At 27.2% G+C, this 57,671-nt stretch carries 62 protein-coding genes, 1 pseudogene and 2 riboswitches (1 of these 65 running past the window's edge); of the genes and pseudogenes, 9 read left to right on the top strand and 54 right to left on the bottom strand.

What is annotated here, in order from left to right:
• Positions 1-105: 105 nt before the first annotated feature.
• Positions 106-1,278 (top strand): iron-containing alcohol dehydrogenase, encoded by a 1,173-nt coding sequence (locus JWF52_RS00755; RefSeq protein ID WP_208331456.1) that lies wholly within the window; start codon positions 106-108, stop codon positions 1,276-1,278.
• A 13-nt stretch (positions 1,279-1,291) separates the two neighbouring features.
• Here the strand turns inward: JWF52_RS00755 and JWF52_RS00760 are convergent, their stop codons facing one another.
• From JWF52_RS00760 to JWF52_RS00810, 11 genes are all read right to left on the bottom strand, one after another.
• Positions 1,292-1,732, bottom strand: coding sequence for a DUF134 domain-containing protein (locus tag JWF52_RS00760; RefSeq protein WP_208331457.1), 441 nt, complete (start codon positions 1,730-1,732; stop codon positions 1,292-1,294).
• Between the two features lie 279 nt (positions 1,733-2,011).
• Positions 2,012-3,349 (bottom strand): LysM peptidoglycan-binding domain-containing protein, encoded by a 1,338-nt coding sequence (locus tag JWF52_RS00765; protein WP_208331458.1) that lies wholly within the window; start codon positions 3,347-3,349, stop codon positions 2,012-2,014.
• A 165-nt stretch (positions 3,350-3,514) separates the two neighbouring features.
• Complete coding sequence (gene glpK / locus JWF52_RS00770; protein WP_208331459.1) at positions 3,515-5,053, bottom strand: glycerol kinase GlpK; 1,539 nt, start codon at positions 5,051-5,053, stop codon at positions 3,515-3,517.
• 106 nt (positions 5,054-5,159) lie between these two features.
• Positions 5,160-5,957: an MIP/aquaporin family protein gene (locus JWF52_RS00775; RefSeq protein WP_208331460.1), complete on the bottom strand. Its 798-nt coding sequence runs from the start codon at positions 5,955-5,957 to the stop codon at positions 5,160-5,162.
• Positions 5,958-6,172: 215 nt separating this feature from the next.
• Positions 6,173-6,724: a glycerol-3-phosphate responsive antiterminator gene (locus JWF52_RS00780; RefSeq protein WP_208331461.1), complete on the bottom strand. Its 552-nt coding sequence runs from the start codon at positions 6,722-6,724 to the stop codon at positions 6,173-6,175.
• A 189-nt stretch (positions 6,725-6,913) separates the two neighbouring features.
• Positions 6,914-8,350 carry an aminomethyl-transferring glycine dehydrogenase subunit GcvPB gene (gene gcvPB, locus JWF52_RS00785; protein WP_208331462.1) on the bottom strand — a complete coding sequence of 479 codons (1,437 nt, stop codon included), beginning with the start codon at positions 8,348-8,350 and terminating at the stop codon, positions 6,914-6,916.
• On the bottom strand, positions 8,351-9,745 hold the full coding sequence (gene gcvPA, locus JWF52_RS00790; RefSeq protein WP_286183929.1) for an aminomethyl-transferring glycine dehydrogenase subunit GcvPA: 1,395 nt from the start codon (positions 9,743-9,745) through the stop codon (positions 8,351-8,353).
• A 55-nt stretch (positions 9,746-9,800) separates the two neighbouring features.
• Positions 9,801-10,913, bottom strand: coding sequence for a glycine cleavage system aminomethyltransferase GcvT (gcvT, locus tag JWF52_RS00795; RefSeq protein ID WP_208331463.1), 1,113 nt, complete (start codon positions 10,911-10,913; stop codon positions 9,801-9,803).
• Positions 10,914-11,079: 166 nt separating this feature from the next.
• A riboswitch (glycine riboswitch) is annotated at positions 11,080-11,184 on the bottom strand.
• An 82-nt stretch (positions 11,185-11,266) separates the two neighbouring features.
• On the bottom strand, positions 11,267-12,217 hold the full coding sequence (msrA, locus tag JWF52_RS00800; RefSeq protein WP_208331464.1) for a peptide-methionine (S)-S-oxide reductase MsrA: 951 nt from the start codon (positions 12,215-12,217) through the stop codon (positions 11,267-11,269).
• Positions 12,218-12,272: 55 nt separating this feature from the next.
• The gene (locus JWF52_RS00805) at positions 12,273-12,902 is read right to left on the bottom strand and encodes an HAD family hydrolase (RefSeq protein ID WP_208331465.1); all 630 of its coding nucleotides are present in this window, start codon (positions 12,900-12,902) and stop codon (positions 12,273-12,275) included.
• Positions 12,903-13,012: 110 nt separating this feature from the next.
• Entirely contained in the window at positions 13,013-13,405 is a 393-nt protein-coding gene (locus tag JWF52_RS00810) for a hypothetical protein (RefSeq protein ID WP_208331466.1), read from the bottom strand.
• Positions 13,406-13,552: 147 nt separating this feature from the next.
• Between JWF52_RS00810 and JWF52_RS00815 the strand changes: the two genes are divergently transcribed.
• The gene (locus JWF52_RS00815; protein ID WP_208331467.1) at positions 13,553-14,185 is read left to right on the top strand and encodes a peptidylprolyl isomerase; all 633 of its coding nucleotides are present in this window, start codon (positions 13,553-13,555) and stop codon (positions 14,183-14,185) included.
• Positions 14,186-14,225: 40 nt separating this feature from the next.
• Here JWF52_RS00815 and add read toward each other — a convergent pair whose 3' ends face one another.
• The 9 genes from add to JWF52_RS00860 all read right to left on the bottom strand — a co-directional run bounded on the left by add (position 14,226) and on the right by JWF52_RS00860 (position 20,246).
• On the bottom strand, positions 14,226-15,212 hold the full coding sequence (gene add / locus JWF52_RS00820) for an adenosine deaminase (RefSeq protein WP_208331468.1): 987 nt from the start codon (positions 15,210-15,212) through the stop codon (positions 14,226-14,228).
• A 100-nt stretch (positions 15,213-15,312) separates the two neighbouring features.
• A riboswitch (purine riboswitch) is annotated at positions 15,313-15,412 on the bottom strand.
• A gap of 271 nt (positions 15,413-15,683) precedes the next feature.
• Positions 15,684-15,974, bottom strand: a complete 291-nt coding sequence (locus JWF52_RS00825) for a cell wall-binding repeat-containing protein (RefSeq protein WP_208331469.1) — start codon at positions 15,972-15,974, stop codon at positions 15,684-15,686.
• Between the two features lie 316 nt (positions 15,975-16,290).
• Positions 16,291-16,470: a hypothetical protein gene (locus JWF52_RS00830; RefSeq protein WP_208331470.1), complete on the bottom strand. Its 180-nt coding sequence runs from the start codon at positions 16,468-16,470 to the stop codon at positions 16,291-16,293.
• Positions 16,471-16,485: 15 nt separating this feature from the next.
• A complete protein-coding gene (locus JWF52_RS00835; RefSeq protein ID WP_208331471.1) occupies positions 16,486-16,695 on the bottom strand; it encodes a hypothetical protein in 210 nt (69 codons plus the stop codon).
• A 649-nt stretch (positions 16,696-17,344) separates the two neighbouring features.
• Entirely contained in the window at positions 17,345-17,860 is a 516-nt protein-coding gene (locus JWF52_RS19110; RefSeq protein ID WP_286183930.1) for a PH domain-containing protein, read from the bottom strand.
• Positions 17,861-18,292: 432 nt separating this feature from the next.
• A complete protein-coding gene (locus JWF52_RS00845) occupies positions 18,293-19,036 on the bottom strand; it encodes a peptidoglycan recognition protein family protein (RefSeq protein WP_208331472.1) in 744 nt (247 codons plus the stop codon).
• A gap of 226 nt (positions 19,037-19,262) precedes the next feature.
• The gene (locus JWF52_RS00850; protein ID WP_208331473.1) at positions 19,263-19,418 is read right to left on the bottom strand and encodes a hypothetical protein; all 156 of its coding nucleotides are present in this window, start codon (positions 19,416-19,418) and stop codon (positions 19,263-19,265) included.
• Positions 19,419-19,562, bottom strand: a complete 144-nt coding sequence (locus JWF52_RS00855; protein WP_208331474.1) for a hypothetical protein — start codon at positions 19,560-19,562, stop codon at positions 19,419-19,421.
• 60 nt (positions 19,563-19,622) lie between these two features.
• The gene (locus tag JWF52_RS00860; protein ID WP_208331475.1) at positions 19,623-20,246 is read right to left on the bottom strand and encodes a DUF3862 domain-containing protein; all 624 of its coding nucleotides are present in this window, start codon (positions 20,244-20,246) and stop codon (positions 19,623-19,625) included.
• Between the two features lie 608 nt (positions 20,247-20,854).
• On the opposite strand from JWF52_RS00860, the gene glyA reads away from it, so the two are divergent.
• Positions 20,855-22,099: a serine hydroxymethyltransferase gene (gene glyA, locus JWF52_RS00865; RefSeq protein ID WP_208331476.1), complete on the top strand. Its 1,245-nt coding sequence runs from the start codon at positions 20,855-20,857 to the stop codon at positions 22,097-22,099.
• 475 nt (positions 22,100-22,574) lie between these two features.
• Here glyA and JWF52_RS00870 read toward each other — a convergent pair whose 3' ends face one another.
• The 5 genes from JWF52_RS00870 to JWF52_RS00890 all read right to left on the bottom strand — a co-directional run bounded on the left by JWF52_RS00870 (position 22,575) and on the right by JWF52_RS00890 (position 25,957).
• Complete coding sequence (locus tag JWF52_RS00870) at positions 22,575-23,447, bottom strand: MurR/RpiR family transcriptional regulator (RefSeq protein ID WP_208331477.1); 873 nt, start codon at positions 23,445-23,447, stop codon at positions 22,575-22,577.
• Between the two features lie 31 nt (positions 23,448-23,478).
• The gene (locus tag JWF52_RS00875) at positions 23,479-23,892 is read right to left on the bottom strand and encodes a 2-oxoacid:acceptor oxidoreductase family protein (protein ID WP_208331526.1); all 414 of its coding nucleotides are present in this window, start codon (positions 23,890-23,892) and stop codon (positions 23,479-23,481) included.
• A 219-nt stretch (positions 23,893-24,111) separates the two neighbouring features.
• Complete coding sequence (gene mnmM, locus JWF52_RS00880; protein WP_208331478.1) at positions 24,112-24,693, bottom strand: tRNA 5-(aminomethyl)-2-thiouridylate-methyltransferase MnmM; 582 nt, start codon at positions 24,691-24,693, stop codon at positions 24,112-24,114.
• 9 nt (positions 24,694-24,702) lie between these two features.
• Positions 24,703-25,419 (bottom strand): pseudouridine synthase, encoded by a 717-nt coding sequence (locus JWF52_RS00885; protein WP_208331479.1) that lies wholly within the window; start codon positions 25,417-25,419, stop codon positions 24,703-24,705.
• A gap of 166 nt (positions 25,420-25,585) precedes the next feature.
• Positions 25,586-25,957: a hypothetical protein gene (locus tag JWF52_RS00890; RefSeq protein ID WP_208331480.1), complete on the bottom strand. Its 372-nt coding sequence runs from the start codon at positions 25,955-25,957 to the stop codon at positions 25,586-25,588.
• Between the two features lie 316 nt (positions 25,958-26,273).
• Here JWF52_RS00890 and JWF52_RS19115 point away from each other — a divergent pair, with 316 nt between their 5' ends.
• Positions 26,274-26,468: a hypothetical protein gene (locus JWF52_RS19115; protein WP_286183931.1), complete on the top strand. Its 195-nt coding sequence runs from the start codon at positions 26,274-26,276 to the stop codon at positions 26,466-26,468.
• A 14-nt stretch (positions 26,469-26,482) separates the two neighbouring features.
• Positions 26,483-27,367, top strand: a pseudogene (locus JWF52_RS00895) (AI-2E family transporter); the annotation flags it as partial.
• A 45-nt stretch (positions 27,368-27,412) separates the two neighbouring features.
• Here the strand turns inward: JWF52_RS00895 and JWF52_RS00900 are convergent.
• From JWF52_RS00900 to JWF52_RS00920, 5 genes are all read right to left on the bottom strand, one after another.
• Entirely contained in the window at positions 27,413-28,039 is a 627-nt protein-coding gene (locus tag JWF52_RS00900; RefSeq protein ID WP_208331481.1) for an outer membrane protein assembly factor BamD, read from the bottom strand.
• A gap of 151 nt (positions 28,040-28,190) precedes the next feature.
• Positions 28,191-29,432, bottom strand: coding sequence for a cation:proton antiporter (locus JWF52_RS00905; RefSeq protein WP_208331482.1), 1,242 nt, complete (start codon positions 29,430-29,432; stop codon positions 28,191-28,193).
• A gap of 131 nt (positions 29,433-29,563) precedes the next feature.
• Positions 29,564-30,172 carry a hypothetical protein gene (locus tag JWF52_RS00910; RefSeq protein ID WP_208331483.1) on the bottom strand — a complete coding sequence of 203 codons (609 nt, stop codon included), beginning with the start codon at positions 30,170-30,172 and terminating at the stop codon, positions 29,564-29,566.
• A 126-nt stretch (positions 30,173-30,298) separates the two neighbouring features.
• Entirely contained in the window at positions 30,299-31,963 is a 1,665-nt protein-coding gene (locus tag JWF52_RS00915; RefSeq protein ID WP_208331484.1) for a hypothetical protein, read from the bottom strand.
• A 539-nt stretch (positions 31,964-32,502) separates the two neighbouring features.
• The gene (locus JWF52_RS00920; protein ID WP_286183932.1) at positions 32,503-33,024 is read right to left on the bottom strand and encodes a YdcF family protein; all 522 of its coding nucleotides are present in this window, start codon (positions 33,022-33,024) and stop codon (positions 32,503-32,505) included.
• A 617-nt stretch (positions 33,025-33,641) separates the two neighbouring features.
• On the opposite strand from JWF52_RS00920, the gene JWF52_RS00925 reads away from it, so the two are divergent.
• Positions 33,642-34,988 (top strand): alanine/glycine:cation symporter family protein, encoded by a 1,347-nt coding sequence (locus JWF52_RS00925; protein WP_208331485.1) that lies wholly within the window; start codon positions 33,642-33,644, stop codon positions 34,986-34,988.
• 190 nt (positions 34,989-35,178) lie between these two features.
• On the opposite strand, the gene JWF52_RS00930 is transcribed toward JWF52_RS00925, so the two are convergent.
• The 5 genes from JWF52_RS00930 to JWF52_RS00950 all read right to left on the bottom strand — a co-directional run bounded on the left by JWF52_RS00930 (position 35,179) and on the right by JWF52_RS00950 (position 38,708).
• On the bottom strand, positions 35,179-35,820 hold the full coding sequence (locus JWF52_RS00930; protein WP_208331486.1) for a peptidoglycan recognition protein family protein: 642 nt from the start codon (positions 35,818-35,820) through the stop codon (positions 35,179-35,181).
• 168 nt (positions 35,821-35,988) lie between these two features.
• On the bottom strand, positions 35,989-36,636 hold the full coding sequence (locus JWF52_RS00935) for an HD domain-containing protein (protein WP_208331487.1): 648 nt from the start codon (positions 36,634-36,636) through the stop codon (positions 35,989-35,991).
• Positions 36,637-36,782: 146 nt separating this feature from the next.
• Positions 36,783-37,346, bottom strand: coding sequence for a hypothetical protein (locus tag JWF52_RS00940; protein ID WP_208331488.1), 564 nt, complete (start codon positions 37,344-37,346; stop codon positions 36,783-36,785).
• A gap of 97 nt (positions 37,347-37,443) precedes the next feature.
• Complete coding sequence (locus JWF52_RS00945; RefSeq protein WP_208331489.1) at positions 37,444-38,019, bottom strand: TVP38/TMEM64 family protein; 576 nt, start codon at positions 38,017-38,019, stop codon at positions 37,444-37,446.
• 35 nt (positions 38,020-38,054) lie between these two features.
• On the bottom strand, positions 38,055-38,708 hold the full coding sequence (locus JWF52_RS00950; protein ID WP_208331490.1) for a hypothetical protein: 654 nt from the start codon (positions 38,706-38,708) through the stop codon (positions 38,055-38,057).
• A 326-nt stretch (positions 38,709-39,034) separates the two neighbouring features.
• Here JWF52_RS00950 and JWF52_RS00955 point away from each other — a divergent pair, with 326 nt between their 5' ends.
• Positions 39,035-40,699: a glutamine--tRNA ligase/YqeY domain fusion protein gene (locus tag JWF52_RS00955; protein WP_208331491.1), complete on the top strand. Its 1,665-nt coding sequence runs from the start codon at positions 39,035-39,037 to the stop codon at positions 40,697-40,699.
• A 47-nt stretch (positions 40,700-40,746) separates the two neighbouring features.
• Here the strand turns inward: JWF52_RS00955 and JWF52_RS00960 are convergent, their stop codons facing one another.
• The 9 genes from JWF52_RS00960 to JWF52_RS00995 form a co-directional block, all read right to left on the bottom strand.
• Entirely contained in the window at positions 40,747-41,640 is an 894-nt protein-coding gene (locus JWF52_RS00960; RefSeq protein WP_208331492.1) for a YegS/Rv2252/BmrU family lipid kinase, read from the bottom strand.
• 112 nt (positions 41,641-41,752) lie between these two features.
• Positions 41,753-42,394 carry a lactate utilization protein gene (locus tag JWF52_RS00965; protein WP_208331493.1) on the bottom strand — a complete coding sequence of 214 codons (642 nt, stop codon included), beginning with the start codon at positions 42,392-42,394 and terminating at the stop codon, positions 41,753-41,755.
• Positions 42,395-42,565: 171 nt separating this feature from the next.
• On the bottom strand, positions 42,566-42,700 hold the full coding sequence (locus JWF52_RS19120) for a hypothetical protein (protein WP_286183933.1): 135 nt from the start codon (positions 42,698-42,700) through the stop codon (positions 42,566-42,568).
• 188 nt (positions 42,701-42,888) lie between these two features.
• Positions 42,889-43,410, bottom strand: a complete 522-nt coding sequence (locus JWF52_RS00970; RefSeq protein WP_208331494.1) for a GNAT family N-acetyltransferase — start codon at positions 43,408-43,410, stop codon at positions 42,889-42,891.
• Positions 43,411-43,510: 100 nt separating this feature from the next.
• Positions 43,511-44,068: a DUF4349 domain-containing protein gene (locus JWF52_RS00975; RefSeq protein ID WP_208331495.1), complete on the bottom strand. Its 558-nt coding sequence runs from the start codon at positions 44,066-44,068 to the stop codon at positions 43,511-43,513.
• Between the two features lie 157 nt (positions 44,069-44,225).
• Complete coding sequence (locus tag JWF52_RS00980) at positions 44,226-44,402, bottom strand: hypothetical protein (RefSeq protein ID WP_208331496.1); 177 nt, start codon at positions 44,400-44,402, stop codon at positions 44,226-44,228.
• 54 nt (positions 44,403-44,456) lie between these two features.
• Positions 44,457-45,326: a methionyl aminopeptidase gene (locus JWF52_RS00985; protein WP_208331497.1), complete on the bottom strand. Its 870-nt coding sequence runs from the start codon at positions 45,324-45,326 to the stop codon at positions 44,457-44,459.
• A 225-nt stretch (positions 45,327-45,551) separates the two neighbouring features.
• The gene (locus JWF52_RS00990) at positions 45,552-47,924 is read right to left on the bottom strand and encodes a bifunctional 2',3'-cyclic-nucleotide 2'-phosphodiesterase/3'-nucleotidase (RefSeq protein WP_208331498.1); all 2,373 of its coding nucleotides are present in this window, start codon (positions 47,922-47,924) and stop codon (positions 45,552-45,554) included.
• Positions 47,925-48,210: 286 nt separating this feature from the next.
• Positions 48,211-48,459 carry a hypothetical protein gene (locus tag JWF52_RS00995; protein WP_208331499.1) on the bottom strand — a complete coding sequence of 83 codons (249 nt, stop codon included), beginning with the start codon at positions 48,457-48,459 and terminating at the stop codon, positions 48,211-48,213.
• A gap of 135 nt (positions 48,460-48,594) precedes the next feature.
• Here JWF52_RS00995 and JWF52_RS01000 point away from each other — a divergent pair, with 135 nt between their 5' ends.
• The gene (locus tag JWF52_RS01000; protein ID WP_208331500.1) at positions 48,595-49,467 is read left to right on the top strand and encodes an aldose 1-epimerase family protein; all 873 of its coding nucleotides are present in this window, start codon (positions 48,595-48,597) and stop codon (positions 49,465-49,467) included.
• Between the two features lie 126 nt (positions 49,468-49,593).
• On the opposite strand, the gene JWF52_RS01005 is transcribed toward JWF52_RS01000, so the two are convergent.
• On the bottom strand, positions 49,594-49,806 hold the full coding sequence (locus tag JWF52_RS01005) for a hypothetical protein (RefSeq protein WP_208331501.1): 213 nt from the start codon (positions 49,804-49,806) through the stop codon (positions 49,594-49,596).
• A gap of 226 nt (positions 49,807-50,032) precedes the next feature.
• On the opposite strand from JWF52_RS01005, the gene JWF52_RS19125 reads away from it, so the two are divergent.
• On the top strand, positions 50,033-50,155 hold the full coding sequence (locus JWF52_RS19125; protein WP_286183934.1) for a hypothetical protein: 123 nt from the start codon (positions 50,033-50,035) through the stop codon (positions 50,153-50,155).
• A 380-nt stretch (positions 50,156-50,535) separates the two neighbouring features.
• Here JWF52_RS19125 and JWF52_RS01010 read toward each other — a convergent pair whose 3' ends face one another.
• From JWF52_RS01010 to JWF52_RS01050, 9 genes are all read right to left on the bottom strand, one after another.
• Positions 50,536-52,164 carry an ABC-F family ATP-binding cassette domain-containing protein gene (locus JWF52_RS01010; protein WP_208331527.1) on the bottom strand — a complete coding sequence of 543 codons (1,629 nt, stop codon included), beginning with the start codon at positions 52,162-52,164 and terminating at the stop codon, positions 50,536-50,538.
• Between the two features lie 107 nt (positions 52,165-52,271).
• The gene (locus JWF52_RS01015) at positions 52,272-53,291 is read right to left on the bottom strand and encodes a molybdopterin-binding protein (RefSeq protein ID WP_208331502.1); all 1,020 of its coding nucleotides are present in this window, start codon (positions 53,289-53,291) and stop codon (positions 52,272-52,274) included.
• Between the two features lies 1 nt (position 53,292).
• Positions 53,293-53,859, bottom strand: a complete 567-nt coding sequence (mocA, locus tag JWF52_RS01020) for a molybdenum cofactor cytidylyltransferase (protein WP_208331503.1) — start codon at positions 53,857-53,859, stop codon at positions 53,293-53,295.
• A 16-nt stretch (positions 53,860-53,875) separates the two neighbouring features.
• Positions 53,876-54,613 carry a selenium cofactor biosynthesis protein YqeC gene (gene yqeC, locus JWF52_RS01025; RefSeq protein ID WP_208331504.1) on the bottom strand — a complete coding sequence of 246 codons (738 nt, stop codon included), beginning with the start codon at positions 54,611-54,613 and terminating at the stop codon, positions 53,876-53,878.
• Between the two features lie 121 nt (positions 54,614-54,734).
• A complete protein-coding gene (locus JWF52_RS01030; RefSeq protein WP_042274207.1) occupies positions 54,735-55,202 on the bottom strand; it encodes a EutQ-related cupin domain-containing protein in 468 nt (155 codons plus the stop codon).
• Between the two features lie 7 nt (positions 55,203-55,209).
• Entirely contained in the window at positions 55,210-56,301 is a 1,092-nt protein-coding gene (eutH, locus tag JWF52_RS01035) for an ethanolamine utilization protein EutH (RefSeq protein WP_208331505.1), read from the bottom strand.
• 5 nt (positions 56,302-56,306) lie between these two features.
• A complete protein-coding gene (locus JWF52_RS01040) occupies positions 56,307-56,861 on the bottom strand; it encodes a BMC domain-containing protein (protein ID WP_208331506.1) in 555 nt (184 codons plus the stop codon).
• Positions 56,854-57,126: a EutN/CcmL family microcompartment protein gene (locus JWF52_RS01045; RefSeq protein WP_208331507.1), complete on the bottom strand. Its 273-nt coding sequence runs from the start codon at positions 57,124-57,126 to the stop codon at positions 56,854-56,856. Before JWF52_RS01045 ends, JWF52_RS01040 begins: the two co-directional genes overlap by 8 nt.
• A gap of 13 nt (positions 57,127-57,139) precedes the next feature.
• On the bottom strand, positions 57,140-57,671 hold the 3' portion of the coding sequence (locus tag JWF52_RS01050; RefSeq protein WP_208331508.1) for a TIGR02536 family ethanolamine utilization protein. It continues 152 nt past the right edge of the window; the window shows 532 of its 684 coding nt (coding positions 153-684); its start codon lies off the right edge, out of view; it ends in the stop codon at positions 57,140-57,142.

The following is a 57,671-nucleotide window of genomic DNA, read 5'->3' on the forward strand; positions in this document are numbered from 1 at the left end:
CTTCTTTTTTTATTATATATCTATGTACTTTTAAGTTTTTAATTATGGTATTATACTAATAATACCATTTCTTAATATAATACTTACTACGATAAAGGAGAAATAATGAATAATTTTGAATGGAGTTTTGAGACTAAAATAATATTTGGTAAAGATAATGAAAATAATATTGGTGATGAATGCATAAAATATGGAAATAAAATATTGATTGTAAGAAGTAATGGTAATCATGTTGAATCGTCTGGACTTATGAACAAAGTTAAAAAATCCTTAACTAATAATAACATAGAGTTTTTTGAATTATCTGGTATAGTTCCAAATCCTACAATAGACAAAGTAAGGGAAGGAGTTAAAATTTGTTTAGATGAAAATATAGATTTAGTTCTTGCAATTGGTGGCGGTAGTATTATAGATACCGCTAAAGCTATATCTGCAGGTGTTTATTATAGTGGCGATGTTTGGGATTTATTTACTCAAAATATACAAATAGATAAAGTACTTCCCTTAGGAGTAATACCAACCATAGCTGCATCTGGAAGTGAAGGTAGTATTGGTGCTGTAATCACTAATCCTGAAACTAATTCTAAGTTTGATATTTTAAGTCCATTACTTAGGCCAAAGTTTGCTATATTAAATCCAGAATTAACATTAACTTTACCTAAGTACCATACCTTCTGTGGTGTAGTAGATATATTATCTCATGCTATTGAAAGATATTTTACTAATACAGAAAATGTTGAACTTACTGATAGGCTAGGTGAAGCTCTTATGAAAACTGTTATTAATAATGGATTAATTTTAGTAAATGATTCAACTAACTATAATGCTAGATCTGAAATAATGTGGGCATCAACATTAGCTCACAATGGTTTATTAGATACTGGTAGAAATAGCTGCTGGGCTTCCCATATGATAGCTACTGAATTAAGTGCTCATTACAATGCAATTCATGGAGCAACTTTATCAGTTATAATACCGGCTTGGATGGAGTACATTTATAAATATGATTTAAAACGTTTTGCTACTTTTGCTAGTGAAGTATTTAAAGTTAAGTATGATGAAAATAATCTAGAATCAACTGCAAAACAAGGTATTTATGAAATAAAGGAATTCTTTAGAAAATTAAATATGCCTACAACTATGAAAGAACTTGGCATAAATGATGATTCATTATTTGATAAAATGTCTATTCAAGCTACACGTTTTGGAAATATAGGATGTATCAAATTATTAGATTCTAATGATGTAAAAAATATATTTAATATTGCTTATAAATAAAAATAGGAAGTAGCTACTTCCTATTTTTATTTATAAATTTATATTGGTTTTTTATAAATCCAGCTTCTTCACTAGTCATTACTTTAGTTGAAAAACATATTGGACATATTATATCTTCTTTTTCGTAATTTATAGTATAAATACTACCGCATGTAGCACATCTAAAAGTACAAAGCGTTGTAATTATATCCTCAGGCCTTATTTCCTTTTCATCTTTTACAATAATGGAAGTTCCATTTATTAAAGCCTCAGTTATTTTTTTCCTAGCAGATTTTAATAATCCTTCAAACTCTTTTGAACTTATATTCATTTCTTTTGAACTATTTTTATCATTTAAATCTTTTACATCTTTTAATGTTAGTGCCTTTAATTCTAATGGATTTATTTCTATACCCTTTAAGTCCTTTTCATCTAGTTCACTTGAAACAAAATAATTTAATACTTTTGTTTCCATAATATATTCCCCCTAAATAATTACTTATCTAATAATAGTATATGTTAAATATAAAAGGAATTGATAAAGTTATCAATTCCTTTTATATTTAGTCTATTTCAAGTTTTACATTATATTCATTTAACCAGGTATCTAATTGAACTAAATATGCCATTACTTGTGGATCTGTCATTAATTGTCCAAACCAAGGTTTTGTAAATGATTCTCCATCTGTGTTTATAATATTTTCAATTCCATTTTTATCTATTATTTCTAATATTCTTGCATTTTTATTGATTATTATATTTTTAAAACTTGTCCAGGATAAATTAAGTTTGGATTTGGTATATCATTTAATATAACTAATCCATTAACTGTCATATTAAATTTTTTAGCTATGCCGCTTAGAGTATCTCCTGATTTTACCACATATATGCCTCTAAAATTATTATCCTTTGGTGATTGTCCTGAACATAGTATTTTTAAAGCTTGTCCTGGATAGATTAGGTTTGGATTTGATATCCCATTTAGTTTAACTAGTTCATCAACTGTTGTATTAAACATTCTAGCTATAAAAGTTAAGTTATCGCCAGATTGAACTATATAAGTTTTAAGATATTGTTTTGAAGATGATGCTGAATATTTTTTCCCTGATTTTGTAGGTATTTTTAAAACTTGTCCTGGATAGATTAGGTTTGGATTTGGTATATCATTTAAATTTACTAATTCATTAACGGTAGTCTCAAATTTTTTAGCTATTGAAGTCAATGTATTTCCTATCTGAACTATATAAGTTTGATTAAATACCTCTTTTTTTATGGTTGTAGGTATAGAACTATATATTTTTAAGGTTTGACCTGGGTATATTAAATTAGGATTTGAAATATTATTTATTAATGCTATTTTATCATATGTTGTATTAAATTTTTGAGCTATACCACTTAATGTATTTCCTGGCTGAACTACATAGTATATAACATGACTATTATTAGAACTAGGTTTTATATCTCCTGGTAAGTTTGAGCTACTATCTAATAGTATTTCATTTTTAAAATTATCCAAGTCTGTATTTGCACTTATACCAGGTACATTTCCTGTATCTGAATACTGCCATCCTGCGTAGTTATTTCTCCATATTGGATTGCTAGAAGGGTAGTCTACTCCGTACTCTGCAACCCATAGTGGATAATTTCCAAGGCCAGATTCTGGATTTAGCTTTGTTTGTGCAAAATTTGTATACGTGTATATAGCTACATCTAAACCGCTTATATTCTTTACTTCTTCTAAAAACTCTATTGCTTGGTTTGATAATTCATAGTTGCTTAATCCACCGGTTTCTTCTAAATCTAAAACTAATCTAGCATCGGGAGTTAATCCACTTAATGCATTTACAAAGTATTGTGCTTGTTCATTTGGAGTTGGTGAAAATCCTGGATTAAAAAAATGATAAAATCCTACCTTAAGACCATTTTCCTTAGCTCCATTATAAAATTCATGAAGGTATGGATCTATATAATAAGTTCCTTCAGTGGCTTGGATATATACTATCTCAACTCCGCTACTAGCTACCTGAGAAAAATCTATATTTCCTGACCAGTTACTTATATCTATACCCTTTATTGTATTTAATTCTGACATTATATCTTACTCCTTTCTATATAGTTAAGCAGATAAATCACTACTTTGTATTATTATATTGTTTTTTGTCTAAAAATGTTCTTTGCCTTAAATTTACTCATAAAAAATAGCCTTCCGATACACTGTATAGAAGGCTCTCTTATCTAAATATTTAATTTTAATAATTTATCCTTTTATTTCTGCTAACTCTTTTTCAAATTCTTCATCTTCTTTTGCCCACTCTAAAGATCTTTGTACTGCTCTTTTCCATCCTTTATATAAGACTTTTCTTTTATTCTCACTCATATTAGGAGCGAATTCTTGGTCTATAATCCATGAATTTTTTATATCATCTTTGTTTTCATAAAAACCTACTGCAAGTCCTGCTAAATATGCAGCTCCTAAAGCAGTTGTTTCAACAATTTTAGGTCTATTTATATTTACATCTAATATGTCTGATTGGAACTGCATTAGGAAGTCATTAGCACTTGCTCCACCATCAACTTTAAGACCTTTTAGTTTTATACCTGAATCTTCTTGCATTGCTTCTAATATATCTTTTACTTGATATGCTATTGATTCTAAAGTAGCTCTTACTAAATGTTCTCTATTAGCTCCACGAGTAAGACCCATTACAGAACCTCTAGCGTACATATCCCAATAAGGAGCTCCAAGACCTGCAAATGCTGGAACAACATATACACCATTAGTATCTTCTACAGATTTAGCATAAAATTCACTTTGTTTTGCATTATATAGTATTTTAAGCTCATCTCTTAACCATTGTATAGCTGCTCCTCCTATAAAGATACTTCCTTCTAAAGCGTATTCAACTTTTCCATCTACTCCCCACGCTATAGTAGTTAATAGTCCATTTTTAGATTCAACCATTTTTTCACCGGTATTCATTAACATGAAACATCCTGTTCCATAAGTATTTTTAGCGCTACCTTCTTCAAAACATGTTTGCCCAAATAATGCTGATTGTTGATCTCCTGCACATCCCGATATAGGAATTTGAGCTCCTGCAAGCATTGCTTCATCAGTATATCCATATACACAACTTGAAGGTTTAACTTCTGGAAGCATTGATTTTGGTATACCTAATAATTCAAGTATCTCATCATCCCATTTTAATTCTTTTATATTATAAAGCATAGTTCTAGCAGCATTTGAATAGTCCGTTACATGTACCTTTCCACGAGTTAAATTCCATATTAGCCAAGTATCTATAGTACCAAATAGTAAATCACCATTCTCTGCTTTTTCTCTAGCACCTTCTACATTATCTAATATCCATTTTATTTTTGTTCCTGAAAAATATGCATCTATTAAAAGACCTGTTTTTTCTTTTATTTTACTATCATAGCCATCTTTTTTTAATTTATCGCATATTGCTGAAGTTCTTCTGCATTGCCATACTATTGCATTATACACTGGTTTACCTGTGTGTTTATCCCAAACTACAGTAGTTTCTCTTTGATTTGTTATACCAATAGCAGCTACTTCCTCCGGTCTTATAGAATTAGTTTCTATAACTTCTCTCATTACGCCACTTTGACTTCCCCATATTTCCATTGCATTATGCTCTACCCAACCTGGCTTTGGATAGTATTGAGTAAACTCCTTTTGAGATGATGATACTATATTTCCTTCTTTATCAAATAAAATAGCTCTTGAACTAGTCGTACCTTGATCTAGAGACATTATATATTTCTTTTCCATTTTTATTCCTCCAATTTTGTTATTTAAAGTTTAACTATGTTTAAATTTAATTATATTTTCCAATTTATTATTATAATTTTAATATATATTAATAAATTTTACTAATTTATTTTGCTTTTTGTGTTATTTCTTCTGCTTCCATGTACCTTTTTATACCTTTATCAAATACAAAACCTGCAAATAATCCACCTATTATAGGTCCTACTATAGGAACCCAGAAGTACATATTTTGACCCAATGCATTAGTTCCCCATCCTGCTATTATTGCAAATAGCTTGGGACCAAAGTCTCTAGCTGGATTCATAGCAAATCCTGTTAAAACTCCAAAACTTGCACCTATTATAGCAATAGTTAATCCTATCATTACTGGAGCTAAATTAGATAGTGGCTTATTACTATTTCTAGCCTCTCCTACTGCTAATATTACCATTACTAAAAACATAGTTATTATAATTTCTGTAAGTAAAGCCGTGAATATGCTTATTTCTGAATGAGGATATGTAGAAAAGATTCCTGCTGTAGCTAAACCATCTATACTTGATCTAACTATATTATTTGATGCTTCAAAAGATAAAAATAAATTTTTAAATAATAAATATACTGTAGCTGCTCCTAAAAAACATCCCGTTATTTGAGATATTATATAAGGTATAACCTTTTTCTTTGGAAAATCTCTGTAAACCATTAAAGCAATTGTAACTGCTGGGTTTATATGAGTTCCTGATACTGCTCCTGTAACATAGATTGCCATAGTAACTGCTAAACCCCAAATAATACTTATTTCCCATTGAGAAATACTTGCTCCGCTTAGTACAAGTGATGCAACACTTCCGCATCCTATAAAAATTAGTACCCATGAACCAATAAACTCTGAAATGCATTCTCCTGTCAATGTCTTTTTCATTTTAACTTCCCCCTTAATTTTTAATATCATTAAAATGAAGTGGACAAAAAACAGAGAGAGCCTATATTTTCAATAGTACGGCTCTCTCTTCTCTCGCCCAGTGTTAAGTTAATTAAATATTATCATGAAAACATTTTCCAGTCAATTAAAAACATCGTTAGATAAATATCAAACACATTTTTTTGTTTTAAATCTAAAACTATGGGTAATTAAAATTACCAAATTTCTATTTTGCTTGTTGATACTGCCATCGCTCCACAAGATAATACTTTAATTATCTCTTCTTTTTCATCTATAAGTCCCCCACATATTATAGGTATATTTGGATATTCTTTACTCATTTTTTTTATGACCTTTGGCAATATCCCAGGCATAATTTCTATAGCTTGTGGCTTTACTTTTTTTAAGCTTTCAATTGCATTTTCTAAAGATATAGAATCTATAAAGAAAAATCTTTGAACCACGTTTAAATTTAATTCTATAGCTCTTTTAACGATATTTGTTTTTGTTGTTATTATACCATCTAAATTTAATTCATTTTTTACATAATCTACTATTACCGGGCTAGATGATACTCCTGTTATCATATCTATATGAACAAAAACCTTTTTACCATGTTTTTGTAAATATTTAACCTTTTTTCTAAGTGTAAGTATATCTCCATTTAGCAAAAATACAATGTCACAATCTGATTCTATAACTTGCTCCATCTCAGTATCATTTTTTATAGCTCCTATTATAGGATTTACTTCTAATAATTCTCTCATTTCGTCCCCCTAAAATCTCATACTACTAAATATATTTTTATATAGTTTATATTTTTCTTATACTATGAAATATATCACAATATATATAAAAAAACAGTATACACATTATATAATAATTAATTAACTTTTATAACCAATAAAAAATAGCCTACAAATTATTATATGTAAGCTATTTTTAAAACTATAATTTTACCATTTTAATACTTGCTTTTTAGCCGCTCTAGTCTCATCTATTCTTCTAACTATTGTATCGTGAGGAGCAGCCTTTAAAATTTCTGGTTGTTCTTTAATTTCTTTTGAAATTTCAATCATTGAATCTACAAATTTATCTAAAGTTTCTAGACTTTCTGTCTCAGTTGGCTCTATCATTATTGCACTATCTACTATAATTGGGAAATAAACTGTAGGTGGATGGTATCCATAATCTAATAGTCTTTTTGCAACATCCATAGTAGTTACTTCTCCCAGATTTTTTCCACTTAATACAAATTCATGCTTGCATACAGTATCAAAAGGTAAAGTGTAATACTTCTTTAATTTTTCTTTTAAATAGTTTGCATTTAAAACAGCTACTTCACTTGCTAATTTTAATCCTTCTGCCCCCATACTTAATATATAAGAATAAGCTTTTAATATAACACCAAAATTTCCATAGTAGTTCTTTATCTTACCTATAGATTTTTCTTTATTATAGTTTAGTGTATATCCATTATCATTTTTTTCGATTATTGGCACTGGTAAAAATGGTATAAGATCCTTTTTTACTCCTACTGGCCCGCTTCCAGGCCCTCCGCCTCCATGAGGTGTCGAAAATGTTTTATGAAGATTTAAATGAACAACATCAAACCCCATGTCTGAAGGTCTAGTGATTCCCATAATAGCATTCATATTTGCACCATCATAATATAGCAGGCCTCCCGCTTCATGTACTAAATCTGCAATTTCAGATATATTTTTTTCAAATATACCTAATGTACTTGGGTTTGTAAGCATAAGTGCACATATTTCATCATCTAATACTTTTTTTAAAGTTTTTATATCCACACATCCATTTTCATCAGATTTTATTTGAACTATTTTACATCCACATAGACTTGCACTCGCTGGATTTGTTCCATGTGCTGAATCAGGTACTATTATTTTATTTCTTTTAAAATCTCCTCTATTTTCGTGATATGACTTTATAAGCATAAGCCCTGTTAATTCTCCGTGTGATCCTGCTGCAGGTTGTAATGTTATAGCATCCATTCCAGTTATTTCTTTTATCATATTTGAAAAGTCATACATTATTTTAAGTGACCCTTGTGTTGTTCTTTCATTTTGGTATGGATGTATATTTGTAAATCCGTCTAGAGATGCTACATCTTCATTTATTTTAGGATTATATTTCATAGTACAAGAACCTAATGGATAAAATCCAGTATCAACTCCAAAGTTTTTATTTGATAAAAGTGTAAAATGTCTAACTACATCTACTTCACTAACTTCTGGAAGTTTAGGTGTAGTTTTTCTTTTTAATTTATCTGAAATTAGACTATCATTTCCATTAACATCTAATGGAGGAAGTGAGTAGGCACACCTTCCTTCTTTTGAGATTTCTATTAATAATTTATTATAATCTTTCACTTATATATCCCCCATAGTTTTAAATTTTTCTTCACTATTATCAAAGCTCATGTTAGATATAGTATTAACTAAATTATCAATTTCATCTTTACTTCTTTTTTCTGTAACACAGTATAAAGAGCAATTTTTAAGTTCATTATATTTATTTTCTAAGTTGTATCCTCCAATTATGTTTTCTTTTATAAGACTATCATTGATTAAGTCTGTATTATATTTTGATTTAAGCACAAACTCATTAAAAAATTCTCCTGTAAATACCTTTTTATACTTGCCAGTTTTTATTAATTCATTGTAAGTATAGTTAGACTTTTGAATACATTGATTTGCTACTTCTTTTAACCCCTTATATCCCATAGTTGCCATATACACAGTTGCAGCAAGTGCATTTAATGCTTGATTTGAACAAATATTAGATGTAGCTTTTCCTCTTCTTATATGTTGTTCTCTAGCTTGAAGAGTTAATACGTATGCTCTTTTACCTTCTAAATCAACAGTTTCTCCAACTATTCTTCCTGGTAATTTTCTTACATTTTTAGATTTAGTACTTATAAAACCTAAATATGGACCTCCAAAATTTAGAGGATTGCCTAATGGTTGAGCTTCCCCAACAGCTATATCTGCACCAATCTCGCCAGGAGGTTTTAAGATACCTAAAGATATTGGATTTACATTCATAACAAGCATTGCTTTATTTTCATGTGTTATAGTTTCTATATCTTCCATTTCTTCTATTACTCCAAAGAAGTTAGGATTTTGAATTAACACACATGCACTTTCTTTATCTATATAGGCTTTTAAGCTATCTGCATCTGTTCTTCCACTTACTTTATCATAATCTATTTCAATTACTTCAATTTCATTAAATCTCATATATGTTTTTATAACTTCCATAATTTCTGGATTTATAGCTTTAGATACTAATATTTTTTTCTTATTTTTAGAGCTATTTATAGCCATTAAACAACCTTCAACACTTGCAGTTGCACCATCATACATAGATGCATTAGATATATCCATCCCTGTAAGTTCAGATATCATAGATTGAAATTCAAATATAACCTGTAATGTACCTTGACTTATTTCCCCTTGATATGGAGTATAAGCTGTATAAAACTCTGATCTTGATGTTACATGTTTTATTAATGATGGTATATAATGATCATATGCACCCGCTCCTAAAAAGCAAGTCATTTCTTCTGTTGTTATATTTTCTTTAGACAAATCTTTTAATTTTTGGCATATTTCCATCTCGCTCTTTGAACTTTCTAAGTATAATTTTCTATTTAACTTTAAATCATAAGGTATATCATCAAACAAGTTGTCTATAGATTTTACTCCTATTTCATTTAGCATTTTTAATTTATCATCTTCTGTAAGTGGTATATATTTAAACATAATTTAGCCCCCATAATAAATTTAATATCAATCTAAACAATCTTAATACTTCCCTTTATACATGAGTTAATGTTGGTTTAATATAAAATTTCTTATTTATGACTTTTGCTTTTGCTTTCTTATTTCTAATTATTATATCTATTTCTTTTCCTATTTCAGCATAATTAAAATCTATAAGAGCTAATCCTATACATTTATTTAAAGTTGGTGATTTATATCCAGTTGTAACGTAGCCTATTACTCTATCTTCAATACTAACTTCATATCCATGTCTTGCTATATTTTTTCCTATTATTTCAAAACCTACAAGTTTTCTGTCTAATCCATTTTCTTTTTGTCTTAATAATTCTTCTTTTCCTATAAAATCGTCTTTATTTAATTTAACGAAAAATGAAAAACCTGCTTCAAGTGGTGTAATTTTATTACTTAATTCATTTCCGTAAAGAGGTAGACATGCTTCAAATCTTAGGGTATCTCTACATCCAAGTCCACAAGGTTTTATGTTATTTTTTTCACCTACTTCTAATAGTTTTACCCAAACGCTTTCTACATCTTCATTTTTACAATATATTTCAAACCCATCTTCCCCTGTGTATCCAGTTCTTGATATTAAAGCATTAACTCCATTAACATTTATATTATTTCTAAAGTAAAATGGTTTAATTTCGTCTAAATTTTCATTACATATTTCTTGAAGTATTTCTTGAGATAAAGGTCCTTGAATTGCAATTTCTGAAACTTTATTAGATATGTTTATAATGTCTACATTGTAACATTTTTTGTTATCGTTCATCCAATTAAAATCTTTTTCTATATTACTTGCATTTATAACTAAATAATAGTAATTTTCATTAAATTTATAAACTAATAAATCGTCAACTACTCCTCCATGAGGATAACACATAAAGGTATACATGGCTTGATTATTTTCTAATTTACAAACATCATTTGTTACTAAATTTTGAATATATTCTTTTGCATCCTTTCCTTTAATTTCAACTTCTCCCATGTGTGACACATCAAATATACCTGAATGGTTTCTTACAGCTTCATGTTCTTTTTTTAATCCTTCATATTCTATTGGCATAAACCATCCTGCAAAATCTACCATCTTTGCCCCTAAAGATTCATGCTGACCTGCTAAATGCGTTTTCTTTAAATTTTCCATACTTTAAATCTCCCTTTAAAATATAAATTACTTCAACATAAAAAAAGGATATAGGTATATTAAGTAATATTCCTATATCCTCTGTTTCTTGTACCTGAAAGTTTTAATACTCGGTATTATTGCTTCTTCGGTGCCTTATATTTAATATAAGGTCTTTCCAGAGATCCATCGGTTAACGATATATTTGCCTGAAAGTTTCTTTGAAAAATTGGAAGTTTTCCAAATTGCTTCTTCGGCTCTTTAATTAAAAAGTATCTCTCGTTAACGTCACTTGGCAAGTATTTTATTTTATATTTCAATTGTAGTAGTATACTTTACTAGTGTCAACAAATATAAATAGTTATTTTTGCTTTTTATATTTTATCTAAATAATATCCATATCCTTCTTCATCCATTTTATCTAGAGGAATGAATTTAAGTGATGCAGAGTTTATACAGTATCTAAGACCACCTAATTCTTTTGGTCCATCATCAAATACATGACCTAAATGAGAATCTGATTTATTACTTCTTACCTCTACCCTATACATTCCGTGAGAAAAATCAAATTTTTCATCTATAGATTTATCATCAACAGGTTTTGAAAAACTTGGCCATCCACAACCAGAATCGAATTTATCTTTAGATGAAAATAGCACTTCTCCGCTTATAATATCTACATATATTCCTTTTTCCTTATTATCATAGTACTCATTTTTAAATGGCGGTTCTGTTTTATCATTTTGTGTTACTTCAAATTGGATAGGAGTTAAAATTTTTTTTAGATCATTCTTATTATATTTACTCTCAGACCAATTGTTCTTTATAAAGTCATATCTTCCAGAACCTTTATAGTACATATCATAATGAAGTGGATTTTTTTTATAATAATTTTGATGATAATCCTCAGCCTCATAAAATGCACTGGCTGGAACTATTTGTGTTGCAATTTTTTTATTAAATTTATTGCTTTTTTCTAAGCTTTCTTTAGATTTAATGGCAAGTTCTTTTTGAGTATCATCATGATAGAATATTACTGTTTTATACTTATGTCCTCTATCATTAAATTGCCCATGCTCATCTGTTGGATCTATTTGTTTCCAAAATATATTTAAAAGTTCATTATAGCTTATTAAAGATTCATCATATGTAATTTGAATAGCTTCTATATGACCTGTAGTATCTGTGCAAACCTGTTCATATGTTGGTTTTTTTGTATGTCCTCCAGTATATCCAGATACAACTTTTAATACTCCATCATATTTGTCAAATGGCTTTACCATACACCAAAAACATCCACCTGAAAATGTAGCAAGTTTATTCATAATATCAACTCCTTCAAGAATTTTATATTTTATTTATTCCCTAAAGAAGTGTGTATTAATCTATTATTAATTTTAATAAATCACTAGGAGTTTCTAAATTTATATCTGCATTTATATCCATATGATTTTTAGCTCCCCAAAGTGCAAGGCCAAAATCCATGTTGCATGACTTTGCACAATTGTAATCAGATAATGAATCTCCTATATATATAGCTTCCTCTGGATTAATTTTTAGTTTTTGTATTACTTTTTCAAGAGGTTCTGGATGTGGTTTATGATTTATTGTATCATCTTCTAATATTACTATACTCATATATTCATGTAGTCCTGTTGGCATAAAGTCTATATCATATTGAGCTCTATTTTTAGAGCTAACAATCCCACAAAGTATATTATTTGAATAAATATCTTTTATTACGCAATCTATATTAGTAAATAATGTTGCTCCTTCTTCATATTCATTTACATACTTTACCCATTTATCATATGAAGATTCTATATCTTCAAAACCCAATGTCTCTAATGTTTTTTTCCCCGGTAGTGCTAAAGCAAACAGTAAGTCTTCATAATTCATATCTATATTTTTCTCTTCTTTTATTAATCTCTTAAGTGGAATCAAATTCATTTTTTCTGTATTTAATATTGTTCCGTCTATATCAAATATAATACTTTTATATCTTTTCATGTTAAATCCCCCCATTTAAAATTTCCTATTATAAAATATAAAAACTATTTTATATAATATATTGTATATCAATATAATTTATAATTCTATACATTGTAGTTTTACATTTTTTATTTATTAAATAAATTATATCTAGAAAGTTTTATTCTAAGTTCCTCACCTTGTTTTACAGTTATTATTTTATCTCTTACCATATTATCTAGTGTCGCTAGTTTAAGAGCTCTTTTTTGTTTTTCGCATTTTTCTGATGGAGCTTCTATTTCATCACTTATCATTTGTTGTCTTAAATAATTTCCTATATTTGATACGTCTTTATTGCTAAGAATATCTTTTTTTCTTAATTCTTCAATACATGATTTCCATATAAATTGTGCATTTTCAACTTTCTTCCTCTCAGCCGTATATTGATACTCCATTATAGGCTCTTTTGCATTTGTTATGCATAGATTAAAATTAGAAATAAATATTGTACATATTAATATAAGTATAAATTTCTTTTTCATAATTATACCTCCATAAATAATATCATTAAATCTATTATGTGTAATTGGCATAATAGTCATTCTTTGATAATTATCTTTATAGATTTTTAAATTTAAATATTTATGATATAATGAGTCCATAAATTAACAAAAGGATGGTATAACAAAATGGTAAAAAAAATAAAGAAAATATTTTTATGTGCTTTACTTACCACATCGGTAGCATTAGTCGGGTGTTCTAAAAAAGTTCCTATGGTAGATGAAGTTAGAACACCTCCAAAAGAACTTCCTATCGCAACAATTACTATAAAAGATTACGGAACTATTGAAGCAGAACTTTATCCTCATATTACTCCTAATACAGTAAATAACTTTATTTATTTAGCTAATAGTGGATTTTATAATGGACTTACATTACATAGAATAGTTAAAGATTTTGTACTTCAAGGTGGATGCCCTGAAGGGACAGGAATGGGCGGCCCTGGATATAGTATAAAGGGAGAATTTACAAATAATAATTTTAAAAATGATTTAAAACATACTGAAGGTGTTTTATCTATGGCTAGAAGTCAAAATAATGATAGTGCTGGAAGCCAGTTTTTTATAGTTACTAAAGATGCACCTAACTTAGATGGTAGTTATGCTGGTTTTGGTAAGGTTATAAATGGTATGGATATTGTAAAAAAACTTGAAAATGTTGAAGTTGGCAATAATGATAAACCTGAAAAAGATATTATAATAGAATCTATAAAAGTAGATACTAAAGGTATTGATTACAAAAAACCTGAAAAATTAAAGTAATATAAAAATACTGTAGTAACTATTAGTTACTACAGTATTTTTATATTAATGCCTTTAGCCATTGTTTAGTTTTTTCATCTGCAAATGTTGCTTCTACAGTATATAAATAAATATCCTTATATCTATCTTTAACTTCTAAGTTATTAAACATTAAATCTATCTCATTACTTAAATCTATATTTGATACAGTTCTATTGTCCGTATTTATAGTTGTTTTTATATCATCTTTGAAAAAATTATAAAATGGATATTCTTCTATGCTCTCAATTGCTTTTGTTTGGATATTACTTGTAGGACACATCTCAAGTATAATTCCTTTTTCTTTGACTAAGTCATAAGCTTCTCTCATATCTTTTATTCTTACTCCATGTCCAATTCTTGTTGCCCCTAATATATTAATTGCATCAATTACATTTTTTGCACTAGCAGCCTCTCCAGCATGTACTGTAATATTAAATCCATATTCCCTTGCTAAATCTGTAACTTTTTTAAATTCATTTGCAAATCCCTCTTTTTCAGGTCCGCATAAATCTATAGCTACAACACCTTTATTTAAAAACTTAAGTCCTGCATTTACAACTTCTATTCCATCTTCTTCACTCATTATTCTCATGCATCCTAGAATCAAATTGCCTTTTATATCATAGATATCTTCCGCCTTTTTAATTCCATATAATACACTTTGTATTATGTCATCTATACTAAGTCCATTTTTCCTATGAAGTTGAGGTGCAAATCTAACCTCTATATACTTAATGTTTTCTTTTGCTGCATCTTCTAGCAATTCAAATGCAATTCTTTCTAGTGCATAACTTGATTGCATAACATCATTAGGAAGTTCAAACCTTTTTAGGTATTCATTAAGTGAAGTACATTCCTTTGGTACTTGTATTATTTCTTTAATTATACCGCTATCAAATGAAGGTATTTTTATATTTTCTTTTTTTGCTATATCTATTATTGTATCAGCTCTAACACTTCCATCTAAATGACAATGTAGATCTATTTTTGGTAATTTTTTTATCATAAGTTTGTCCCCCTTTTATTTAAATATTATTAGTTGATTTTTACTTTATTATGATTTTTTGTATAAAAAAATTCCCGACTACAAAGAAGTATTGTGCAATTTACATACAATACATCTTCGTAATCAAGAATTATCGGTTCTTGGTAGAGACCCCTAAACCATATTATTAGGGTTATACGAATTATTCTAAAGTACTGTATTTTCAATACTTTAGATAATATTTGATTTCAATTTGTCAGTTTATAGTCAGTTAAAAAAATAATCCACAGAAAAACACGAAGTTATCAACGGTATTATCCGTAACGACTTTTAATTATGCTTGGAACTCTCTAGGCATTTTTATTATTATATAATACATTAAAATTAATTACAAGTTTTAAATTTTATCATATAAAACTTAAATTTTCTATTAGGAGATACAACTTTTAATAGTTCCTTTGCATACATTTATATTAACTAGTTTCTATTCTGTTATTTCCTTGTATTCTTTCTATTTCTTTTATACTTTAATTGACTTTCTACTTTCAAACTAATTGCATTTGGTATACCTATTATGTATACATTCTCTACATTTTTAAGTTTAGATAGTGTTTCATTTGGTACTGTATCTTTCTTATCTAAAAGTATTGGTGCATTTACTGCTCCATATAATCCACTAGTGCTTAGCCCCTCTGCTAGACTTTTATCTGAATTCACTAATATAGCAATTGTATAATCCTGATTATCTGCTATCTTTGTAGCTGTTTCGTATATATTTACCACATTTTATTTCAGATACATTTGATATGCCGTATCAATGCTCGGTGCATAACCTAATACTAATGATAATGTTCACCCCCATGATAATAATTTCTTGGATATTTTCATTTATTCCCTACTAATATTTTAAATATCAAGATACAGTATATAATATTACATATGTTTAATTTTGTAATTAATTATCTGTTTTTTTATTTTTCTATACAAAAATAAGGTGTCTAATAAAAAGCTACCTTTAAATACTTTTAAATCTATATACTACTATCTAATTAATTTATTGTAATGTATATTGTCCTATTATAGTTTTCCCATCTTTTTTCTAAACAGGAATTACTCTAGGTCCTTCTTTTTCCCTATTTTCAATGTAAGCAATAGCTTCTTCTGGATTATTAGGCTGATTAGCTTCATCATATAAGTCTTTAAACTTATCTACAAAAAACCAACCTACTACTAGTATCATAAGTAGCAATATTAATATTGCATATAGATAAACTTTCAATAAAATCTAACCTCCTTATAAAATATTACTAAAATAATAATTCAATTTCATCATATGTAATATTTTATCTCCGTAAGGATCTAAATCTATAAAAACGTCAACTGAACTTCCAAAAGCATCTTTATTTTTTAAAATTAACTGATCCATATCGTCATCAAGTACAGCAGATTTCTTCTTTCTAAAAATATAATCAATACTATCTGCAATATTAAAATGCATTTTCATAAAAATCATCCTGAAATAAAAAAGTATGGCCATCCTATGTTATTCAACATGTTAACATTAATAATTTAAATAAACTATATATTGTGCTCTAATGGTTATTTTTTATGTGCTAATGGTAGTATATTGATAAAATCTAACTAAATACAAAATTGTTTTAACTTTTAAATAGTAAAGATTATACAACTATTTGAATTGTATCAAGTTAATTATTTCCAGCTATAGTTGCTTCATTTAAGTTTGATATTCATAAGAATGGACATCCTTAAAAATAAGAGGTGTAAATATGGAATTGTTGAATATAATATTGAAGAATTTCAGTAAATTAATTCTAATCATAGAGATAGCATTATTTGTAATTTTATTAACATTATATTTTAGTTTATAAAAAAGGGTAGACGTTTGGTATCTACCTTCTCTAATGTTAGACAAAAAATGAGTAAGATTACTGGTTTTATGTCTAATAATACTGTTATGGATGAATTAACATTTAAGGAAGTTAATAGTTTAAAGAATTAGTTAAGATTTTTAAATGAACAAATATAATTAGATATAAATCAAGTAGAAATATAAAAGGTGTCCCTTGAGGACACCTTTTATTAATAGGATATAAATAAAATTTAAATTAGTATTAAGATTAAATTACTATATATTATAATTTTAAAAGTTCTTTTTTCTTTATATCAAATTCTTCTTGCGTTAATGCACCAGCATCTAATAATTGTTTAAATTTAATTAATTCATCTGCACATGAGCTAGTATTTATTACTTGTCTTATAGGGCTTATAGTACTTGTATTTGGCTTATTATAATTTGCAATTTCTTTATTTACTCGATTAGTAAAGAAACTTAAAGATGGACTAGATACTCGTTCTATAGTTCTTGTAGTAGCTCCATCTGTAATTGATATTGTGCCATAAAGCCCATCTCTAGAATATGAAATACTATTTATTTTATATAAAGGAATGTCTATTAATGAACGCATACCTACTACTAATACACGCTTATTTGTACACACTATAATTCCTATACTATTATTAGCTGAACAACTCTCTAAAGCCCTAATATGTTCATCAACGCTAAGAATATTAGGTAATCGAACAATGAATTGTGAAGTTCCTATATTATCATAAGATAAAGCATTTATATCTTCTAAAACATCACGCATATGTTTTCGAGTTGAATCTTTATAACAACTAGAGTTATCGTAAATATATTTCTCTCTCCTTCAATATGGTAAATTGTATCATATTGAAGTCACTCTGTACAGTTTCAAGGATTTGAATAATATTAATTATATAGTAAAAAAATGATTTAAATAGTACCTAAAAGATCATAAAAATCGGTTAGAAAATAAAATTTTTACTAATTATTATCTTTATAATGGTTTAATTCTGATGTAGGTTTGTAAAGTTTAAAACGCTGAATTTATATTTTTAAAAACTCTAATAATATTTTCATTAAAATTTGACCTAGGATTAAATATAAAAAGGTAGCCGTTGGGTGGCTACCTTCTATACGGTTTAGACCGAAAACTCCTAACATATCCTTGTTAGGTAGGGTTGATAATTAATCTCTTAATATAATTATTATAACATATTTATTTTTCTATAAATTCTAAGCATTTTCTAACTGTATCATATCTATCATTTCCAGCTATAGTTGTATACTTTTCCTCTGTTTTCATTTTTTCAAGTTCTATTTTTGCTGGACCACCTACAACAAATAGGTTATATCCTTCCCAAGGAATATGATCCTTTACATTTTTAACTATGCAATCTTCTTTACTCCAACTTAATATTTCTGCTGCAACTTTATCTATATCATTTCCATATAAAATACAATTCTTATATTTTTTAGTTTGCGTCATTGATTTTAACTCCTTATCTACTCTATTTATAAATTCTTGATGATTGGTTGTGCTTGGACAATTTTTACCACTCCAATATTTATGAGGCTTTAATTTATCTATACCTAGATTAAACTGTTTTAATAGTTGAGCGCATATTTTTACTGCATTCTCTTCTGCTTTCTTAAACTTAATATTATTAGCACCTAATTTATTGTAGCAAATTTCTACACTTATACTTTTTCTATTGCCTATACCATTACCATCTCCTGCATTCCAAGTATTTCTATCAAATGGAATGCCTTGTATAGCCTCTAAATCATCTACAGCAACATGAAAAGATACTTGATTATTATTATTTATCATATAGCTCACTTCATTTTTTGCAGGAGCATCGTTGTCTGTGTTATGAAAAGTTACATATTCTGGCTTCATTGTGTATGGGCACTTTATACTATATTTGTTAGGATTAACTAAATTTTGTTTTATTTCCATTAATACCACCTCCTAGTGTTATTAAATATGACTTATTTTTACAAATTGTTACATATTTTTCTAAATTTTATGAATTTTCTAATATTTTTTCTCCTTTTAATTCCACTCTATTTATATATCTTAATTCGGCATCTAACTTAGTATTAAGTATTTTACTTAAATAAACTCTCTTTCTATCTAAATCAACTTTGCTATCAGCTATTATATCTCCTGTTATTGGTAGTACTTATTTAACATTAAAGTTACGAGTACTAGAATTATTTACTGTACTATTAACTGTTTTGCTACTAGGAATAACTATAGATTTAGTTACTGATTGTGCTGCATTAATACTAGCCCAGATAGAATCGATAATGCTATTAATTGCATCTATCGATGGCACTTAAGTACTTCTGCTAATCTCCTCTCCTTTTACCATAGATAGTTCTTCTATTAACCTTCTAAATAAATCTTCATAGCATAATGGCTGAGCTTTCTTAGGGATTATACTATGAAGATTTAATATTAATCCCCTATTTTTTTGCATAAAAAAAGCATTCCTATTAACTGAATGCTTTATATCTATATTTGAATTTATTATATTTACTTATTTTAAGTTAAATTGAGCCTTCATTTGTAATTTATCATTAGTAAATGTAAAGTTTGCATTTGAGCCACCTTTATTTATATACGAATAAATTACAGATTTTATATTCGCCATTTTAGTCTCAGAAGATATTTCTCCTTCACCTAGAATATTTTTTACTTCCTCATAGCTCATACCCTCTTTTACCTTTTCATATTTTTCTAAAGTTATATCAGAGTCAGCCTTTTTTAATCCGACTTGAGCTTTTCCTGCAACAACACCATTTTGAATAGTTACATTCATGTTTGATATTCCATCCCCATTCCATGTATAAATAGCAGTTTTTATTCCACTAACTTCTGATGATGTTTGCTCCTCACCTTCTCCTATTAAAGCAATTACATCTTCATGTGACTGACCCATTTCGATTTTCATGAAATTATCATAATTTACTTTGTTTTTCTCTTTTTTACTATCTTCTACATTTTTGCTTTCTTCAATACTTTCTGTGTTACTAGCTTGATTTGAAGTTTCTGGATTTTCATCAGCTCCTGAACCTGCAAAACCTGCTATAATAATAACTGCAATAATCCAAAACCATGCTTTTTTATAAAATGGCTTCTTTATTTTTTCTTTTCTCCCCATTATTTTATCCCCCCAAGTAAGTATATTTCAATTAATATTTTACCATATATTATATCTTTTACAATAGCTTACTAATATCTTCACCTTTTAATAAAGCCTCTACAATGGCACTAACCTTTTCTTTTTCATTTTTACTTCCAGGCATCTCATGTTCTTTTTTCATTTTATTATAGAAATCCTTTTACTCTTTAGTCATCAAGTTGTCAGTTTCAACTGTAAATTTAGCAATTGTCAGTTAAATGACAGTCGATTTAGTATTTAGTGTATATCTCTGAAGTATAGTTATATACTCATCTGTAAAAATTAAATCAACTAATTTTCTATTATTTTAACCATATCATTAGGGTTATACGAATTATTTATTTTTATAAAATTTACACTCTTTTCTTTAATATGTCAACATATAAAACAAATAATTACTTATTACTTATTATATATAAATAAATTAAATTATTAATATATCTCTATATAATCTTTATTTGTTCGTCATGCACTAGTTAATTGATTGAAATTAATATTATATTTTACGACATTATTCGAAAATTTAGTTTTAATATAAAATAAACGGATATAAATATTAATATCTTTAGCAATGAAAGGGTGATTAGATGTTTGAAAATTTAAGAGATTCTGATAAAGAAATATATGAAAGTATGAAAAAAGAATTAGAAAGACAAGAAAGAAACATAGAATTAATAGCTTCAGAGAATATAGTTTCCGTTCCTGTTATGGAGGCTATGGGCAGTTATTTAACAAATAAATACGCTGAAGGTTATTCTGGTAAAAGATATTATGGTGGATGTGAACATATAGATGAAATAGAAACTATAGCAATAGAAAGACTTAAGAAATTATTTAATGCGGAGCATGCAAATGTACAACCACATTCTGGCGCGAACGCTAATATGGGAGTGTATTTTGCTATCTTAAATCCAGGAGATAAAGTCATGGGAATGAATTTATCTCAAGGAGGACACTTAACTCACGGATCTCCTGTAAATATATCAGGTAAATATTTTAATTTCTATGAGTATGGAGTTAATAAAAATGATGGATTAATCAATTACGATGAAGTAAGAAAATTAGCTCATCAAGTTAATCCTAAATTAATAGTTGCAGGAGCAAGTGCCTATTCTAGAGAAATAGATTTTAAGAAGTTTAAAGAAATAGCAGATGAAGTTGGAGCATTACTTATGGTAGATATGGCTCATATAGCTGGACTTGTTGCAACAGGACTTCATCAAAATCCATGCGAATTTGCGGATTTTGTTACATCAACAACGCATAAAACATTAAGAGGTCCACGTGGTGGGTTTATACTATGTAAAAAGGAATATGCTAATTTAATAGATAAATCAATATTTCCCGGGATACAAGGTGGCCCACTTGAGCATATAATAGCTTCAAAAGCTGTAGCTTTTAAAGAAGCTTTAAGTTATGAATTTAAAAATTATCAAAACCAAGTAGTTAAAAATGCTAAATCTTTATCGAATGAGTTAATAAATAGAAAATTTGATGTGATTAGTGGAGGAACTGATAATCATCTTATACTTATAGATTTAACTAATAAAAATATAACAGGGAAAGAAGCAGAAAAAATGCTAGATGAAGCTTATTTAACAGTTAACAAAAATACAATTCCATTTGATCCTAATGGACCATTTATAACTAGTGGTATAAGAATAGGAACTCCATCAGTTACTACTAGAGGAATGGATGAAAAAGATATGCTTATAATAGCAGAAGCTATAGACTTGTGTATAACTCAAAGAAATGTAAACCTAGCTAAGGATTTAGTTCTTAAATTAACTAAAAAATATCCTATATATAAAGAGCATAAATTAATGAAATAATAAAAAAAGGATAGCAAAACTTTAAAGTTTTGCTATCCTTTTATATATATTGACATAAATTTTATATGATTTTATTATCATTTTTATCTCCATTGTATTATCGGTTAGCTATCATTATTAATATATTCAAATAACTAAAATTACTTTAGAATAAAATCATTATAATATGAATCATTTCTATAAAAATGGTTATAATATATATAAGCTTTCAGGTTTAAAGCCATCTCCAATTGTCTTCCGCATCTAATTGTTCCAGCTAACATATTTGTTAGCTGGATTTAATCATTTTTGAAGAAATGGACAAAGAAACCATTAATGTTTTAAGCAATATGTTATTTAAATAATAAAAAGCAACTGTCAGTTAAACTGTCAGTTGCTACTTTATATTACATCATTTTAATTTCTACTAAATCTATTTAAGTATTAGCTAAATACTGCTGTCTTCTAGTAATTTCTATTCTATGATTAGACAATTCTACTCATAAACAGAATACCTTTCCCAAATTTTTTCTAAATCATCAAAGTATTCTTTTATATCTTCTTTTTCCTTCATTCCAACTGAAATTATAAGAGCATTAGCTACACTTAAAGCGGGAACTAATGAATCAACAAATGATGCCATATTACTTTTTACTAAAAGTGTATTGTCAGCAAGCGATGCTACTGGTGCAAATAAACTATCTGTTAAAGATATTATATGTGCTCCTTTTTCTTTTGCATAGTTTACTATTTGATAAGATTTTTTAGAATATCTTGGGAAACTTATGGCAAGTACTACATCTCCTTCTCCAACTCTTACTACCTGTTCAAATGCATCTCCCATATCCATTCTAATTATTTGAACATTATCAAGAATTATATTTAAATAAAACCCTAGGTACTGAGCAATTGCAAAGGACGTTCTCATACCTAATATATATATTTTTTTTGCTTTTAATAACTGTGTCGATGATTCTTCAAAAGCTTTTTTATCAATTTCTTCTAACGTAGTTCTTATATTATCTATGTCACTTTTTAATACTTTATTAAGTATGACTGAATCATCATTATATTCTTTAGCCATTTCGACTCTCTGTACTGTAGTTAATTTATTTTTTATAAGCTCTTGAAGTGCAGCTTGCAACTTTGGATACCCAGAGTAACCTAAAGTGTTTGCGAATCTTACAACTGTAGATTCACTAACCCCAACTGTTTCACCTAATTTACAGGCTGTCATAAATGCAACCTTGTCATAATTTGCTAATATATATTTAGCTATAAGTTTTTGCCCTTTACTAAATCTCGGATATTGAGATTGTATACTAGATATCAATTGCTTACTATCTTTTAAGCTTTTCGTATCGTCCATAAATTTCTCCTTTTATTAATATAACTATTTTTTAAAAGACTAATTCCTTTTTCAAAGCAGTTATATTTAGTTTTTCTGTTCCTTTTGGGACTCTTTTTATTATTGATTTTTTGATATTTTCTTTATCTATCTCTTTTATTATTCCACTAATTACCCCCAGTGCCACCATGCTAGCTGATATATTACTTCCAACGGCTTCTTTCGAAGACTCTATTACAGGAAATTTGTAAAATTTAGTATTGTCTCTATATTTTACCCCTATACTGCTATCAGCTATTATTATATCATCTTTATCTATATCTTTTAAGTACTCATTTAAAGATTTTTCTGTCAAACATACTAAAATATTCAGATTTATAATTTTAGGAAAGTTTATTTCTTCATTATTTATAATTACTTCTGATTTGATGAACCTAGCTCTTGCCTCTTGTCCATATGATTGAATTTAAATAACATTTAATTTAGATATAATTGCACCTTCAGCAAGTATTATATTAATCAATTATTATACTCATCCGTATATTCAGGTAAGATTGTATTTTTAAAAACACTTACATATATATTATTATCTATTTTTTATTATTTATTTTATCTTTATGATTTATATTAATAGCCTTATGTTTTAAAGTATTCATTCAAAAAAGCCATGCTTAAAGCATGGCTTTTAATACTCTTTTTTCTTTTCTATTAAAACTAATTGAGGAGGATTGTTTATTTGATTTATGAAACCACATTCTAATACATTGAATTCACTTTGGTCTAGGTATTTAACAAATTCATATACACTATTTTTTTCTTCCATTCCTCCAGGATGTCCTGTATAAATTGCAATACTTACTACTCCATGAGGTTTTAATAGGCTTAAGCTATGCTTAATAGCTTTTATTGTTGTATTTGGCTTTGTTATAATCATATGCTCGCACCTTGGTAAATATCCCAAATTGAATAAAACACATGAAACTTTCCCTTCAATATATTTGTCCATATTTTCATGGCCATCTAATATTAGTTTTACTCTATCTTGTAGGTTTTCTTTTACTAATTTCTTTTGTGTAGATTTAATTGCATCTTCTTGTATATCAAAACTATATACAAAACCATTCTCTCCAACTTTTTGTGCTAGATACTTTGTATCATATCCATTTCCCATAGTGGCATCTACTACAATATCTCCTTCTTTTATTACTTGTTCTAAATATAATTTATTTATATCTGTGACTTTAGTTAAATATTTAGCTTTTATCATAATACACCTCTATTTTATTACTTTTAAATAATCTATTTCTTCAGAAGTTAAGTGTCTATATTTTCCGATTTCAGTTCCTTTTAGAGTAATTTTACCCATAGCAGCTCTTTTTAGTCTTTGAACTGGGTGGCCTATTGATTTGCACATTTTTCTAACTTGTCTATTTCTTCCTTCATGTATTTTTATTTCACATATAGAATAATTTTTTTCTTCATTTTTATCTATTATTCTTATTTTTGCAGGAGCTGTTTTATAATCTTCTATATATAAACCTTCTTCAAACTGTTTCATTTTTTCACTTGAAGGTATACCTTTAACTCTTGCTATATAAGTCTTTGCAACTTCATGTTTTGGGTGAGTTAATTTGTAAGTTAAATCACCATCATTAGTAAGAATTAAAAGACCACTAGTTTCGTAATCAAGTCTTCCTATTGGATAAATTCTTTCTTTAATATCAGATACTAAATCTAATACACTCGGTCTATCAAATTGGTCTTTTACAGTTGTAATATAACCTTCTGGTTTGTTTAAAACTATATAAATATAATTTTCATTAATTCCAATTCTTTTATTATCTATTTCTACTAGGTCATTTTTTTCATCTATATTAAATGACAACTCCTCAACAACTTTACCATTAACTTTTACTCTTTTTTCAAGTATTATTTCTTCAGCTTTTCTTCTTGATGCAACACCACAAGATGCTATATATTTATTAATTCTCATAATTCCACCTTCTTCTATAAGTAATTTATTTTTATAAATTGATTTAACTTCTAACCTTTTTATTTTATATCTATCCAGAGTATCTGTAAACGATAATTTTATATAAATACACTAAATTTTCTTTACTAGCTAAATAAAAAAGAACTCTATAAAAGAGTCCTTTGTATTATTCTTCATTAAAAAATATAGTCATATCATAATTAGATATGTAATCTCCAATATCACATAAGTTACTATGTAAATGATGGTATGCTTTTGGATAGTTTTGATTTATATAAGCTTCACTCAATCCTTGCTTATAAATTTTATATAAATAATTTTCTTTAATATATTTATCTACAGAATCTTTGCTATAGTAAGAATACTCAGCTTTCAAAAATTTTCTTAATTCTCTAAGTATTTGCATGGCTTCTATTTTATTACCTTCTGAATATAATTTTATACCTTCATCAGCCTTTTTTGCATAGTATTTAGCACGTTGACTCATTTCTTCTTTTGTTATTGTTCTTTTATCAAATTCTAAAACTATATTCTCCATCTAAGCTTCCCTCCTCAAGATTTATAATACTATTTTTTTGAGGATTTTTTTAGTATTTACACAAAAAATTCACAAAAATTTCATTTTAGATTATATAGATTAATATTTTTTTATTTAGGCTTTGCTTTAATAATTTTTTAAAATTACTCTTTCAAAATAATAAAATATTTAATATATAAATTGGAAATAATATACTACATTACAACTGTAAATCATATAAATATTAACAATTACTTTACTTAATATTAGCAGATTTATTTGTTAATAGATTTTATATAATCATTTAGATTAATCAACATTATAAATAGGAGGTATTATGATTTCAAAAGAAAATATAAAATATTGTATATTCATAGCTTTTATATCAATTCTGATTTATAAAGCAATTGATGCTCCCATGAAATTTATTTCTGGAATTAGTGGTTTTATATCATTTTTCAGCCCTTTTTTACTAGGAATACTATTTTCATTGTTAATAAATCCTATGATGATGTTTTTTGAAAAAATCTAAAATCACATAGACTATTAAGTATACTCATATCATATATAATAGTTTTTCTTTTAATTATTATAGGTTTTAAGCTTATAATTCCATCTATAATTGATGCACTAAATACTTTAATACAGGAAATACCTAATTATATAACTATGTTAAATGATTTTTTAAATAGGCATATGTCTGAGACAAAGGTATTAGAAATGGCTATACCTCATATTCAAAATAATTTAAATGCTATACTTCAAAAGCTACTTGATATGTTTTCACGAATATCTTCAGATTTAATAGTTTATATATTTACTATAACATCTGTATTATTCAATATAGTAATGGGAGTAATTTTATCTATATATATGTTATATGATAAAGAGAAAATTGGAAGAGGATTAAAAAAAATCCTTTATGCTTCAGTACCTAAAGTAAGAGCTGATGAAACAGTAGAGTTTTTTAGAATATCTAATGATATTTTTTATAACTATATAATAGGAAAAATAATAGATTCTCTTATAATTGGTGTCCTTGCATTTATCGGATTTAAATTTATATTAAAAATTGAAAATGTTTTATTTTTATCTTTTATAATATTCTTAACTAATATAATACCTTATTTTGGGCCATTTATTGGTGCCGTACCTCCAATTCTTATGACTTTAGTGTACGATCCTGTAAAAGCTTTTTGGGTTTTTGTCTTCGTACTAGTACTTCAACAACTAGACGGGAATTTTATCGGTCCTAAAGTTATGGGTGATCAAATTGGACTCAGCGCTCTTTGGATAATTTCAGCAGTCTTAATTGGAGGATCATTATTTGGTCTTGTTGGAGTATTCTTAGGAGTTCCACTAGCTGCTGTTATAAAAATTTCAATAGATAAATATATTAATAAAAGAATTGATTTTAAAGATTCAAACTAATATATTTAGTACAATAAAAAAGTTATCTCAAATGAGATAACTTTTTTATTGTACTTGTGAGCTTTGTTGAGCATCTTGATTTTGTGGTGTTTCTTGAACTGAAGGCTTTTCTTGGACTACTGTTTCAGGTTTAGACTCTGGTTTACTTTCCTCAGGCTTAGATTCTGGCTTTTCTTCAGTTTTTTCTTCAGTAACTTCTTCTTTTTTAGGTTCTTCTCTTTTAATAGAGTTAAGCGCATCTCTTTCTACTCTACGCTTATCTTTCTTTGACGTTAATTTGGCATTTTCTTTTCTTTCTTCTTGTTCTTGTTTATATTGTCCATTTAACTTTTCAAGTTCTTTTTTTAAGTTCGAAGCTTCACTTTTTATAGTTGAAGAACCACCCTTTATTTTTTCTAAAAACTCAAGTTCTTTTATTGCTTTTTTATAATTACCTTGTTCTTTATATTTATCTGTATTTTCCATTCTCATAGCTTGCATATACATGGCTCTTGCATTTTCATCAGCACTATCAACTTCTAATGCTTGTGATAAGAATTCTCTTGCATCACTATATTTATGCTTTTCTAAAGCATTTTTTCCTTGTTCAACTAGATTATTTTCATCTTCACTTGAACATCCAGTTAAAAATATTGATAATAGTGCTACAAGTAAAATTATTTTTTGTTTCATCAAATCCCTCCTCATTATCTAATATAAATTTTATCATAATTATCCTTTTTATAGGAGAAAATATCAAAAATAGTATATAAAAAACACATTTTGTCTTTTTATATACTATTTTTTCTTAAACTTTAATATTAAATATTCGAGATATGATATTTTAATTTTCTTCCAATACATTTAATTTTTTAGCTACAATATTTGTAGTACTTGCTTGTAGTAGCAATGTTATTATTATTGTCATAAATACAGTTGCTGAAATAATTTCATAACCTGGAACTTTCATCGACACTATAATTCCTGATAAAGCTGCTGGTATTACTCCCGTTTCTCTAACCCACATCATAAATATTTTTTCATTTCTAGTCCAATTAGCTTCTTTATCAAATGCTGTACAAATTAAAACTACTAAAGGTCTTGCTATAAATATAAGTATTAATACTATTAAAATTGAGCCTAAGCCATATTTTAGTAAAGAGCTTACATCTAAATGTGTACCTAAAATTATAAATATAGACATTCTTGCAATAGTGGATATATTTTCTCTAAAATATACTCCTGATATATAATTTTCATCCGGTATCCATAACCCAAATCGTTTTTTATTTCCTGCTATAAGACCTGCAATAAAGACTGACATATATCCACTTCCACCAAATCTTTCTGATATCTCGTAGGCAAATATAACCATAATTACTGATATTATTGGAGCATAATCATTAAATATCCCATATTTTTTATCTGAAGATAAACCTATACCTATAAGTGCGACTCCTGTCCCTACTAATACACCAATTACTATCATAGATATTAATTGAAATGTTGTCTCTAATAAACTCATTTGTTTAGATAATGTTATACCTGTAAGAATAGAAGTAAATAGTATTGCTCCAAATGCATCATTAAACGCTGATTCACTTATTATTGTTTGTTTTAACTTATTTTTAATTGGGACTTGCTTAAAAACAGGAATTAAACTGGCTGGATCTGTTGATGCGATTGTCGCTCCTAAAAGAAAACTAACTTCTATTGGTAAATTCAATATATAATAAGAACTTAAGCCTATTATACCTGCACTTATAAACACACCTAATGATGCTAAAAGACCTACTGTTATTTTCACTTTATTTAATACTTTAAGTTTCACTTCTCTACCACCTTCATAAAGTATAAATGCAGACCCAAATGTTAAAATTATTTCATTTACTACAGGAAAAGATTCTATGTTAACTATATTAAAAAAGGTTGGTCCAAATGCTATTCCACAAATCAAAAATATAACTACATCTGGTAATTTTAATTTTTCACCTATCCATCCTCCTATTACACCAATTACAGATATAGATGCCATTATTAAAAGTAGTTCATTTGAACTTACTGCTGCTGTATTCATTTCTCCCATTTTTGAACCTCTTTTCTATTTTTAATATTTATTATTATGATTTGCATTTTTATAAAATTTAAATAGTAAATTTAAAAATATATAAGATTAAGAATAAAAAAATAAGCCTATTTAAAAATAGGCTTATTTTTTTATATATGTCTAAACAATTTATTTAAATTTAAATCTAAACACTCTATATTAAAGAGTTCTTTTTTTGGTAATATAGTTTCTATATTGGATGATGTAACTATTAAAACCTTTGGGGTTTCGAAAAACGGTATTGTAGAATTCATAATTTTCTCTTCTAAATTTTCATATTTAGATATATCCACTTCTCCATCTAAGTCTATATCTACAAGTATTTGTTTTTGTTCTCCATAATGGTTTATATATTCTATAAATAAATCATATTTTCTATTATCGACTGAAACATTTCTATAAAATCTTTTTAAATTGTATCCACCCATATCAATTTTAATAGCTAATTCACTTCCTATAACTGCTTTCAATAATTCTTCACCACTATACATTTTACTTCCGTTTAGATAATATATATAAGAGTTATCTCTATATCCTGGATAATTTATATTACATGGATATTTTCTAAGTGTATATTCATTGCACATTTTTCTCAATGTTTTTTTAAACGGCTTTCTTCCATATTTTCTCCTTGTCCCAAAAACTTTTCCAACTTGGTTTTCCGTCATACATCTAACCCTACTTATTAAAATTAATATCTCCTTCTCAATTCCTATCATTTTGTCTAGTCTCCTTGAAGTTATTTAGTGTATCAAGTCGTAATACTATTATATTAAGATATGATTATAAAATTTACATTTTTTACATAAAAAAATCGCATGTTGCATGCGATTTTTCTTTAATATCTATTGTGCTAATTTGTCTTCTGCATTTTTTTCATTTTGAGTATCTATATTACCAATATTTAGGTTATCAAATTCTATTATATCTACTAATCCTTTTTCACCTTTTTGGAAAGATATTTTTACTTTATCCCCAACATTAGTAAGTGGTATTTCTGTAGATATTTTAGATGTTGCATTAAATATAATATTTTCATTTGAATTTACTGTCATATAGTAATATGTATTTCCACTCTTAACATCCGGACTAATTCTTAAAACTGTGCCTTCTAAATCTTGTGTAGTTGTATCATCTTCAAGTTTTATGCTATTGCCTTTTGATGATAATGCTTCTCTATAGCTTCTAAGAGCTTCTTCTTTTGTTTCTCCTAGACCAAGTACACTAAAATCTTCAACAGATATAAACGCTACCATCTTAACAAGTCCTGCTTTATCTTTTAATGATGATACATATGTAGGAGTTCCTAATATATTATACATTACAGGGAATGTAGCCTCATAATTTTTCTCTTGAACTTTACCTTCTGCAGATCTCATAGCTGCTGTTTCTGTAGCTCCTGGTTGTTTATATAACTTAGCTTCTTTAGTTCGACTATCAACTAACATAAATCCTATCGTTGATTCATCTCCTCCTGAAGACGTTATGCCTGTATACCAGTATGCTCTATTATCATTTCCATAAATTAAAGAGGTTCCTTCTGTTGGAACTAAAACACCTTCTTCTGATATTACTGAATTTAAAAATCCTTTAATATATAATCCCCAGTCATTTATTTGGTTAACAACAAAGTCTTGTGGCTGTATTCTATCAATCCATTCTGGGGTATTTTTTATATTATATTTTTTTATTTCTCCTGTTTCAGCATCAACAGTTGCTACTCCTGTAGCATCAGAACCACCATATCCTACGCTATGTTCATATAGTGTTGTTACCCAATATGGTCTACCTTCATCATTTATTTCTAAAGTAAAGTCACTCATACCTATATTCATAAGACCATTTACATACATATGTCTATGTAAATCTTGAAGTAAATAAGCCTCTGGTTGATATACTATTTTTATAGGCTTTCCATCAATTTCTTGAACTAATCTAACATCCTGAGGGTTACTTGCAGATACCATTACGTATCCATTTGTACCATCTAATGATGTTATCCATTTAATTATATCCCTATGTACTAGCGGTGCTACCCAGTATAAATTTCCTTTTACACTTTGAATATGGAAAGTTCCAAGTTTTGAAACACTACCTATAGCAGGAACCTCTCCAAGCTTTTTATCCCCTAACTTCATAGCCATAGCTTCATCTACAAGACGTATATCCTTTACACTTACAGGACTTACATCTTCTGCAAACTTGCTTTCTTCAACTTTACCTATTAAATTTCTATATGCTTTTGCATGTAATATAGGAGATGATGTTATAAATGGAGCTACTATACTGTAAATTATTAGTACGATTGCTATTGTAAAATTATACTTAGCAATTTTAGATGTTTTCTCCCCTCTATCTAACATCATATCTAATACTCCTGCTACAGCAAAGAATATTATAAGTACCGAAAATAATGATATAAAATCTAGTCTAAGTACTGGCAATTTAACGAATGCGTAAATGGCTACAACTATTAACGCTATTCCATATGTTTGCAAAACTTTTTTCATTTAATACTCCTTTCAAAGTAAATAGTAATTAATACTATTATATCCATATTCTACAAAAAAATAAATATATATTTGCATGGTGTAGATGTTTAAACAATATAGCTTATTAATAATTTAAAATGTCATCTTTTGTCATAATCCACAGTTTTATCTTTATGTATCATAGCAAACTCTTGCATAATCTCCCATCTTTCTTTAATATGCATTAATACAATATAATCATTAACTTTAGATAAACATTATTTTTTATTTTATTTATGATTCAAGTTTTTGCATCAAAAAAGAAGATAGCTCAGTTGATTGAATATCTTCTTTTATGTATTGTTGATAGCTAATATCTTAATATGTTTATCTATAAAGTTTAAGCATCTTCTAATAGTATCAAACCTATTAGTTCCTATAACTAATTTATACTTTTCATCTGTTTTTATTCTATTTAACTCTATTTTATCAGGTCTAGCTAAAGTGAATGAATTAGTAGCTTCCTAAATGACATTATATTTTGGATTTTAAATAAATCTATATTTACTAAAAATAAATTATCTATCTAGAATAAAACTTTTAGCTAATGCTAATGATTCACGTGTATAGAATAGTGGAACTAAATATGATACAGTTTTACTCGAATATACATTGATATTATCATATCCATTTCTTTTAGCTAGCATATTGCTCCTTAAAGCATGAAAATCAGTTGTAACTATTTTTACAGTATTTTTATCTATATTTTTTCTACTATGTTCTTCAATTTTTTCTTTAGAATATTTAAAGTTTTCATATGTATTTGTTGATTTATCTTCTTTAATTATTTTGTCACTAGGCACTCCATTTTTTATTAAATATCTCTTCATCGCTTCAGATTCTGATATTGTTTCATCTAACCCTTGTCCCCCTGATACAACTACGTATGACTTACTACCTGATTCGTTTATATATTTTAAAGCAGCGTCTAATCTATGTTTTAAAGTCAGACTAACACGATCACCGTTATTTAAACCTGCCCCTAATATCATTATATAGTCTGTACTTTCCTCATTATTTTTCGGGTAACCAATTATCATAACCTCAGAAAATATGAATATAATAAATCCTACTGATACCAATATCACTAATATTTTATTTACTTTAATAAAATATTTATTTGATTTAAGTTTTATTTTTAAAAAGTGATATATAATTAATAATATACCTAAAATTCTAGCATTTCGCTAAATGCTATGATTCTATTACTAATTATATTAATCATTATGCAGTAAAAAAATATAGCTATCCCTATAATTAAATCTATGTACTTTCTCAAAATAATTTTAACCTCCCTGCAATTTCATGAATTTTACTACATTTTAATCATTAAAATATTATAATTCAAAAAGTTGATGAACTATATAATAAATAATTTTTATTCACTTCGATAATTTACCATAAATATGTATTTTTTTATAGAAAATGGATTGAAATTAGATCTAAATGGATTGAAACAATGATTTTCATACTGAAATCATTTTCCAAATTAAATAATATATAATTAACAATTATTATACCAAAAGGTACGTTACGTCATAGGTAATATATAATATAATTTTTAAAAAAGTTATATTATATACAAAAACAACATACATAAATAACATACATATTTTTACAACATAAAATAACATATAAATTTAAGGAGGTATTTTTTATGTTTGATATGTTCAAACAACTAATAGATTGGTTGTGGCTTTATCCGATTTTAATTATATTAGTCGGAGGTGGCATAACAATGTCATTCACATTAAATTTTTTCCAAATAACTAAGTTACCATTTATACTAAAAGAAACATTTGGAAAGATATTTAAAAAAGGTGATGGAAATGGAACAATAACTCCATTCCAAGCAGCAACATCTGCATTAGCATCTACAATAGGAGCTGCAAATATAGTTGGAGTTCCTCTAGCTATAGCTACGGGTGGACCTGGTGCAATATTTTGGATGTGGATCATAGCTATATTTGGTTGTGCTCTTAAGTATTCTGAGATTATATTGGGTATAAAGTATAGAGTCAAAAATAATGAGGGTGAGTATGTAGGTGGCCCTATGTATTACCTTAAAAATGGAGCAAAATTACCTTTGCTTGGATCATTATTTGCATTTTTCCTAATGCTTGAAATAGCTCCGTCAATAGCTACTCAATCAGCTTCAATTGTACAAACTGCATCAACTATAAATATAAACCCTATTGTAACAGGGATTACAGTTGTTCTTATAGTTGGATTAGTTGTATATGGAGGTATTAAAAGGATATCAAAAGTTACAGAGAAATTAGTACCTATTATGGCAGTTGCATATTTCTTAATAGCACTGATAGTTATATTAGCAAATTATAAAAGTATACCAAATACATTTGCTCTAATATTTAAAGGAGCATTTACTCCTACAGCAGCATTTGGTGGATTTGCAGGTTCTGTTTTAGCCTCAACAATAAGAGCTGGTGCTGCTAGAGGTGCTTATTCAAATGAAGCAGGTATGGGTACATCAACAATAGCTCACTCAGCGGCAGTCACTGATTTTCCTGCGAGACAGGCATTATGGGGGGTATTTGAAATTATAGTAGATACGTTTTGTATATGTACTATAACAGCATTTTTAGTTTTAACTACAGGGATATGGTCAACTGTTGGAGCTGACAAAGCAGCCGCTATGCCATCTATTGCAGTACAAAGTGTATTTGGAACTAAATTTGGTGGAGGATTTTTAACTATATGTATGTTGATGTTTGTTCTATCAACTCTAATAGTTGTAATTTTCTATGGGGAAAAACAAGCAGAATATCTATTTGGATTAAAGGCATCTAAAATAGCAAGAATTGTGTATCTATGTTTTATAATGATAGGAGCTTTATGCAAATTTGATAATATAGTAGTTTTATTAGATGCTACATTAGCGTGTGTTATAGCAACCAATATGATAGGAGTAATAAAACTTAGAAAAGAAGTTAAAGAAGAATCTAACAAATTTTTTGAAAGTCAAAACATTAAATCAAATTAGTTATACAAAATAATAAACAAGTTAACTCAGTTTAGAGATTAATCTTTACTATGAACTAGAGTGTATGAAAAATAAAGTGTGCATTCTTCCCAAAATACGATAATTAAATTAAGTTATTTGAAGGAAGGTTCACACTTTATTTTATAGTTCTTTTAACATAAAAATAACCTAGCAATTGAAATCATATTATTTATATAGAATTAGCTAAATTTTCTTTAAATTCATTCCACTCTTTGTTATTATTATCTATTAATCGTGCTGGGCATAATTTTCCTGATGCATCTTTATGCATAATTACTCTATCTACAGGTATATTGTATTTTTCCATTAATTCTTTTACTAAATATACACAATTCTCTTTTACCATTTCCCATCCTTCAGATCCTTTTTTGTCATTGACACATAATTCTATACCTATTGTTGTATGATTAGTTTTGTCTCCTAAGATGTTACCTCTATCCCCTACATGGTGTGCCGAATAATTATCTTGTAATGCATGTATTATTTTAGTTTTATCTACAATGTAATGTATAGAAACATGTCTATTATTATCTTGGAAGTATTTTCTATGACTATCAGCTCCTGCTTTTAGACTTTCGTTTGCAGTATCATGAATTACTATATACTTTTGACTATTATTAGCTTTGCTAAAATTTGTAGTATTAGTTATATAATCTTCATATACTGTTGTACCATTACCAAGAGTAATATTACCTAAAATTTTATTAGATGTTAAATTATCTAAGCTCCCTTCTAAATAAATATATTTATTAGAAAGTATTATAGCAACTAATAATCCAATTATTAATAATGCTTTACCTATTTTTTTCATTTAATAATATCTCCTTATATTGTAATATCAAGTCGTCACTTATATACAAATATTATCATACTTTTAAGAAATATCGCTTTTTTTGAATTATTAAATATCTTTTAATAAAAAAAAGTAATGATTTTAATCTTACTACTCTCTTGATTTATAATATATACCAATTATATACTATTTAAAATTCCACTCACTATAAAACTCATCTAAGAAGCTTTCCATAAATTCATGTCTTTTATTTGCAATTTCTTTAGCTGAATCTGTGTTCATTAAGTCTTTTAATTTTAATAACTTTTCATAAAAATGATTTATAGTATGATTTTCTTTATTCTTAACCTCATCTAGTGATGAAAATTTCATAGGATTAACTAAAGGATTGTATAATGGCCTATTTTTATAACCTCCATATGTAAAGGTTCTAGCTATTCCAATTGCCCCCATCGCATCTAATCTATCAGCATCTTGAACAACTTTTCCCTCTATGGTATTTTGAGTCGAGTCAACAACACCACCTTTATATGACATTGTTTTTATTATATTAGTTATTTTTTTAATATAGTCTTGTGAAACATCTAATCCTTTAAGAAATTCCTCTATTAGACTTGTAGATGTTTCGTTAGTATTTGAAAATTTCCAATCTTCTATATCATGAAGTAAAGAGCTTAGCTCTACTATAAAACTATCTGCACCTTCTTTATCAGCTAAAAATTTTGATAAATTATATACTCTCTCTATATGAAACCAATCATGTCCACTACCTTCATTATATAATTTTTCTTTTACAAATTCTTTTGTTTTTTCTATGATAAAATTTTGGTCCATTTTGCCTCCTATTTTACAAACCCATGATTTAAAATTATTTATTTAGTTTAGTTAATGAACAATATATAACAATTGTTAATTTAATTATAACATAATAGATAATTTACAAAAAATAAATACCTCTTCTAATTGTAAGAGGTATTTTTCTAAGCTTTTGCAATTTTTGACACATATGAATGTTCTCCTGTAGAGTATCTTGATAATAAACCTTCATATTCTAAATTTAAACTATCTAAGTCATAAAAATCATTTGGTCTTATTTCATACGAATTTTTATCACAAATATGTATTCCACTTTTTTGCAACATATCTGCTACAAAATGAGAACAGACATATTTATATTCTCTTTCTCTTGGCTTATTTATAGATAAATATACGAGTGCTCTAACATCATAATCATATTTTTTTCTATTTCTGCTTACTTCCATTATATTATCATATAACTTATTATATTGTGCGTCTGTTACATCTAATGAGTACACCCTACACATAGTATTTTTTCTAATAGCGTATAATCCTTGATTTATATTCTCTTCAACAAATCCTGCAAATAATGGCGTTTTAGGATTTAGCCTTCCAAATGAATACATCGGTGCTAAATCTTGATTTAAGGCTATTGATACGTGTGCGTATGGGGTTTTACTTATATTTCTTATAAGATATGATAAGAATGTTCCAGTATAAGTCGTTATTATATATATCTGCTTCATAACCTTCCCCCCTTAATATTTATAAACTTAAGTATAACTATAATAGTTTAACACAAAGAATTAAATATTTCAAATTTTATAATTATACTGGTTACTTTTATTTATCTTTTTCATATGTTTCATGTATTCTGTTGTTTACATTATTTCCAATAATCCATGATATAGCAATGCTTATTGAAAATACTATTATTTTAATTGGACTTGAGAAAAATGCTCCAACATCTTCTCCTACATAGCTTATTAGTAAAAACATAACAAATTTTCCAAATATCATTCCAGAAGCAAAACTCTTAAAATCTAACTGTACCAAGCCAGATGCTATGGTTATTAAAAAGTCTGGTATAAATGGACAAGAATACGATACAAATATACTGGTAAATCCTTGCTTTCTTATCCATGTTATTATTTCATTTACTTTCTTGTTGTGCTTATATTTTTTAAATATATTATGTTTTGAAAATTTGCTTGCTAAAAAATATAATAAGATAGATGCTAAACTAGATCCTACCCAAGATACAAAAAATCCTAGCCACATCCCTAGTATAAAAACATTGGCTACTACTATTGCTACTAGGGGAAGTACTGGAATAAATGTTTCTACACTAATTATAATAAATCCTGCTATTATCGCTAATACTTTGTAATCTGACAGTGAATATAATATTTGTTCCATCTATGCACCTACTTTAATATCATTTGTATATAAAATTACTGCTTAACATTAATATTGTATTTAGATATAAAATCAATAAGATTATTTGCTTGAATTTCTAAATCTATTAATATATCTTTTTCAGTTATTTCAACTTTATTAAGAGTCGTTGGATAAATATCATTTTTATCTATTATGATCGTATTATTTTTTACTTCAAAAGGTATCTTTTCTCTATATTTTTTCAAACCTTCTTTTAATATTTTATCACTTATATTTATTTTGCCTAGCTTTGCATCAGTAAGCACGATATTTAACTTATTTTCAACAACATCTGGGATTAAATTTACTTCTAATTGACTATCTATGAATCCTAAAACTTTATATGGATACATAATTTTAACTTTACTATTATTTATATCTACATTAGCATGTTTGAAATCTTCTACATTATATTCATTCATAATAGTATAAATTATATTTTGAAACTCATCACTTGATATAGATACTTTTCCTTTTAATCTAAGAGGATTCTTAACTAATTGAAACTCATCTATAGAAGCATTTTGTAACAAGTCTTGTTCAGTAATAATCTTATTATTAGTATTTTGCGTGACTCTTTCTTTTGGTATTAATAAGTAATATGTACCTCCTGTAATTATTATTAAAATAACCAATATAGATATCAGCATTTTTGAACCTTTTTTCATAATTTCTCCTCTCTTTATATATTAATAATATAGTGTGTTATATCCATATTATTAATATATAAGGTAAATATTATTAGTATATAATTATATTTCTTATATTTAATTATACAGTATATGTAAAAAATAGATTTTACTATTTTATTTTTATGGTCATAAAATATTTTAACTTTGATAATAATGATGAATATAAACATTTTATGTAAATTAGATTTAAATTAAAGCATTTATATCTTTATTTTTTTCCAATATTAGATTAAAATGAATATTATGGATTATAGTATCTTTATGTACTATATAAAAATTAATTAATTGAGAGGTATTATAATATGTCAAATGAAACTAATTCATCTAACTTTATAAAAAACATTATTATAAATGATTTAGAAACTAAAAAACATGATAGTATCATAACTCGTTTCCCACCGGAACCAAATGGATACTTACATATAGGACATGCAAAGAGTATTTGTCTTAACTTCGGTCTTGCTAATGAATTTAACGGAAAAGTTAATTTAAGATTCGATGATACAAACCCAGTTAAAGAAGATGTAGAATATGTAAATTCTATAAAAGAAGATGTTCAGTGGTTAGGCTTTGATTGGAATAACTTATATTTTGCATCTAACTACTTTGATGAAATGTATAAAAGATCATTACTTTTAATAAAAAAAGGAAAAGCTTACGTATGTGATTTAACTCCAGATGAAATGAGAGAATACCGTGGAACTTTAACTCAACCCGGAAAAGAAAGTCCATATAGAAATAGATCTGTAGAAGAAAACTTAGAGCTATTTGAAAAAATGAAAAATGGAGAATTTAAAGATGGCGAAAAAGTTTTAAGAGCTAAAATTGATATGTCGTCTCCAAACATTAACTTTAGAGATCCAATAATATATAGAATTTCTCACTCAACTCATCATAATACAGGTGATAAATGGTGTATATATCCAATGTATGCATTCGCTCATCCATTAGAAGATGCAATAGAAGGAATAACTCATTCTTTATGTTCTTTAGAATTTGAAGATCAAAGACCACTTTATGATTGGTTTGTTTCTGAATGTGAAATGGAATCTACTCCAAGACAAATAGAATTTGCTAGACTTAATCTTACAAATACTGTTATGAGTAAAAGAAAATTAAAGCAACTTGTTGATGAAGGTGTTACTGATGGATGGGATGACCCACGTATGCCTACAATAGCAGGTCTTAGACGTAGAGGATATACTTCTGAAGCTATACGTAAGTTCTGTGCTGAAATAGGTGTATCTAAAGCTGACTCAACTGTTGACAGCCAAATGTTAGATTTCTTTGTAAGAGAAGATTTACAATCTAAAGCACCTCTTGCAATGGGAGTAGTAAAACCATTAAAGTTAATTATAACAAACTATCCTGAAGGTCAAACTGAAATGATAGAGTTAGAAAATAACGCTAAAGATGAAACTATGGGAACTAGAACAGTTCCATTTGGTAGAGAGTTATACATAGAGCAAGATGACTTTATGGAAGAGCCTGTAAAGAAATACTTCAGGTTATTCCCAGGAAATGAAGTACGTTTAAAAGGAGCTTACTTTGTAAAATGTAACGATGTTATAAAAGATGAAAATGGGAATGTAGTTGAAATTCACTGTACTTACGACCCTGAAACTAAGAGTGGTTCAGGATTTACAGGTCGTAAGGTAAAAGCAACAATTCACTGGGTTGAAGCTAATAGTGCGGTTCCTTGTGAATTTAGATTATTCGAACCTTTAATACTAGATGATGCTCCTGAAAATGAAGGTAAGCACTTCTTAGAACAAATAAATCCAACTTCAATAGAAGTATTACAAGGATTTGCAGAATCAACTCAACTTGAAACTGCAAAGGCTTTTGATAAATTCCAATTTGTAAGAAATGGATTCTTCAGTGTAGATAACAAATATACTACTGATAAAAAGCTAGTATTTAATAGAGTCGTACCTTTAAAGAGTTCTTTTAAACCTGGCAAATAAAACTTAATTATCATTATAAATAAATAGAGAACAATAATTATTGTTCTCTATTCTTTAACAAATCCTAATATTTCTATGCCATCTTTAATACATTCAATATCAAGTGGAAAATCCGGCCCTTTTTCTCCATCTATATCTGTTATTAAGCCATCTTCACACTCAATAGTTAATTTTTTTGTTTTAAAATATAATAGCTCATTTTCATTTAAGTGATCTAAGTGCTCTCCTCTTAGAACGCTTATTAAAACTGGAATAGATTTTGGAATAGGCATACCTTTAAAAATTATAACATCTAAATATCCATCATCTATTTCTGCCTTATAAGCTAGATTTATATTTCCTGCTGTTTTTCCATTAAAAATTAGCATCAGATACATATCTCCATTATAGCTTAATTCCTCAGAATGTACTTTTATATTAAATTTTCTCAAGTAAAGTGCTTCTTCTATACCTTTTATATAGTATGATACTTTTCCTATGTAATTTTTTAAATCTTGATTTATTCTTTGAGACACATCAGTAAACATTCCTGCACTTGCCACATTTATAAAATATTTATCATTTATTTTACCTATATCTATTTTTTTAGGTTTGGATTTTATAATATTTTCTATAGCTTCTTTAATATTATTTGGAATTTTAAGCGCATTTGCAAAATCATTAGCTGTACCAGTTGGTAATATTCCTATAGGTAAATTTATATTACATTCTTTAATAGCATTTAATACCATATCTATAGTACCATCCCCACCGGCTAATAATAAATGGTCGTAAGTATCATCCATTTCATCAAATGCTTTACTTATAGGTTCTTCTATATTTAATCTATAGGGCATAAGTAGATAATTATTTTCTTGATATACTTTTATAATATCATCTAATTGATTATTAATCCTTTTCTCTCCTGAATTTGGGTTATATATTAGTTTTACTTTTTTCATTTTTCCTCCTTACGTTAATATAGCAAAGCATTTATATATTATATTAATATTATTTAAGTTTTATTTATTATAATATACAATGGCTAAATGCATACACAAGGACTCTTTGTTATTAATATCCAAAACTTTCATTTAGGAATATTACATGTATTCTATTAGCGGTTCTTTGCTTTTTTATAATAGCATATTCACAGCATATTCTCTCTGGACTTGAACAATCCATACAATGTCCAACTGTCTTACAAGGTGTTTTGGTACCTATCCTTTTTGCATTTGCTGGCGCACTGATTTCTTCATTTCTTCTTATAGCATCATCTATGTCTTTTACTATTTTATTTACTCCTGCTATTACTATCACTTTTTCTGGACCATAAAGCATTGCTGCTATTCTATTTCCATTTCCATCAACATTATAAAGTTCTCCATTTTCAGTAATTGCATTTGTACTAGTGAAATATGCATCTGCTGAGAATGTTTTTCTATACATTTCTTTTAAATCTTTAGCTGTAAGACCTTCTTCATATCTGTCTAAAAATTCATACTTTCCATCTCTTAAAAAATCTATGATTCCTGTTTCAAATAAACTCATAGATCCACCACATCCTATTAAATCCCCATCATTAAGTAATTCTTGTATTTTATCTAAAAGTTCGTCTTTGTTGTTAACTAAATATCCATTCATATTATTACGTTCTAAAGCTTTTATAGTTCTTTCTATCTTTTTTTCATTAACCCATACTACATTTTGATCCATAATATCTTTCCCTTCTAAAACAATTAATATTTAATAAATTTTGTATATACTTCCATTTTAACATACTTCTTTTACTGTATAGTTATATATTTTAATTTTAAATAAAAAAGCACTAGTATTAACTAGTGCTCTTTTGGGAGGTTAAATTAAAATAATTGTGAAGTTTTTTGACTATTTATTATCTAAGATAGTTCTAGTCGTATCTATATCTTTCGCCATACATCTTTGGCTGTTAATTCTCTCATTTACTAATAAGTAATTTGATATTCCTTTTAAAGTTTTTGCTATTTTTCTTAATACTATCATCTATTTTGCCTCTTTCCCTATTGATTATTTCTTCTTTATTTCCTATAAGTATATTGTATACAATGTACTGTATAAAGTCAACGACTAAATAATATTATTTTTTATGAAAATGTTTTTATTTTAAAATAATTATAATAATTAATACCACCTATATAATTTATATAAGTGGTATTAATTATTTTGTATTGTTATATATATTTTTCCATTCTTATATCACTTTGCCATTTTCCATTGTAATATACAAAATTTTCATTTTTTCCTATTTCTATATACCCCATTTTTTTATAAAAATTAATTGCTCTTTTGTTATATTCAAACACTCCTAATTCAATTCTTTGTTGATTAAGTTTTTTTGCTTTATTTTCTAAAAATTTCATTGCAATTTTTGATATTCCACTTCCATGATAACTAATGTCACCTATACATATTCCTATCCAACAAGATCTATTTATATTTTTTTTTAACATATTAAAATTAGTGTCTATGCTTATATACCCTACTTTTTTATCATCAACGGATATAATGTATATGTATTTATATGGATTATAAACTATACTATCTATTAAATCCTTTGATGTTATATCTTTTATTTCCCCTTCTATAAAATTAGGCCTAATTAAATACTTTATATCATATTGATTATCCCAATTTGCTATTAATTCAAAATCAGTAACATCTTTTTTATATAATCTTTTAAATTTACTTACCATATAATTACCCTTCCCATAAAAGTTACTTACTTAGCTTTATTTAAAATTGTATCACAAAAGCCTTTAGATTTTTACAATCTAAAGGCTTTTGTTTTGAAATTTATTTTTCACTATCATTTTTTAATTCAACTTGCTTTTTTATTATACTTAATTGTCTTTTAGTTTCATCTATTTTATATTGTATTGCATCGAGCTTTGACTGTATAGACATTTTATCTTTTTCTGTTTCAGCATTTTCCATTAATTCTTTTGTTTGGATTTGTAATTTTTCTAACATATCAATTTTTTTATTCATTTTATTGTATACAATATCTGGATTTTTATATAAATTTTCCTTTTTATTATCAAAAAAGCATATCATTTTATACCATATAAAACTTATAAATATATTTACAATTAAGTCCAATATCATTAAATTCATTTTCTTTGTAATGACTATAGCTACTAAAAATGAAACTAAATTAAACAAAAATAAATTATTTAATATCTTTTTATTTTCTTTTTCTTTAGATACATCCTTATATCTCATAAACTTATATGGTATAACTATAGTTATTATAGGTGCCAAAAAAGCCACATTTGCCTCTAAAGCTGCAAATACTACACTAAAAACTATTAGAAGACGTGTTGCTCTACTTACTGCATATGACTCTACCATTATAACAATCTCCTTTAGTCAAACTGTTGATTTTTCAATACTTTGTAAATAATATCATACTATATCTTAAATAAATATTCAAGCTTATTTTCCAGTAATAAACATACCTTTATATAATAAAAAGATATGTTTACAAACATACCTTTTTATTATATATCTATTTGTTATTTTGGCCTTTGTTAAAATTATTTTGATACATTTCTGGTGCTTTCTTATTAGTAGAAGTCCATTGGTTATTATTTTCATCTTTTTCTTTGACTCCTGCTTTGCTAGTCAGTGTAGTATTAGCTCCTGCCCATTGATTGTTACTTTCGCATTTACTTTCTTTCTTCATAACATATCACCTCGAAATAATATTTTATAATTATTTTAACCAAGTATATATTTTTTATTTAGATAAGATTTCAATGCCATCTTCAGTTACTAATATCATATGCTCCCATTGAGCAGATAGTTTCCCATCATCTGTATATGCAGTCCATTCATTTTCTGCATCTATGTAAAGCTCGTAGTCTCCTTGATTTATCATAGGCTCTATAGTAAATATCATTCCAGGTACTAAAATCATACCTTCATCTTTTTTTCCTACATGAAATACAAATGGGTCTTCATGAAATTGTAGCCCTATCCCATGACCTCCAAAGTCTCTTACTACTGAGTATCCATTTTTTTCAGCGTGCTCTTGTATAGCTGCTCCTATAGCTCCTAGATGCCCCCAAGGCTTAACAGCTTCTATTCCTTTATATAAACATTCTTTAGTTATTTCAACTAATTTCTTAGCTTCTTCACTTACATTTCCTATCATAAACATTCTAGATGCATCTGAATAGTATCCATTGTATATTGTTGATACATCTACATTTATTATATCTCCATCTTTAAGAACTACATCTTTACTTGGTATACCATGACATATTTGAGAGTTTATTGATGTACATAAGCTCTTTGGAAATCCGCCATATCCAAGTGGTGCTGGTATTGCACCTTGAGATATTGTAAAGTCATGTACTATTTTATCAATATCATCAGTAGTCATACCTTCTTTTATTTCTTTTGCTACTAAATCTAATACTGCATTGTTTATTTTTGCACTTTCTTTTATTTTTTCTATTTGATCTTTCGTTTTTATAATATCATGACTTGGAACTATGTATCCTTTTCCTTTTAATGTTTTTAATTTTTCATCAAATTCCATGTGGCATTTTTTATATTTTGCATTACTACCACACCAGCATTCATCATTTCTATTTAATTTCATTTTAGCATCTCCTTACTATATAAAGTATATAATCATATTGAAATATAAATATATACTGTAATTTATATTTTTAACATTTATTTTAAAATAAATTTATATGTTATAATCTACTATACCATTTTAAATTAATATAAGTAACTATTTTTTTAAATTATATAAAAAAACTCCTTAAAGCAATATTATTTAAATTATTACTTTAAGGAGCTTTTTAAATTTTATAATTAACTATTTTCTTTTTCTCTTAATTGAAGTTACTGCTAACCCAGTAGCTGCAGCGCCTCCTAATACTACATATCCGATTATACTAGTATCTCCTGTTTTAGGATTATCTGTATTATTTGTTGTAGAATTATTATTTGAACCTGGTTTATTAGTTTCAGGCTTATTAGTTCCTGGTTTATTTTCTTCTGGTTTTTCATTAGTTCCCGGAACTACATATGATAAATCATAACTATACTTAACTAATTTATCTCCTATATTTTCTCCCGCTTTTATTTGAGGATGTGTACCTAAATATTTAGCGCCATTTTCATGAGATGTAAATATCACTTTAGCATCTGTATCAACAGATTTAAATTTCCAGTTACTATCTACTGTTGGTTCTAATTTGCCAGCAGCTTCTATATAATCAGCTACTGCTTGTCTATTTTCATAAGTTCCACTATATACTATTTCTTGTTTTCCATTCCATGGGAATCCATTTCCACCAGCTCTATAATTATTAGTAGCTATTAAGAAATCTTGTTCTAAGTTTATAGGTTTTCCGTTGTAAGTTAAGTTCACTATTCTTTGTGAATTAGCATTTATTACATTTCCATCTTTATCATACTTTGGCTTTTGAGTTACATCTATTTCATAATTAACTCCATCTATTACGTCAAAGTTAAAAGTAGGGAAATCTCTATTTATTAAATCTTGTTCTTCTTTAGAGTTAGTATCTATTGTATTAAACATTACTGCACTTAGTTCTAACCACTCTTTTATATCTTTACCTTTTAACTTTATAACAGTTAAAGTATTATCGTATTTATATAAGTTAGAAAGATCTTTTAATGCAAGCCCTCCTGCTTTTATATCAACATAATTTCCTGCACTACTTCCTGCTTTAAATGGTGCTCCTGCTGATAATAATGGTAAATCTTTATATTTAACTAAAGATTCTTCTCCATCTTTTATGCTTTTTTCAACAAATTTTCTTTGAGCATCAGTTACTATTTGTACAGATGCATCATCAGCTACTAGTGTAAAGAAACTATTTAAATCTTTAGTTATTTCTCCAGATGGAGTATTTACATAGTTTTCTGTTGCATCGTGGTACTCTTTAACTTTTTGAACCAAAACCTCATCATTAGGTACATCTTTAACACTTACAGTATCTATCTTTGATTTATCATCGTTTATTTTGTATTCTATCTTACCATTATTTTCCTCTAAATCTATTTTAAGCTCCGCTACCCCTAATTCTCTACCATTGTTTAATGGTTGTATATATTGAACTATATCACCATTTGATTTTTTAACTTCTTTTTTAAATGATCTATGAACATGTCCACCTATTACTAAATCTACACCTTCAACATTAGCTATATCATATCCAGCATTTTCTTTATTTTTTACATTAGGAGTATTTTCATCTCCATATCCTGTATGAGCAAGTACTAATACTATATCAGCACCCTCAGCTTTCATTTGAGGAACATATTTTTTAACACTTTCAGTCATATCATTAACATTTATTTTTCCCCTTAATAATAATGCATCCCAATTCATTACTTGAGGAGGAACAACACCTGTTATACCTATTTTAAGTGTTCTTTCTTCTCCATTTGAATCTATTACTTTTTCTTCTACTATTTTATATGGATTAAATACAGGCTTTCCAGTTTTAGCATCATTTACATTTGCACAAACTGTAGCCATGCTCTGATTATCATTTGTTATTTGCTTTATAAAATCTAAACCATAGTTAAGTTCGTGATTACCTATAGTTGTAGCATCAAATCCAACTTCTTCTAACGCTTTATATACCGGGTATTGAGTGCCTGGCTTAACAGGCTTTTTCTTAGCAAAGAAGTTAGCTAAAGGAGTTCCTTCTATCGTATCTCCATTATCTACTACTAAGGTATTATCTATTTTTTTATCATCTTTTTTCTTATCTACTTTTTCTTTATATTGATTTATAAGAGTTGAAACTTTTACTAAACCAGAGTTATTAGTTGTTCCTCCTGTGTAGTAATCATAATTCATTAAATTTGCATGTAAATCACTTATAGCCATTATAGAAAAGTCTACTGATGCCTTCTTTTTTACATCTTTTGTTTCTTCTTTATTTACTTCATTTTTGCTTTCCTCTGAAGCTTCTGGCTTAGCTTCATTTGTTACCACTTCTTCTGCATTTTCCTTATTAGATTCTTCTTTTGAAGTTTCTCCAACCTCTTCACTTGAAGTATCACTATTTTCTACTTTTTCAATGGTTTGTTGTGTTTCACTTAATTGGTTAATTACATTTTCAATCGCAAATATAGGTTGTATGTTTTGACCAATTATTGTTGCTGCAATAGCAAGTGCTGCTATTTTCTTTCCATTTTTTTTAATCATATAATTCTCCCTTAAATAATATTTAAACACGTATTTAATTTAATGTTTTTAAATTATATTTCGTGTTCCCTCATATTTATCATTAATTATATCATAATCATTTTAAATTAAAAGTATTTTTTCGTTTTAAATCGACTTTTTTTATTTTATCTATTATAAAACTTTATTTTTATTAGGCATATATGTATTTTAATTATCTTTGTATAATTAAATTTTTTTATTAGTAAGATATAAAATGCGTATAACTTTATGTCATACGCATTTTATATCTTAACTCTAATTATTATTAAATAAAAAGTAAAAATACTAGCCACCATAATGAATTTATTTTGCAACAACCAGGTCTTCTTTTTTTGCATACACATGGGCTATTATTTGAATAATTAAGCCCATGATTATAACAATTATAGCAACAATTATTACAAAATTCATTATGATTAAGCTTGCATTTAGATCTATTTCGTCTGCTACGATATTTTAAAGATGGTTGTTTTTTATAATTATATGAAATATTATTTTTTGAATTATTATTCATTGTCAAAAACTCCTTTTTTTATACATACTATGAAAAATAAATACATTTGTTTCCTTTTTGATTCTTGTAAAATAAGCTATATTGTTGTAATAATTTAATATATAATAAAAATATATACTTTTAAGGGGGAATTTTATGAACAAATTACAAAATGATTATTTGATAATCGAATCTAAAAAATCTGGCGCTGAACTTACTAGAATTTATTCTAAAAATCAAAGTAAAGATATTTTATGGTCTGGTGATAGTAAATATTGGGGAAGACAATCACCTGTTTTATTTCCTATTGTAGGAAAACTTATTGATAATAAAACAACTATCGAAGGTAATACATACTCTATGAACCAACATGGATTTGCAAGAGATTTAGATTTTGAAGTTTTAGATTCTACTGAGAATTTTATATCTTATATTTTAAAATCTAATGTTGATACTAAAAAAATGTATCCATATTCATTTGAATTAGTTATAAAATATACATTAATACAATCAAGTGTAAATATAGAATGGACTGTAAAAAATACAGATTCTAAAGATATCTACTTTTCAATAGGAGCTCATCCGGCTTTTAATGTTCCTATGAGTAATAATGAATCTTTGAAAGATTATTATCTTGAGTTTAAGCATAGAAATAATGTAACTAAAATCGAATTAAACGGACCTTTCTCCGGTAAATCTATTAATTTAGGTAGTATAGAAAGACTTGAGTTGGCTCCTGATTTATTTAAAAATGATGCACTAATATATACTAATATAGATGAAATTTCTATACACTCTAATAATAGTAGTGATTTTATTAAAGTAGATTTTAAAAATTTCCCATTAGTTGGTATATGGACACCTTATTATAAGGACAATAATTCTACAGCTCCTTTTTTATGTATAGAACCATGGTATGGACTAGCTGATAATATAGATTCTAATGGTGTGTATAAGGATAAAGACTATATAAATAAATTAAATATTGGAGAAACTTTTAAAACTTCATATTCTATATCTATTGGATAAAGCTAAAGTGTTCTATTTTAGAACACTTTTTTAATTTTATGAATTAACATATTAAATATTAATAAGAGAGGCTAGACTATATGAATTATTAATTCTCATAGTCTAGCCTTTCTTATTGATACAAATCTATATTTTATCATTATTTATTTTATCTTCTAGTTCTTTTATTCTATTTTCTAATTCAATAATTCTATTTTCCTCTTTATTCTTATTTTTAACTCTAGATGTAATAAAATATATACCATATACGATTAATCCTAATATAGCTAATAAAATTAATGTATTAAACATTTGAAATATAAGTTCATAGGTAATACCCACTAATGGTTGTTCCTTCATGAATCTACTCACCCCTAGTTTTAAATTATATATTTCATATTAAAACATATCAACTAACAATAATTTACATTATAATCATTATTATGTACTTTTTATGGTTTTTATAGGCAACTAATTAATATATTATTGCTCTAATAGAAAATAAGATTAACTACCTTATTTAACATACACTTCAAAATATGCTATATTATTAATGCTATCTAGTAAAAATAGGGGGAATATAAGTATGAAATTTGCATCTAAAATATTAATACTTGGATTCGGTATATTTTCATTTATACAATTTAACAAAAATATATCTAGTAAAAATATATCTAAAGAACATCAACAAGTATTAATAGAGCAATAAAGTGCTAAAACTAAAAGAAAAAAAGTATCCAAGGAAAATTTTGATCGTTATCAAGATTACTTAAATACATTCATAGGTACAAATATTAAAGAAATAGAAAGTGAACTTATTCAAGAATCATGGAAAAAAGAAAACAGCACATTTACGAGTGTTCATGGTGATACTATTACAATAGAGCATGATGAATATGATACTATTACAAACGTAGACCTAAAAGTAAATCAAATAACTAAAATCATAGCAAAATAGATACATATAAAAATACCTCCTATATTTGAAAAAGTAGAACATAGATGTTCTTCATCTTATCGAATATAGAAGGTATTACAAAACTTAATTATTAAGTTTTAATTTATTAAATATGCATTTATTTAATTAAATTACTTCTTTGTATCTCCATACATTTCTTTTAATTGCTTTTGAATATCCTTATTCTCTAAATACTCATCAAGAGTAGTTTTTCTATCCATTATTCCACCAGGAGTTATCTCTATTATTCTATTTGCAAGAGTTTGAATCATTTCGTGGTCATGAGAGTTAAATATTAAAACTCCTGAGAACTTTTCTAAACCTTTATTTACAGAAGTTATAGATTCTAAGTCTAAGTGGTTAGTTGGATCATCTAATACTAATACGTTCGCATTTGATAACATAAGCTTAGATAACATACATCTAACTTTTTCTCCTCCAGATAATACTTGAGCTTGTTTTAAAGCTTCTTCTCCAGAGAATAACATTCTACCTAAGAATCCTCTTATGAAACTTTCACTCTTTTCTTCTGAGTATTGTCTTAACCAGTCAACTAATGAATATTCAACTCCATCAAAGAATTGGTTATGGTTTTTAGGAAGATAAGATTGAGAAGTTGTTACTCCCCACTTAAATGTACCACTGTCAGCAGTATCTTCTCCCATTATTATGTTAAATAAAGTAGTTATAGCTATTTCGTCTCCCATAAATGCTACTTTATCATCTCTATCTAATCTGAAAGATACATTATCTAAAACTTTAACTCCATCAACAGTTTTAGTTAATCCTTCAACTTCTAATACTTCATTTCCGATTTCTCTTTCTGGAGTAAATCCTACGTATGGATATTTTCTTCTTGATGGTTGTATATCGTCTAATTCTATTTTATCTAATTGTTTCTTTCTAGATGTCGCTTGTTTTGCTTTAGAAGCATTTGAACTGAATCTTGCGATGAACTCTTTAAGTTGAGCTATCTTTTCTTCAGCTTTCTTGTTTTGATCTTTAGCTAATTGTAATGCTAATTGGCTTGACTCATACCAAAAGTCATAGTTACCAACGTACATTTGTATTTTACCAAAGTCAACGTCAACTATATTTGTACATATTTGGTTTAAGAAATGTCTATCATGCGATACTATTATAACGATAGAATCTTCTAAATCCATTATGAAGTTATTTAACCAATTTATTGATTGGAAGTCTAAGTGGTTTGTAGGCTCATCCATTACTAGTATTTCAGGTTTACCAAATAATGTTTGTGCAAGTAATACTTTAACCTTTTCTCCACCAGTTAATTCTTTCATTTGCTTATAATGCATGTCTTTTTCTATACCAAGACCCATTAATAATCTTTCTGCATTAGTTTCTGCATCCCATCCATCAAGTTCAGCAAATTCACCTTCAAGTTCAGCAGCTTTTATACCATCTTCTTCAGAGAAGTCTTCTTTCATGTATAATGCATCTTTTTCTTGCATTATTGAGTAAAGTCTTTCATGTCCCATTATAACAACATTTAAAACTGTATCTTCTTCATATTTGAAGTGGTCCTGTCTAAGTACTGACATTCTTTCTTTATCTGTTATAGATACACTTCCTGTATTTGGTTCTATATCTCCAGCTAATATTTTTAGGAAAGTTGATTTTCCTGCTCCATTAGCACCTATTATCCCGTAGCAGTTTCCTTTAGTGAATTTTAAGTTAACATCTTTAAATAACTCTTTATCACCAAATCTAAGTCCAATATTTGTAACTTGTAACATTTCAGTTATTTCCTTTCTTATCTTAAGTTTTAATTTTTCCATTATTCAACATTATCTATGATATAACAAATACTTATTTTAGTCAACCAATATGGGCACTAAAATAACTATATTTTAGCAAAATTACATGCAGGATAAGTGCATACTTCACAGTTCATACAAAGACCACCATGACCGTATAATGCAATATCTGCTTTTGTTAATTTTTCGTCTATTAATATCCTTGGTAAGATTACATCAAATACTGTAGTTTTATTATACATTGCACATCCTGGTATTCCCATTATAGGTACTTCTCCATAATATGCTAGTAAAAACATAGCTCCTGGAAGTATTGGTGAACCATATGTTACTAAATCAGCTCCAGTTTCTTTTATAGCTGTTGGGGTAACATCATCTGGATCTACACTCATTCCTCCTGTGCAACATATAAGTTCTGCTCCTTGATCTATAAAATCATTTATAGCTTCTTTAATTATTTCTTTATCATCTGGACATATAGTTTGTCCTAGTATTTCACAATTATATTTACTAACTTTATTTTTTATAACAGGGCCAAACTTATCTACTATTCTCCTATAATATACCTCATTACCAGTTGTAACTATACCTACCTTTTTAGGTTTAAATGGTATCACACTTACAATCTTTTTATCCTTAACTAAGTTTTTAGCTTCTTGTAATTTTTCTTCTTCTATTAAAAGAGGTATTACTCTTGTTCCTGCTACTTTAGTTCCCTTTTTAACTTCGAAATTATTATGAAGTGTTGCCATCATAATATCATCAATACAATTTAATTTAAATAAAGTATCAACATCTATTTTTAGCATACCATCAAGAGATGCTATAAAATCAATTTTACCTTCTTTTATTTCACTAAAATCTAAATTTTCTCCAGCTGATATTTCCTTCAAAAATATAGCACCATCATTTTCATGTACCATACCTTCAGTTTTTTCCCATACATATAGGTTATCTTTCCCTAAAGATAATAATACGGGTATATCTTCTTCTCTAACAATATGCCCCTTTTTAAAGGCCCTACCCTTGAATTCTCCTGGTATTATTTTAGTAATATCATGACATAGTATTTGTCCCACTGCATCCACTGTTTTTATTTGTCTCATTTTACACACCTCTAAATTTTTCATAATCTACTTTATTGTCAATGTCAATTAACATATTTTCACTTACATCTATATAATTTATTTTTGAAGATTTATTAACTACTTTTTTGCCTTTTTCATCATCTTTTAATTTTAATAATTCATCTTTTTTATTATATGGAAATATTACTGGATTACCTTTTTTATTTCCGTATTTTGGTATTATTATATAGTTTTTATCTTCATTAAATTTATCTATTATTTTATTTATATAAAGACTTTCAATAAATGGTTGATCTCCAACAAAAAACATATAGCCATCACATTTTGAAGAATTTAAAATACCTAGCTTTATAGATTCACTTTGACCTATATAAGCATTTTTATTATATACGCTTTTAAATTTATATTTTTTACTTAAGTTTAATATTCCTTCATATTGACTTACAACTATTACTTCATTAAAACAACATTTACTTATTTCTATAAATGCATATTCTATCATAGGTATTCCCTTAAAATTTAATAATAGCTTATTCTCACCCATTCGCTTTGATAAACCTGATGCCATTATTATAGCATTTATCATGTATTTTACCTCTATCTTAATATTTAAATATATTCTCTTTTATACTACCATAAAAAATACTTATATCAATATTTTCATTCTTTATTATATCTATCAATTTTTTTGCTAAATCTTCATAATAAATATTTTCTACTTTATTAATGAAAAGTATTTTTTTACCTTTTGCATATTTAAATAATCCATTAGGATTTAGTACTATATTTTTAATATCAAATATATTAATAATCCCCTCTGATTTATATGTTATTTTTTTGAATTCATTTAATCTATGAATATTTTCTTCATTTATATCCATTCCTAGAGATGTTATATCTATTATTCCTATTGTTTGAGTGGTATTTGTATATACGACTGGCTCTAATTTATTCCAACCTTTAAGTTTCTTTCTCTTAGACCCATCTCCTTCTATAAATGTAATATCAAATCTAGGAGTTATTAAATCAAGTTCTTTAAAATCTAAACCTATTATTTTATTTTCTTCATTTATACGCTTACCGTAAACTACAATATTATTTGAGACGTGTATTGGCGAATTAGTTGAGCAAATATCTAGTAAATTTTTATTATCAGTAAGATATATGTCTTTATAACATTCATCTGTTGGTGCATATATTTTAGTAGTTGTAGTTAACAAAACTTTAAATTTATCCTTATAATATTTTGCAAAATAGTTAATAAAAGATGTTTTTCCTCCAGCTCCTACAACTGTTATAATTTCGCCTTTTTTTATATCTAACATTTTTCCTAAAATCATACACTCACCTCTACTGATACACTACAATACCTAAACTACTCTAGTCAAGTTATTATATTTAATAATAAAAAATAAGGCTAACCTCTATTTTGAGACAGCCTCATTTTTATAATATAATTGACTAGTTTTGTGATGCCCAGTCAGCTGGATAAGTTACGTATATAAATCTTGCATAATCCTTAACAGAAAATTGTATACTACTTCCTTTAGGTATAAGTATTAATTCTCCAGCAGATGCTGATACAGTTCTTCCGTCTATTACTATATCTAATGTTCCTTCTATAACATAATCTATTTCATCATAGTTTAAAGTCCAGTCAAATGTTGTTTCTTTCATTTCCATTACTCCACAACCTAATCTTGGGCTTTCTTCTAAATTGAATAAGTCTTTTGTGTAAACTACATCATTAGGATTTCCTGTGTCTAGTCTATTTGACTCATCTACTTTTACAGTTGGTAATTTTATAGAAGTTATTCCACTTACGTCTTTATTTCTTATAAAATCAACACTATCTTTGCTTCCATTTATTTTTTCTTCTAGTATTTGTCTTACTAATTGTTCTAACATTCCTTTGTCTATGTTTTTCATATCCATTTTAAGCATTCTCCTTTTTAAGTGTTTTATTTGCTAAAGCCATAGCCACTATTACAGCAGTTATTCCTCCAACTAGTTTTGCAACTATCATAGGTGTCATCATTTCTGAATTAAATCCAGCTGTAAATCCTAGATGATCTCCAAATACGAAAGCTGCTGATACAGAAAATGCAACGTTTATTATCTTTCCTCTATTATCCATATCTTTCATCATACCAAACATAGGTATACAGTTAGCTAAACTTGCAACTAATCCAGCTGCTGATGTATCATTCATTCCTAATAATTTCCCTAAAGCCATTAAAGGTTTATTAAATACTTTTGTTATAACAAATACTAGAGGGAATGCTCCTGCTAAAACAATTGCTATCTCTCCAACTGTTGCTATACCTTCATGAATTGGTTTCATACCTGGTATTACAACTATTCCTGTTAAAGCTTCCACTATTCCTGCTGCAAGTCCTAAAGTTATAACTATAACAACACCTTTACCAAAATAAGTAAACCCTTTTATCATAGCATTTTCGAACTTTAATAGTCCAATTACTATTATTACTGCAAAGATTATTATTGGTACTAAGTTTCTAACAATCATCATTACATCAAATCCGGCAACTAATCCCCCTACAAAAGCTCCTATTGGTATAGTTATTATACCTGCAAGTATACCCGTTGCTAAGAACTTTTGGTCTTCTTTCTCGATTATTCCAAGTGCCACTGGTATTATAAATACTATAGTAGGTCCCATCATAGCTCCTACTATAAGTCCACCAAATAAACCTGCATTAGGATCTTTTGCAAGTTCCATTGCAAGTGGTGCTCCACCCATGTCATTTGCTAATATAGAACCTGCAAACATAGCAGGGTCTGCACCTAGCATATCAAATAAAGGAACTACTACAGGTCTAAGTACATCTGCTAATACTGGAGCTAAGCATATAACTCCAACCATTGCTACTGCAAGTGAACCCATAGCCATAATACCTTCTTCAAATTGTTCTCCTAGCCCAAATTTGTTTCCGATACATTTGTCTATAGCACCTAATACCATAAATGCTACCATTATATACATTATAATTTCATTTATACTCATGGCTATTACCTCCCTATTAAATTTTTTCTTATTTTTTCATCTACAGATGGTATTACTGATGTACATACTATGTCTTTAACTTTTAATATATTTTTAGCTTCATCTATTCCATAATTTATGCTACTTAAACTTCCCGATACTATATATACAAGCTTTCCACCTATTGCAAAAGAAAGTTGTAGTTTTATAAGATTAACATCACTACTTTTTAAAGTTTTATCTAATGCTTTTAACCCAGCACATACTTTATTAGTCTCCATAATTCCTATGGAGCTAATATTTTCAGTATGTTTATATTTATTTTTAAGTCCATCTATTATACTCTCATGTACAGCATTTATAACAAAACTATCTACTATAAATCCATCTGTAATACTTATTCCATAGTCTATAGCTGTATTAACTTCGCCAGTATCTCCGCTTATGATTATAATAAATTTCCCAGGACATATACTTTTTAAATATAAAACCTCAACAGAGGCTTTTTTTACTATTTCATTAGATACTTCAAATCCTTTTGCAATACTTCTAAACTCTATAGCACCAATGCTTTTACTCATCACAAACCTCTAGTGAATCAATAACACCAATTATTGTTGCATCAACTGGAACAGATTTATGCTCTAAAGATTCTCTAGCTGCAGATCCTTTAGTTATTAATACTAAGTCTCCATTACCAGCGCCAGCATTATCTGCTGCAACTAAAAATCCATCCTTATAAGTTACCTTATCTTTTAAAAGTTTAACTACTAAAAGTTTTTGTCCACATAGCTTTTCATCTTTTCTTGTTGCCCATACATTACCAACTACTTTTCCAATTTCCATAAGAATATCTCCTTTATACCCTATTTAATTTTAAATGATGTATTCTTATAAAATCATTAGCAAGTGGAGTAACTATACTTTTCTTCCCTATTAAAATTTTGCTAACTCCATTCATTTGCGGCTTTCTTAAATCAGATTCTGATATAAGCTTTTTATTTCTTAAATCAAGAACTTCATCAGTAACCTCTATAGCTTTATCTATTATAGTCTCATTTGAATTATTAATTTCTTCTTTAGAAGTGCTTTTATTTTCATCTAATATGTTGAATATGTCTTTTATAACGTTTACACCAAACTTTTTAAGTTCTTGTTCAAAAGATATATATTTATTGTATAGTGCTTTTGGTGCACTAGATTTATATCGCTTATATTCAAGCCCATCTTCCATTATATAAACTTTTTTACCCATCATAAGCATTTTAAGTATGAATCTTTCTTCATTAGATGTAGAATTTCCAATAGATAAGTTAGAAAGACCTCTTAGGCAAAGTCTAGATATTATAACTATATCTGATTCTCTAATACTCTCATCATAACTTAAAACT

Origin of the sequence: Clostridium sp. CCUG 7971 (assembly GCF_017590215.1) — a bacterium.
Taxonomy (GTDB): Bacteria; Bacillota; Clostridia; order Peptostreptococcales; family Peptostreptococcaceae; genus Faecalimicrobium.

Excerpts from the sequence above, each read along its gene's own strand:
- JWF52_RS00755 (WP_208331456.1), top strand. The coding sequence starts at position 106 with ATGAATAATTTTGAATGGAGTTTTGAGACTAAAATAATATTTGGTAAA.
- JWF52_RS00760 (WP_208331457.1), bottom strand. The coding sequence starts at position 1,732 with ATGGAAACAAAAGTATTAAATTATTTTGTTTCAAGTGAACTAGATGAA.
- JWF52_RS00765 (WP_208331458.1), bottom strand. The coding sequence starts at position 3,349 with ATGTCAGAATTAAATACAATAAAGGGTATAGATATAAGTAACTGGTCA.
- glpK (WP_208331459.1), bottom strand. The coding sequence starts at position 5,053 with ATGGAAAAGAAATATATAATGTCTCTAGATCAAGGTACGACTAGTTCA.
- JWF52_RS00775 (WP_208331460.1), bottom strand. The coding sequence starts at position 5,957 with ATGAAAAAGACATTGACAGGAGAATGCATTTCAGAGTTTATTGGTTCA.
- JWF52_RS00780 (WP_208331461.1), bottom strand. The coding sequence starts at position 6,724 with ATGAGAGAATTATTAGAAGTAAATCCTATAATAGGAGCTATAAAAAAT.
- gcvPA (WP_286183929.1), bottom strand. The coding sequence starts at position 9,745 with ATGTTTAAATATATACCACTTACAGAAGATGATAAATTAAAAATGCTA.
- gcvT (WP_208331463.1), bottom strand. The coding sequence starts at position 10,913 with ATGGAAAATTTAAAGAAAACGCATTTAGCAGGTCAGCATGAATCTTTA.
- msrA (WP_208331464.1), bottom strand. The coding sequence starts at position 12,217 with ATGAATAAACTTGCTACATTTTCAGGTGGATGTTTTTGGTGTATGGTA.
- JWF52_RS00805 (WP_208331465.1), bottom strand. The coding sequence starts at position 12,902 with ATGAAAAGATATAAAAGTATTATATTTGATATAGACGGAACAATATTA.
- JWF52_RS00810 (WP_208331466.1), bottom strand. The coding sequence starts at position 13,405 with ATGAAAAAGAAATTTATACTTATATTAATATGTACAATATTTATTTCT.
- JWF52_RS00815 (WP_208331467.1), top strand. The coding sequence starts at position 13,553 with ATGGTAAAAAAAATAAAGAAAATATTTTTATGTGCTTTACTTACCACA.
- add (WP_208331468.1), bottom strand. The coding sequence starts at position 15,212 with ATGATAAAAAAATTACCAAAAATAGATCTACATTGTCATTTAGATGGA.
- JWF52_RS00835 (WP_208331471.1), bottom strand. The coding sequence starts at position 16,695 with ATGAAAATGCATTTTAATATTGCAGATAGTATTGATTATATTTTTAGA.
- JWF52_RS19110 (WP_286183930.1), bottom strand. The coding sequence starts at position 17,860 with ATGCGTGATGTTTTAGAAGATATAAATGCTTTATCTTATGATAATATA.
- JWF52_RS00845 (WP_208331472.1), bottom strand. The coding sequence starts at position 19,036 with ATGGAAATAAAACAAAATTTAGTTAATCCTAACAAATATAGTATAAAG.
- JWF52_RS00855 (WP_208331474.1), bottom strand. The coding sequence starts at position 19,562 with ATGCAAAAAAATAGGGGATTAATATTAAATCTTCATAGTATAATCCCT.
- JWF52_RS00860 (WP_208331475.1), bottom strand. The coding sequence starts at position 20,246 with ATGGGGAGAAAAGAAAAAATAAAGAAGCCATTTTATAAAAAAGCATGG.
- glyA (WP_208331476.1), top strand. The coding sequence starts at position 20,855 with ATGTTTGAAAATTTAAGAGATTCTGATAAAGAAATATATGAAAGTATG.
- JWF52_RS00870 (WP_208331477.1), bottom strand. The coding sequence starts at position 23,447 with ATGGACGATACGAAAAGCTTAAAAGATAGTAAGCAATTGATATCTAGT.
- mnmM (WP_208331478.1), bottom strand. The coding sequence starts at position 24,693 with ATGATAAAAGCTAAATATTTAACTAAAGTCACAGATATAAATAAATTA.
- JWF52_RS00885 (WP_208331479.1), bottom strand. The coding sequence starts at position 25,419 with ATGAGAATTAATAAATATATAGCATCTTGTGGTGTTGCATCAAGAAGA.
- JWF52_RS00890 (WP_208331480.1), bottom strand. The coding sequence starts at position 25,957 with ATGGAGAATATAGTTTTAGAATTTGATAAAAGAACAATAACAAAAGAA.
- JWF52_RS19115 (WP_286183931.1), top strand. The coding sequence starts at position 26,274 with ATGATTTCAAAAGAAAATATAAAATATTGTATATTCATAGCTTTTATA.
- JWF52_RS00900 (WP_208331481.1), bottom strand. The coding sequence starts at position 28,039 with ATGAAACAAAAAATAATTTTACTTGTAGCACTATTATCAATATTTTTA.
- JWF52_RS00905 (WP_208331482.1), bottom strand. The coding sequence starts at position 29,432 with ATGGGAGAAATGAATACAGCAGCAGTAAGTTCAAATGAACTACTTTTA.
- JWF52_RS00910 (WP_208331483.1), bottom strand. The coding sequence starts at position 30,172 with ATGATAGGAATTGAGAAGGAGATATTAATTTTAATAAGTAGGGTTAGA.
- JWF52_RS00915 (WP_208331484.1), bottom strand. The coding sequence starts at position 31,963 with ATGAAAAAAGTTTTGCAAACATATGGAATAGCGTTAATAGTTGTAGCC.
- JWF52_RS00920 (WP_286183932.1), bottom strand. The coding sequence starts at position 33,024 with ATGATAATTGGTTACCCGAAAAATAATGAGGAAAGTACAGACTATATA.
- JWF52_RS00925 (WP_208331485.1), top strand. The coding sequence starts at position 33,642 with ATGTTTGATATGTTCAAACAACTAATAGATTGGTTGTGGCTTTATCCG.
- JWF52_RS00930 (WP_208331486.1), bottom strand. The coding sequence starts at position 35,820 with ATGAAAAAAATAGGTAAAGCATTATTAATAATTGGATTATTAGTTGCT.
- JWF52_RS00935 (WP_208331487.1), bottom strand. The coding sequence starts at position 36,636 with ATGGACCAAAATTTTATCATAGAAAAAACAAAAGAATTTGTAAAAGAA.
- JWF52_RS00940 (WP_208331488.1), bottom strand. The coding sequence starts at position 37,346 with ATGAAGCAGATATATATAATAACGACTTATACTGGAACATTCTTATCA.
- JWF52_RS00945 (WP_208331489.1), bottom strand. The coding sequence starts at position 38,019 with ATGGAACAAATATTATATTCACTGTCAGATTACAAAGTATTAGCGATA.
- JWF52_RS00950 (WP_208331490.1), bottom strand. The coding sequence starts at position 38,708 with ATGAAAAAAGGTTCAAAAATGCTGATATCTATATTGGTTATTTTAATA.
- JWF52_RS00955 (WP_208331491.1), top strand. The coding sequence starts at position 39,035 with ATGTCAAATGAAACTAATTCATCTAACTTTATAAAAAACATTATTATA.
- JWF52_RS00960 (WP_208331492.1), bottom strand. The coding sequence starts at position 41,640 with ATGAAAAAAGTAAAACTAATATATAACCCAAATTCAGGAGAGAAAAGG.
- JWF52_RS00965 (WP_208331493.1), bottom strand. The coding sequence starts at position 42,394 with ATGGATCAAAATGTAGTATGGGTTAATGAAAAAAAGATAGAAAGAACT.
- JWF52_RS19120 (WP_286183933.1), bottom strand. The coding sequence starts at position 42,700 with ATGATAGTATTAAGAAAAATAGCAAAAACTTTAAAAGGAATATCAAAT.
- JWF52_RS00970 (WP_208331494.1), bottom strand. The coding sequence starts at position 43,410 with ATGGTAAGTAAATTTAAAAGATTATATAAAAAAGATGTTACTGATTTT.
- JWF52_RS00975 (WP_208331495.1), bottom strand. The coding sequence starts at position 44,068 with ATGGTAGAGTCATATGCAGTAAGTAGAGCAACACGTCTTCTAATAGTT.
- JWF52_RS00980 (WP_208331496.1), bottom strand. The coding sequence starts at position 44,402 with ATGAAGAAAGAAAGTAAATGCGAAAGTAACAATCAATGGGCAGGAGCT.
- JWF52_RS00985 (WP_208331497.1), bottom strand. The coding sequence starts at position 45,326 with ATGAAATTAAATAGAAATGATGAATGCTGGTGTGGTAGTAATGCAAAA.
- JWF52_RS00990 (WP_208331498.1), bottom strand. The coding sequence starts at position 47,924 with ATGATTAAAAAAAATGGAAAGAAAATAGCAGCACTTGCTATTGCAGCA.
- JWF52_RS00995 (WP_208331499.1), bottom strand. The coding sequence starts at position 48,459 with ATGAATAATAATTCAAAAAATAATATTTCATATAATTATAAAAAACAA.
- JWF52_RS01000 (WP_208331500.1), top strand. The coding sequence starts at position 48,595 with ATGAACAAATTACAAAATGATTATTTGATAATCGAATCTAAAAAATCT.
- JWF52_RS01005 (WP_208331501.1), bottom strand. The coding sequence starts at position 49,806 with ATGAAGGAACAACCATTAGTGGGTATTACCTATGAACTTATATTTCAA.
- JWF52_RS19125 (WP_286183934.1), top strand. The coding sequence starts at position 50,033 with ATGAAATTTGCATCTAAAATATTAATACTTGGATTCGGTATATTTTCA.
- JWF52_RS01010 (WP_208331527.1), bottom strand. The coding sequence starts at position 52,164 with ATGTTACAAGTTACAAATATTGGACTTAGATTTGGTGATAAAGAGTTA.
- JWF52_RS01015 (WP_208331502.1), bottom strand. The coding sequence starts at position 53,291 with ATGAGACAAATAAAAACAGTGGATGCAGTGGGACAAATACTATGTCAT.
- mocA (WP_208331503.1), bottom strand. The coding sequence starts at position 53,859 with ATGATAAATGCTATAATAATGGCATCAGGTTTATCAAAGCGAATGGGT.
- yqeC (WP_208331504.1), bottom strand. The coding sequence starts at position 54,613 with ATGATTTTAGGAAAAATGTTAGATATAAAAAAAGGCGAAATTATAACA.
- JWF52_RS01030 (WP_042274207.1), bottom strand. The coding sequence starts at position 55,202 with ATGAAAAACATAGACAAAGGAATGTTAGAACAATTAGTAAGACAAATA.
- eutH (WP_208331505.1), bottom strand. The coding sequence starts at position 56,301 with ATGAGTATAAATGAAATTATAATGTATATAATGGTAGCATTTATGGTA.
- JWF52_RS01040 (WP_208331506.1), bottom strand. The coding sequence starts at position 56,861 with ATGAGTAAAAGCATTGGTGCTATAGAGTTTAGAAGTATTGCAAAAGGA.
- JWF52_RS01045 (WP_208331507.1), bottom strand. The coding sequence starts at position 57,126 with ATGGAAATTGGAAAAGTAGTTGGTAATGTATGGGCAACAAGAAAAGAT.